Below are 57671 nucleotides of genomic sequence, written 5' to 3' on the forward strand. Positions count from 1 at the left end.
GCACCAACCTGACCGCCTCAATCTTGAATTCCTGCGAATAGCGTGCTCGTTTGTTTTGTGACATGCTTCTCTCCTTAACTGAATTTTAAACCCTCAGTAAGGGATACGTTTTATGCGGGCAAGCTCATTATGCTTTGCATATTAAGAAGACTGGGTTTTCAATATCCTTTGCGATAAAGATTTCTGACATTAGTACCAACTCATTTTGCAGTGTCGTCCGAATTTGAAATACTATTCAGTTAGAAAAGGGATAGTCTTCACTACGTGTGTTGATATAAAAATGTGAGAAAGATCAGTGAAAAAACTAAAGGACCAGATACTAGGTGACCTAAGTTATGAATATGCTTGGACTCGGCCATATCATTGTATTTTCTTGGGTAAAAAAGTAAGCGTTAACCTTGTTGTATCTTGTGATGAAGGTGATGAAATCGATTATAGTCAGCGAGAGGCTTTTCAGCGGTTTGACGAAAAAGCAGACGCATTTCTAGCGCAAGCTGAGGAGGCCATATTTGATTACTACCAAAATAATTGTCAGGAATATAGAGAAAGGTTTGGCATTGAATTTGCTGATGAGATGGCTCCAATTATTCACAGTCAATCACAACTAGGTAATGTCGTTTTTTTCACTGAAATTTTCATCAAGCAGTCATTTGGCGTAAATGAAAGAATAGTTGGCTTGCTTTATGACTGTTCGTGGGAGCCGTCGCTGGGATTGGCAGTAAAATTTGTTGACGAATGTTTGGATGAAGTAGGAGTTCAGGACATAGTTCTTTGATGTTTTCTATGTGGTCAGGGGCAATTCAGCTGTCCTGTATTGCTAGGACAACGGGCGATTGCACACGGCTAATCGCCCCTACTATCATGTAGCGGTTAAAAATTTTTTTCGCCTTACTTTACTCCGCCTGATAAACCCACTTCCCACCCTTGATCTGCACCATGACACGCGCCCTTTGATCCAGGCCCAAGTGATCTGCTTTGCTCATGTTGACAACACCGTTGGTTGTTGCCAAGCCTTGTGTCGCTTCGAGGGCATCACGCAAGGCTGCGCGGAATTCTGCTGTGCCGGGGGCGGCTTTTTTCAAGGCGACGGGGATGGCTTGTTGCAGCAGCAAACCAGCGTCCCAGGCATAGGAGGCAAACGCGGCCAGGCTGCCAGCGCCATAGGTGGTTTCAAACTTGTTGGAGAAATCCAGTGCGGCTTTTTTGACAGGGTTGTTGTCGGCCAGTTGTCTGGCGACCATGACCGGGCCAGTTGGCAGGAAGGTGCCGTCGCAGTCTTTGCCGCAGACGCGCAGGAAGTCGCTGTTGGCGACGCCGTGGTTGTGGTAGATGCGGCCTTTGTAGCCGCGTTCTGCCAGGGTTTTTGGTGGCAGGGCGGCGGGTGTGCCGGAGGCGCCGACGACGATGGCGTCGGGGTTGCTGGACATCAGTTTCAAGACCTGGCCAACCACGCTGTTGTCATTGCGGCTGAAGCGCTCTGTCACCACGACCTTGATTTTCTTGAGCTCGGCATACTTCGTCACTTCAACCAGGAAGGCTTCACCGAGGGCATCTGAGAAACCGATGAAGCCCATGGTCTTGACACCTTTTTTGCTCATGTCTTCGGCAATCGCAATCGCCATCATGGTGTCGGTTTGCGGCGTCTTGAACATCCAGGCTTTATTCGCATCCATGGGTTCTATGATGCGGTTGCTGGATGCGAGGCTGATGGTCGGGGTCTTGCCTTCACCGATGACGCCGAGCATGGCGAGTGAGTTGGGCGTGGTGGTCGAACCTATGATGGCATCGACTTTTTCTTCCGAAATCAGTTTGCGGGTATTGGTCACGGTTTGCGTCGTGTCGGATGCATCGTCGAGGACGATGTACTCCACTTTTTTGCCTGCGATTTCTTTGGGCAGCATGGCTATCGCATTTTTCTCGGGGATGCCCAACGAGGCAGCCGGGCCTGTCGATGAAATAGTGACGCCTATCTTGATCTGTGCCTGTGCATTGAGGCTGGCGCAGAGCATGATCGTTGCTGTCGCAAGCAGGCTTTTCTTGATGTTGATATTTGTCTTCATTTTGTCTCCGTATTTTTGTTGTGAGTCGTTTTATAGTTTGCAGGGTACAGATAAAAAGCCGCGGAAGCGCGCCCGTCCACCTCTGACAGGTGCTGCGCTCAATTCATAATTTGGGAAACGTGCAAGCAGGCGAGAAATCGCCACCCTGCCTTCCAGCCGTGCCAAAAACATGCCTGCGCACTGGTGTATACCGGAGGCGAAAGCCAGATGGCGGTTCGGGCTGCGGCTGATGTCCAGTTTGTCGGGCTCAGGAAATTGCAAGGGGTCGCGGTTGGCCGCGCCTATGCCCAGGCTGATGCGGCTGCCAGCGGCGATAGCGATGTCACCGATGTACGTATCTGCCGTCGTCATGCGGTTGCCCAACTGGTTGGAACTTTCAAAGCGCAGGAATTCTTCTATGGCGGTGTTGATCATTTCTGGCTGGGCGATCAGGCGGGCTTTTTGTTCTGGCCATTCCTGCAGGGCGACCAGGCCATTCCCTATCAGGTTGGTGGTGGTTTCATGCCCGGCATTGAGCAGGAAGACACAATTTTGCAAGAGTTCGGTTTCAGTCAGTTTCTCACCATTGGCTTCGCCTTCTATCAGGCGCGTCAGCATATCGGTTTTGGGGTCACCGGGATGCAAGCGGCGTTGTGCCACCAGTTGTTTCAGGTAATCCAGAAATTCGGCGACACATTGATTGGCATAGGTAAAAAATTCTGGCGTGATGGCGGGCTCCAGGGCACCAAGTATGGCGAGTGACCATTCCCGCAGCGGCTCGCGTTCATCATGCGGCACGGCCAGCAGATTACCGATGATTTCTACCGGTATGGCTGAGGCGAAATCGCTGATGAGATCAACCTCATTCTTGTTTTCCATTTGATCCAGCAAGCCATCCACCAGTTTGATGAGGCCGGGTTCGGTATCGGCCATGGCAGCGGGTGTCAGGCCACCCATGATGAGGCGGCGTACTCTTGTGTGCAGCGGCGGGTCATTGAAGACCAGGCTATTGGTGTGATGTTCATACAGCAGTGAATCACCGTAGCGCGGTTTGAATTCCTGCTTTTTGTCCGAGCTAAAGGTTTTGGCATCCTTATAGACATGCACCAGGTCGGCATAGCGCGTCAGCAGGTAAGAGCCATCGGGCATCTTGCGCACGGGCGTCTGTTCGCGCAGGGCGTGGTAGTAGGGATAGGGGTTTTGGTAAAAATCTGCGGGCAGGTGGCGCAGGTCAAAATCATCACTAATGAGCGGCATTGATGTGACGATATTCTGATACTGAGAAGACATAAAAATCCCGGCAAAGGACAGAGTTTGCACTGTGTCCGATTTGCCGGGTACTGTCAATCAGGCAGATGACAATTCAGATCATGGCAGGGGCGCGTAATTCAATGGCGTCCAGGCATAGCCCTTGCCTTCTTTGCGTACATAACCGAGGGCAGGGAAGGCCAGATGGGCGGCACCTACCAGATAGCCATGCTGCGCTGCATCAGCGTAAGCTTTTTGTCTTTGCGCATAGGCTGCCTTGCTGTCGCTATCGAATTGTATGGTGACAGTGGGGTCGTCAAACTGTACTGCAGCGACGTGCATGAGGTCACCCCACAAAACCAGGGTCTGGCCTTTGCTCTCTACCTTGTAGATGCTGTGGCCAGGGGTATGACCATGGGAGGCTACTGCCTTGACGCCGGGTACCAGTTCGGTGTCACCTTCGAAAGATTTCAGCCTGCCAGTCTGCACATAGGGCTTCAGGATGGCGATGGACTTTTCAAAGCTACCCTTGGCATCACCAGTCGCCTTGTCCAGGTTGGCCTGGCTCAACCAGTAATCGGTGTCATGCTGGTCTATGCGCACGATAGCATTTGGGAACGCTGCCTTGTCACCATCTACGAGGCCACCGATGTGGTCGGCGTGCATGTGGGTGATGTAAATTTCGTCGATTTGCTCAGGCTGGTAGCCGGATGCTTTGAGGCTGGCCTGCAGTTTACCCAGGGTAGGGCCAAAGAAGACACCGGCGCCGCTGTCTATCAATACCAGCTTGCTGCCGGTGTTGATCAGATATGCATTCACCGAAGTTACGAGTGGGCTCTGTTGATGGTATTTGGCGAGTGCCTTGCCAACTTTTTCTGGCGTAGTATTGGTCAGCAACTTATCGACAGGCAGGGATACAGTGCCATCAGACAGGACAGTGACTTCAAAATCACCGAGCATCGTGCGGTAAAAGCCGGGTGCGCTGGTTTTCGCCATCGGTGCCGCAGCATGGGCGCTGATGGCGGGAATGCCAAACACGGCAATGCCAGCGAGGATGGAAGAACTGAACAGGCCGGAACGGAGCAAATTTTTCAATTGCATGGTTTTTCCTTGGAAGATGGCAGAGGATACAGCAGGCTGGCGATTTCGCCATGTCAGCTACTGTGATGGACGACAGTGCAAATACGATAGCTATTATGCCGAATTTCTGCCAACTTCGTTAGAAACCAAAAATGAGGAGATAAGTGAGTGCTAGCTGATCAGGGATGCAGTCAGTGCATCAACTTCTTCTGCCGATTCTGACAGGATGGAAGTCAGGGTACCTTCACCCACCGCAAAATCAATTTCCGAGGCTGACTGGCGTATGCTTTCTGGCGAACGCGGGTCCAGCGGTGATGGTACTGCCGCCAGTTCATTGGCCAGCAAGAGGGTGTCGCCCAGGGTTTCTGGTGGCATGACGCGCATGCCATACCACAGGGCTTCTACTGCCGAGACCACGCGTTTGGGTACCAGCAATTTATTCAGCACAGCGCGGCCTATGAAGGTTTCATCGGTTTCTGCCAGTGCATCAGACGGGGCTGGGTTGGTATCAATTTCCAGCAGGGCCGGGAATTCCTGGGCGCGTGACAGCAGGTAAAAACCACCAACCTCATGCACGATACCGGCAAACAGGGCCGTCTCGGCATCGACCTTGCTGACCTTGCGCGCAATCAGGTGAGCCAGTGCCGCTACATAGGCAGAATGCCGCCACAGTGCTTCCATCTTGTTGCGGATGGCTGGGTCAGAGACAGCAGCACTGAGCTGGCGCATGACGACCGCAGCGGTGACTGAGCGCAGGGTATTGAAACCCAAAATGGTGATGGCCGTGCGGATATTCGTGACACCACCGCCAAAGCGGTTATAGGCAACAGAATTGGCAATGGCAACCACGCGGGCTGACATCAGGGGTTCAGTCATGACCAGTTTTGCGGCTGTTTCTATACCGCAGTCCGGGTCGTCCAGAGCCTGTTGTATCTTTAGCGAGGCGTTGACATTGGTCGGGAAGACCAGGTCACCCTTGCTGGCTTGTTCAACAATACTCTTTAATGCTGCCGTCTTATTCATAATGTGTTTGTTGGAGCAGACCTCAGGCAGGGCGCTGCTCCCCACTATCCGCTAATTTTTATTGAAACCCAGCGCCCTCACTAGTTTACCAGCAGTTGCCTTGATTAAGGAGGGTTCGTCTTCAGTATAGTCGTTACGCACGGGAGTCGCTTGCACTTGCTGTACCCTACGCACGGTATTGCTGGAATTATCGAGTTTGAAGGCTGATACTGCCCTGGCGAGGATATTTGCCTGTTCTTCCATGCTCTCTGCCGCTGCGGCTGCCTGTTCTACCAGCGCGGCATTCTGTTGCGTCATTTCATCCATCTGGGTTATGGCGCGGTTGACTTCTTCTATACCTGAACTTTGTTCCTGCCCGGCTGCGGTGATCTCGGACATGATCTCGGCCACATGTTTGACCGAGCTGACGATTTCATTCATGGTCTTGCCCGCTGCATCCACGAGCTTGCCACCAGCATCAACTTTTTCTACCGAGTCACCTATCAGGGTCTTGATCTCTTTGGCGGCGCTGGCGCTGCGCTGTGCAAGATTGCGCACTTCTGAGGCCACCACCGCAAAGCCACGGCCCTGCTCACCGGCGCGGGCAGCTTCTACCGCTGCATTCAGTGCCAGTATATTGGTCTGGAAGGCAATGCCGTCGATGACGCTGATGATATCGACAATCTTGCGTGAGCTTTCCTTGATGGAGTTCATGGTGTGCACCACCTTGCCGACTTCTTCACCACCCTTGATGGCAAAGTTTGACGCTGAGGTGACCAGGCCATTCGCCTGCCTGGCATTGTCGGCATTGTGTCTTACGGTGGCCGTGATTTCTTCCATGGAGCTGGCGGTTTCTTCGAGTGCTCCTGCCTGAGTTTCCGTACGGGAAGACAGGTCGGAATTGCCAGTAGAGATTTCTACCGCAGCAATGGCGATAGCGTCGGTACCCTGCCTGACTTCGCTGACGATGTTGTGCAGGTTGTCACTCATTTCTTTCAGGGCATTGAGCAACTCGCTGATTTCGTCCGTACCATCTGCCGCTTCACGGAAAGACAGTTCGCCTGCAGCCACACGCTTGGCGATGGAAACTGCATCGCGCAAGGGGGTGGTGATACTGCGTGTCATGAAGATGGAAAAGCCTGCACCAAATAACAGGATGACCGCACCAATGGCGAACAGGGTAACGGTCAGTTGCTTGCCCTTGCTCTCTGCCGTGGCAGACAGTTCAGAGGCCGCCTTGTTCTGGATTTCCACGAGCTTATTGATTTCCAAAATGGCTTTTTGTTGCAATGGATCGACTTGGGTGGCGATCAGTTTGACGGCATCTTCACCGTTGAAGGCCAACAACATCTTCATCGCTTCCTTGATAGGGAAATCGATTTGCTTGTCGAGTTCAGAAACTGCATCGATGATTTTTTTCTCTTCCGCACTCAGGCCCAGGGCGATGAGTTTGCCTCTGGCTTCAGCAAAGCGGGCTTGCTGCTTTTTGGAGATAACATTCTGTTTGTCGCTTTCGCCGAGGTCGGTTTGCAAGCCTATATTGCGGATTGCGATACCGCCTTCCAGCATGCTGCTTTTCATGGTAGCGGCAAGTTCGCTTTTGCTATGAGAGAGTTCTAGGCCTGCAACCATTTCCTTGCGGTTGTTGGCACTGAAGATGCCATCGATGATGAGGATGAGTACCAGGCTAGCCAGTATCACACCAAAGCCCACAGCAAGTCGGGTACCTATGCGCAAGTGACGCAAATTCATAGTGAATCTCCCATAAAGAAGTTCTGCTACTACGAGGTGGTGCCTATTTGAAATCTTTATCTGGCTTTGCTGACATCAACAATCCTGATATGCCACGACATGCAAGCCGCATGCCAGCGCTATTCATGAACTTATTGCGCGACGTTGATGCATCGCTCCAGATGATCATTTAAATGATGTGCAAGATTTCAGATTGGCCCCTAAGAAAAAAACATTTTCATATAACAACATATCAGAGTCCGGGGAAGAGAAAATCTGGTATCTGGTAGCTGTCTTGGAATAAGCTACGGTGCTGGTCACATGGCAGTTACGGTATACCCTTGATTCCATACTATGCCAAAATTGCTTTGCCGCAAAGCACACAAAGTACAAGATTTTGTTAAATTCTATTGATTGTGAGTAAGCTTAATATGCACTTCTTACTAGGTCTTGTAGTACTGTTGTTGACTGCTAGTCTGATTTTCGTCTGGATGCGCTGGCGCCGGGCAGCGCAGGCTGACTATATTCGCACGTATATGTTTCCGCCCGGACTGTTGGAAAGACTACACAAACAGCGTCCCGATCTGAACGTCAAAGACCAGCAACTGGTCGCACGTGCCTTGAGACAGTTTTTCCTGGTGTATCTGAAATCCGGTTTCAAGCATATTTCCATGCCATCACAAGTGGTCGATGATCTCTGGCATGAATTTATACTTTATACAAAAAACTACGAGCAATTCTGTAAGAAAGCTTTTGGCCGCTACATGCATCACACCCCGGCTGCAGTTCTGGGTGCCAACCGGCGTGGTAACGAAGGCTTGCGTCGCACCTGGTGGTTTGCCTGCCTCGAAGAAAATATCAACCCGCGCCGGGCGACACGCTTGCCGCTACTGTTTGCACTGGATGCCAAGTGGAATATCGCCGATGGCTTCCGCTACGCACCCGATTGCAGCGCCTTGCGCAAGAACGGGGATGGCACAGTGTATTGCGGTGGTGACTTTTATGCAGGCAGCGATGGCGGCAGTAGCAGTGACCCAGGCTATGATTTTGGTGATTCCAGCCACCAAAGTAGCCACAGCAGCCATGGCAGTCATGCAGATAGTGGTGGTGGCGACAGCGGCGCTGACAGTTCAGGCTGTAGCGGAGGTTGCGGCGGCGGTTGTGGTGGTGGAGGCGATTAGCGATTGTGTTTTGCTATTTAAGCATTGCCGGGTCTGAGCGCGGCATTGCTGCTTTCCAGCCTGTCCATCAGGATTTTCTTTTCACCGGCATGGAAGTTCAGGAACTCCAGGCCGATGCGGAATGAGAATTGCGACAGTATGGTGTAAACCATCTTGCTCTCGACTTCTATTTTTTGCGCCTGCATGCCCACGTTTAGCGGTGGCAGCGTCATGACCAGCTTGACCTTGCCACTGAAGAAGACATTGTAGTCGCAGAACATGCTGAGACCATTTTCGGAAATATCATTGACTTTGCCGTAATAGCTCAGTTTTTTCCCAGCCTGTTCATGCGTCAGTGTCACTTCCCATTTGACCAGGTAGCGGGTGTGCGAACGTAATAGCTGTGTTCTGACGACATTGAATTTGGCCAGCGTATCCGAGATAGCCGGGTTTTCGGACGGGGGAGTATCTTGCACCAGGATGGCCTCAGCCAAATCCGGAGCGGTCAGGGGTGGTGTCAGGGGTGGTGTCAATAGGCCTGCTTCAGGGGCCACATCCTTCAAAGAAGCCGGCGCTTCTGGCGCTGTCGTTTCAGCGCCATACGAGACTTTTCTTTTTCCGGGTAGCTTGTGCATGCAAAGATTATATCCAGAAAAGCCTCAGAAATAATTTCCACATGGAAATTAAGCTAAATTTCCTTGGGTTTTTGTATGAAATTTGTAGCCTGATTCTCAGGTGCTTGTTGCCAGGCGTCTTGCTGGTCTGAATTGCTCACGATAACTGGCAGGTGACAGGCCAGAATGTTTTTTAAACAGGCGGCGGAATGAGCTGGGGTCGCTATAACCTGTGCGTTCTGCCACTTGTTCCAGTGTCAGGGTAGTAGTTTCCAACAGGCGCTTGGCGATGTCCATCTTGACTTGCTGGGCATAGCTGGCTGGTGTTGTGTCGAGAGTCTGATGGAAGTGGCGTATCACAGTGCGTTCACTGACTGCCAGATGCCGGGCCAGTGCAGGCAGGCGAAAAGGCAGGTGATGATGCAGGCTCAGCCATTTTTGCGCACGCTGCACCAGGATGTTTTCATGCTGGTGGGTATCTTGCTGGGTCAGGCTCAGCATTTGCATATATGGCATTTGCGAAGTGCGGTTGGCATCTATCAGCAAAGTCTTGGCGACGCCACTGGCGATATCCTGGCCACCAAAGCGCTCGACCAGGTGATAGGCAAGATTCAAAAAGCTGGTGGCTGCACCGCTGGTCAGGATATTTTCATATTCATCCAGCACCTCGGACAGGCGCAGGCTGACTTCAGGATAACGGGTCTTGAATGCTCTTTCCAGCCACCAGGTTGTTGTTGCATGGCCGCCATCCAGCAAACCAGCCTCTGCCAGCAAAAACGTGGCGCTGCAATTGGCGGCCAGCACACAACCCTGGGCATGTCTGGTTCGCAATATGGGGAAGAGTTCACGCATCGCATGCATGCTGCTGGTCAGGCCGGTAACACCGTTTTCCATGTACAGGCCTGGTAATAAAATGATGTCCGCCTTGCTGTCGGCACGTATGCAGGCATCGGCACCCAGGCTGACCCTGGCAGGTGTCATGACAGGCTTGCCATCGATGGAATGGGTGCTCCAGGTGAACAGCGGATCTACATCATCGACGTTCTTCAGCGACCAGATGGCATTGGCGACCGCAAACACATCCAGCGGGCCAGTGACCGCAGATGCCATGCATTGAGGGTAAAGCCAGACTTCGATATGTGCCATTTGTCGTAATCTGCATCAAAAGAGTCAATACTGACACTGTCAGCGCTTTCCTGCAATAACTAGAATGTAGCCTGGAAAGTAGTTTATATGAGCAAAGGAAAAATGATGTCCTCAGCAGATACTGCCACTAATACAGCCGCAGAAGAACAGGCACAACGCCTGAACCAGTTTGGTGCCAAATTTTTGCCCGGTCACCTGGGTATCAATATCCTGACGGTAGAAAAAGGCAAAGTCACGGCGGAGTTGCCGGTTCTACCACATCTGTTGGCCCCTAACGGCTATCTGCATGCCGGTAGCGTCGTGACCCTGGCCGATACTGCCTGTGGTTATGGTTGCGTCGCCAGCCTGCCTGAAGGGGCGCAGAGCTTTACCACCATAGAACTGAAATCCAATCACCTGGGCACCGCCCGCGCCGGCACCATCAGCGTGGTCGCCACTGCCGTGCACCTGGGCCGCACGACACAGGTGTGGGATGCCGTAGTCAGTTACGAGGGCAAGACGATTGCCCTGTTCCGTTGTACCCAAATGATTTTATTCCCCAGGAAGGATGCATGATGAGTGATGCAAAGAATGACGCAGCTGTGATTTTAAAACAATGGCAGGAACAGGAAGCCGCAGTCCGCGCCCGTATGGCAGAATCCGGCGTGCTAGGCCTGGATCAATTGAAAGCAGTCAGCGGTATCGATTTTTTACGTGGCATCCTCGAAGGAAAATACCCGGTCGCCCACATAGGCAAGACCCTGGATTTCATCCCGGTAGAGGGTGAAGCTGGCCGCATCGTGTTCCAGGGTACACCAGGTTTGCAGCATTACAACCCGCTGGGCAGTGTGCATGGTGGCTATTTCTGTACCCTGCTTGATTCTGCCGTTGGTTGCGCCGTGCAATCAATGCTGCCTGCCGGCGTGGGTTATACCACGCTGGAAATCAAGGTGAATCTGATCCGCGCGATGAATGCCAAGACCGGGCCTGTGCGGGCTGAGGGCAAGGTCATACAGGTGGGCAAGCAGGTGGGTACTGCTGAGGGGCGTATTGTGGATGCGGCGGGGAAGGTTTATGCGCATGCAACGACGACATGTTTGATTTTTCCTTTGCCTTGAGTGACCTATGGGGCTTTGCCAATGAACGGCAATCGTAAGATAAGCGGCAATCTCAGATTCGTCGCTCCAGCGCAGGCTGGAGCCTAGTGGCGTTCGTTGCATACTTGTGTCGTGTGTAAATGTGTTTGCCCTTCGTGGACACAAGCCGGGTCTCGGCCCGGCGGCCGAAGTACTTTCTTTGGTCGCCAAAGAAAGTACTCAAAGAAAGGCGACCCAGGCGTAGACGCCCCCTGAAGGGGGTTCCCGTTTGTGCAGTACAAAAAATGGGAAGATCCGAAACTCGCTCCGCTCAAACAGCGGCTCTTCTTAATCCATTTTCTGTACTGCACAAACGGCGTCTACACATGGGAACTGCAAAAGTCAAAAACAACATCAAATTCAACAGCAACGTCAAAACCAACGACACCACGACCTGAGCTACTTGAAACCTATTTCTTCGCCGCTTCCTTCTCCTGCAGTGTCCGCCACATCACTTTCCCCGTCCCTGATTTCGGCAGACTATCCACAAACTCGACAAACTTGGGCACCTTGTAAGCGGCCATTTTTTCATGTGCCCAGCTCATGATGTCTTCTGCAGTCACGTCGCTGCCCGGTTTTTTGACAACCACGGCTTTGACGGTTTCGCCTCGGTAGGCATCGTGGGCGGCGATGATGCAGCATTCTTGTATTGCCGGGTGCTGGTACATCATGGATTCGACTTCGGCGGGCCAGACTTTGAAGCCGCTGGCATTGATCATGCGTTTCAGGCGGTCAGTGAAGAAGAAGAAACCTTCCGGGTCCATATAGCCGAGGTCGCCTGAGCGGAAGAATTTTTTGCCGTCGAGTTCAGCAAAAGAGTCGGCGGTTTTTTGCGGGTCATTCCAGTAACCCTGGAAGACTTGCGGGCCGTGTATCCAGATTTCGCCAGTTTCCCCCTGTTTGACTTCTTGCAGCGTGGTCGGATCGACGATGCGGGAATCGACGTTGAAGTAGGGCATGCCCAGGCATTGCTGCTTCATGCGTTGTGGTGGGTTCAGGTGGGAAGGGGCCATGGTTTCTGACAGGCCATAGCCTTCCATATACACTTGGCCTGACAATTCCAGCAGCTTTTGTGCGATGGCGGCTGGCATGGCCGCGCCACCACCAGATACCCGGGTCAGTTTGGAAATATCATATTCGGCCAGTCGTGGATTCGACAAAAAATCGATCATCATCGACGGCACCAGGGTCCAGTTGCTGACGGCATAGCGGGTGATCAACTGGCCAGCGGCGTCTTTATCCCAGCGCGGCAAAATGACCAGGGTGCCGCCGCAATAAATCATGGCATTCATGACTGACTGCATGCCGGTGACATGGAAGAAGGGCAGTACGGCCAGTGCCACATGGGTGGCGACGATGGCACCCGACCAGGTCGGGCTGCCGACGATATTAAACATGACCGAGCGGTGATTATGTATGCAACCCTTGGGTTTGCCGGTCGTACCCGAGGTATAGGGCATGCAGGCCAGGTCATCTGGCCCGGCGGCATGGGGGCGCGGCTGGTGGCCCGCAGTGATTGCAGCCTGCCAAGTGGTGACGCCAGCTTGCTCAGCCACCTGGCGTTCTGCCTTCACGAAGTCGGGGATGGTCAGCGTCGTCGCCGCAGTCAGATGATCGGAGTAAGTGGCTACTACGGCATGTTGCAAGATGCTGTGGCCCAGCAGGGGTTGCATGCGCGGGAAAATTTCCTGTGAGACCAGCGCGGTTTTGGCACCGCTGTCATCGATGTAATGCGCGAGTTCATCGGTCATCAGCATGGGGTTGACCGGCACGACCATGGCATCGGCACGCATGATGGCATAGAAGCCGATGACAAATTGCGGGCTGTTTTGCATGTTCAGCAAGACCCTGTCGCCTTTTTGCACGCCGCATACTTCTTGCAGATAGCCCGCCAGGGCCAGCACTTCTTCGTGCAGTTGGCCGTAAGTGATGACGGTGTCATAAAAGATGATCGCCGCCTTGTCCGGGTAACGCAGGGCAGATACTTGCAGATTTGAATACACGCTGGCTTCCGGCGCGATCAGGTGATGCGGCAAGCCTTGCGGCCAATGGGCATAGTGCAGGGTATTCATCGTCAGTCTCCAGGCTGTTTGGAATTTTTTTGATTAGAGTGCCATACCTAATTATTTTTTGCACGGTCGTTCGTAAAAAATTCAAGTTTTTCAGAAACTTGAAACATTTTGTCAACATTTAGCTGAAAGGTATTGCAAACGCTGGCATGAAGCTACAATGTTAAGCATTCCCCTATTCAGCAAGACATCGGAGTCAGCGTGGTTCAGCAAATCAAAACAGCCCTAATCGTTTTTTCCAGCCTGGCTATGGTGGCCTGTGGTGGAGGCAGTGGCGGTAGTGGTGGTACCGCGGGTACAGGCACTCCTACGGCCAATCCCATGGCAATTGCCGTCCCAGATGCCCTGACTGTGATCAATGGCAATCCTCTGAGCCTCAACGGTCAGGCCAGCAGTACCGCCGGTATCATCACGAATATGTACTGGCAGGTAGAAAACCTGACCTTGTCGGCCAACCCGCTGGCAGCGGTGACAAATGCTGACTGCAAGACCATCAGCAAGAGCAGCACAGGGGCAGATGCGAGTTGCGTGCTGCAAGTGACACCGCCGACCTTGTTGACGGCGGACTATACCTATAAATTCACGCTCAATGCGGTTGATGCCAAAGGCAATACAGTCAAGGCATCCACAACTTTGCTGGTCAAGCAGGAAGCCTCTGCCACGGCCAATCCGGTAGCCAAGGTCAGCGGTAACACAACAGCTGCGTCAGGTGACAAGGTCAGCTTGAGTTGTGCCGGTAGCGGTGGTACGCCAGCGGCAACAGGCGAGCCCTACTCTTATCAATGGGTAGTCAGCGATGCTGTCGGTACTACTATCACCCTGGCACCGACAGATGCTGCCGCGACCAGCTTTACCGCGCCGGTAGTGAAAGAATCCACGGCTTTGAAAATCCAGTGCCGCGTGACTGATGACAAGCAAAAAGTTGGTACCGCAACCCAGACCGTGACAGTAGCGCCGATTGTCAAACCTACAGTCGTGCCTATCTCTTACAGTGGTGGTGTGGTGGCGGCTGGTTCCACTATCACGCTTGATGGCAGCAAGTCAGTCAAATACGATGCGAATGGCAAGGTCGATAGCAGCACGCCTATCTATTATTACTGGAAGCAAAAATCAGGTCCTTCGGTAGAAATCTTCAATGCCTTCAGCAGTGTCGCCAGCGCAGCCCTACCCAAGTTTGTCGATACCCGTACGCCTTTTGTATTTACCCTTAATGCATCCAATTCCGTCATCCAGCCCGGTGGCTTTTCGCTGGACCCGCTGGTGCAACTGGACGTAGTATTTTATGTCGATCCGCTGCCACCTATCTCGCTGGTGTCGTATACACCGGTGCAGTTGGTGCTGACCAATAGTGCCGTGACCCTGAAAGTCGATGCACCCTCGAACACCAGCAATATCATCTATTACAGCTGGACGCAGATTGCCGGACCTACTGTTGCAATCGCTGGTGCAGGTACCAGCAATGCCGGGTTCATCGCGCCTGCTACACCGGGCACACTGATTTTCCGTGCCACGGGCAGTTACCAGCCAATTACGGTGGCCAATCCAGGTACTGCTTCGATTGATGTCATTGTTACGGTACAGGCACCGGCGGTAGCTAAGTAATATCTTGAAATAACAGCTTGAAATAAGGTCTTGAAATAACGGCCTGGAATAAAGCAGCCAGCAAAAAGCCCCGTATCACAAGATAACGGGGCTTTTTGCTGGATGCACGGATTTATTCGCGTTCTATGATTTTGCGTCTGCCCAGTTTGCGCTGGCGCGTCAGGGTCTTGGTCGCTACAAAAATCTCGCGCATGAAATAAATGAAGCTGCCTATCAGGGAAAACACCCCACCTACAAACAGCGAGGCGATCAGCTTGTCGAGGTTCAGGCTGGTCGCATCCCCCATGAACAGGGTAGCAATCACCAGACAGATCAGCAGACCACAAGAGGTGCTGAGGGTGATGGCGCGGTTGATCAGGTGCGAACGCTCATACAGTTCATGTAATTCTTCTTCGACGCCGGGAGGGCTGACGGCGGGGCTGTTCTCGCCGTGCAACAGGTCTTCCACCACCCTGGAACGGTCGATGATGCGTGCCAGGCGGCTGGTCAGCACAGAGAGCGTGGTACCGACGCCGGTCAGCAGGAATACCGGGGCGATAGAGAGTTGTATGATGTGACTGACATCACTTAGTTGTAGATTAATCATGGGCAAGTCCTCAGGTTTTCCCCGGATTTTACAGGGACGCGGGCTTGCCTGGGCAGCGGGAAACAGACTTTTTGAGTATTGCTGATGCCAGCAACAGCTCTGTGATGTTCAAAGTTGTGCAAAGCAGGCTGCACCACTGCCCGGCAGGGCTGGCACAGCCTGCGGGCAGTGAGGGGGAAAACGGAAAAAGGACTCAGGCCGTTTGCAGGGGCAGGGTCAGGCGCACTTCCAGGCCACCTTCGGGTAGATTGCTTAACTGCAATTTACCGCCATGTTGCTGGGCGATATTCTGCGCGATTGTCAGGCCCAGGCCAGTGCCGCCAGACTCCCGCGAGCGCGAAGTTTCCATACGAAAGAAGGGTTCAAATACCTTGCTTTGAAATTCGGGCGGTATGCCATGACCACCGTCACGTATCAATACATGCAAGACATCCTTGGCGGCGTCCTTGCCCGACACCAGGCTGACCGTCGCATATTGGCCATATTTGACGGCATTGTCGATGAGATTGGTCAGGCAGCGGCGCAGGGCCTGTGGCCTGGCCATGACGGTCAAACCGGGTTTGCCTTCAAAGCTGACATTCTGTCCGGCATCAGCGGCGTCGGCGCAGACGCTGTCTAGCAGGGAATCGAGGTCCAGTGGTTTCAGGGCTTCATTACTGTCCATGCTGCGCGCCAGGTCCAGGCCTTCGCGTATCATCATTTGCATGCCGGACAAATCTTCAATGAGCTTGTCGCGCAATTCTTCGTCCCTGACCTTTTCCAGGCGCAAGCGCAGGCGTGTCAGCGGGGTTTGCAGGTCATGAGTGATCGCCGCCAGCATGTGGGTGCGCTGGGCAATATGCTGGCGTATTCTGGCCTGCATGGCATTGAAGGCACGGGTGGCCTGCAAAATTTCTGTCGCGCCTTTTTCCGGCAGGGGCGGGCGGTTGATATCCTGGCCCAGTGCGGTGGCAGCCTGTGCCATTTGCCGCAAGGGGCGCATGGTCATGCGGGCAATCAGGAAGGCCAGTACAGCGATGCTGGCCAGGAACAGGAACAGGTATTGCAAAAAGTCAGCGCGCAATGGTGGTGCCGGGTTGCGCGGTGGCAAGACCGTCAGGCGCAGGGCAGTGCCATCATGCAGGGTGATGCCCAGAGCCTCGCAAGGCAGGCGGTTTGTTTGTATATTTTGCGGGTTGCGCGGGCAGGATTCTGGGTCCTGTGCCAAAGACATCACACGAAAAGTCTTGCCCAGTCTCTCGCTGACGGCAGCCGCATATTCTGAACGTGGTGCCTGGTCGGTGGTTTCGGCAGGCAGGGTGGCTACTTTCAAACCCAGGCGCGGTGCGGTCGCCAAAAACTTTTCACGGTTTTCGGCTGGCAGGGCATCTAGCGCCAGCACCAGTTGTTCAGCCCGTTCAACGGCATGAGAGTCCCGGTATTGCGATATGGTTTTTTGTCTTTCGCCAAAAGCCAGTGACCAGGTCAGTACCGCCGATGCGATGACGCCTATAAGCAGGATGGCGAAGACTCGGCCCCACATCGACGAAAGGATTTTCATGCATCTTGCTCCACTGCGACAGTCACGGCAAGTACATAGCCACCGTTCCTGACAGTTTTGATAATTTGTGGTGAACGCGCATCTTCGCGCAGTTTTTGTCGCAAGCGGCTGATCTGAATATCGATGGAACGGTCAAACGGGTCTGCATCGCGGCCATGTGTCATGTTCAGCAACTGGTCACGGTTCAGTACGCGGTTGGGGTGTTCCAAAAAGATATTCAACATACGAAATTCTGCACCCGACAAAGACACCACCATACCGTCAGGGCTGATCAGGTGGCGGGCAGTCAGGTCCAGCGTCCAGCCGGCAAATTTGAGTTTTTGCAAGGCTTCACCAGAATGTGTGTTGACATTGGTCTGGGTGCGACGCAATACGCTGCGTATGCGGGCCAGCAATTCGCGTGGTTCAAAAGGCTTGGGCAGGTAATCATCTGCGCCCATTTCCAGACCAAGGATGCGATCCAGTGGTTCGCCACGTGCAGTCAGCATGATGACCGGCAAAGTCGATTTGCTGCGCAGCGTGCGACAGAGCGTCAGGCCATCGTCACCGGGCAGGTTCAGGTCCAGTACGACCAGATCAACCTGGTGATTTTGCAGCGCAGCCCACATGGCATTGCCTTCGGCAGCCATGATGGTGCTGTAGCCATTATTATCCAGATAATCAGCCAACAAGTTGCGGATGTCGCGATCATCATCAACGATGAGAATTTTATTTGGTGTGTCCATGTTCTTCATTATGAGCCCGATCCAGTCGATGAAAACCCTGATTTTGTATCGTCTTGTTATCAGGACTTACGCAAAATTGTCCCAGCAAGGCTATCGCTCCCGGTAAACCACCCTTGCAAGGGTGGTTCGTTTCGTCGGCAGACAACATATTGTCTGAAACCCCGACTACTCCGTCAGCGACGACGACATTACGGAATTGTAAGGCTAGGAGCTGCAACGCAGCTGGGGCGGTTTTGCGTAAGTCCCGGTTATCTTAAACCGTAACATACCACCTTATCATTCTTGACTGTTACACGTCGATACAAAGCGAGAGCAGACGGACATTTCGACGTTACAAGCCTGCTGCAAGATACGACCCATGTCTGAGACAGCAATACGGGGCTTGATGAAAGTCCAAAAAAGCAATCAGCCAGGTTAGCCCACCATTTTGTGGAATGCATGTAGCAGATGTGTGAGCTTGTTCTAGTGTTCAGAAAGAGAAAAAATATGAAAACCTTACAAAGAAAATTCTGTATGGCTCTGGCAGTAATCAGTCTCGGTGTTGCCAGTGCAGGCAGCGCCCTGGCGCAATCTTCTGCACCGGCTCCTGCCTCTGCCCATGCTGGCCATGGCCAGCCACCTGGTGATCCTGCCAAATGGGCAGAAAAAATGAAAGAGCGCATGGCCAAGCACCAGGCTGAACTGCATGACAAATTGAAGATCACGGCTGCGCAAGAACCAGCCTGGAAAACCTTCATTGATGCCATGAATCCAGGCACCATGCCAGCCCGTCCTGACCGCAAGGAAATGGAAAAACTGACGACGCCAGAGCGTATGGAAAAAGGCCTGGAAAAAATGAAAGAGCATCTGGCGAAAATGCAAACGCGCCTGACCGCCCTGAAAACTTTCTATGCCGTGCTGACACCTGAGCAGCAAAAGATTTTTGATGAAAGCCACCGCCGTATGGCATCGCATATGCGTGAACGCATGGGCAAGTCCATGGGTGAACATGGTCCTGAGCACAAAATGGGCGATCGTCCGGCAATGATGGACAAGAAGTAAGCTGTAGCAAGTAAGCTTTAAGAAGCCAGATGCTGCGCGCAGTATCTGGCTTAGATGTTGTGATAGAAGGCTGTTACGAGACGGGGGAGTGAAGCATCTTGCCCGTTTTGTGACAGCCTTTTATTTTCTGAGATTGATCCAGCTGATGAGGTTTTCTTCCAGCATGGGGCGGCCTATGTAAAAGCCCTGTCCTTCATGGCAACCCATGGCGGCCAAGGTCTTCCAGTGAGCCTCATGCTCCACCCCTTCTGCAATCACTTGCAGGCCGAGTTTCTTACCTAACTGGGTAATCAGTTCGGCGATACGCGGCCCTTCGGGCGTGTCGATCTGGTTGACGAAGGCGCGGTCTATCTTGAGTCTATCGACCGGTAATTTGTCCAGGTAACTCAGCGAAGAAAAGCCGGTGCCAAAATCATCGATGGCGATTTTGACACCCAGTTTTTTCAAGCTCGCGAGTTTGCTTTCAAACAGGATGGCGCTGGCCATCGTGACTGATTCCGTAATTTCCAGTTCCAGGTTTTCTGGCTGTAAGCCAGTATCCTTCAATGCTGACTCAACGATGGCGATAAATTCGTCCTGGCGGAATTGCACGACCGAGACATTCACTCCCATGCGTTGCGGCGCAATCCCGGCCTTTTGCAGCCTGACCATCATGAAACAGGCGGTACGCAACACCCAGGCACCGAGGCTGATGATGAGGCCGGAATATTCTGCGAGCGGAATAAAATCATTCGGTGGTATCAGCACGCCATCGTCATTGCGCCAGCGTATCAGTGCTTCCAGCCCAGTGAATTTGCCAGTCTCCAGATCGATTTGCGGCTGATACATGAGGAACAGGCGCTCGGCATCAAAGGCCTTGTGCAAATGCTGCATCAGGGTGGCGCGTTCGCGAATTTCTATACCCATCGAGCGGGTAAACAAGGTGCAACTGCCGCGCTGGTGTATCTTGGTACGCTTCAAGGCGATACTCGCATCTTTCAGCGGTTCGGCACCATCACCGATATAACCTTCGAGTGCTACCATGCCTATCGACATCGATACTGCATGGGCAGTTTCTGCTATCGTGAATGGCTGTACAAACATCAGCTTCAGGGTTTCCGGTTCAAGTAATTCCCTGCTGCCGAGCAGACCAAATACATCACCAGAAATGCGCGCCAGGAAGATGGGGGCACCGAGCTTTTCACGCAGTCTGTCGGCCACGGCCTTGAGTATCAGGTCGCCATAATGGTGACCGAGTACATCATTGATTTCGGCAAAATCATCAATGTCCATGAGCGCCACCATTTGCCCCGGCAGTTCATTGGCCAGGGTAGCGCTGATCTGCTCAATGAACTTCAGGCGGTTAGGCAATTTCAGCAACTGGTCGCGGTAAGCATGGTTCTTGAGCTGGTTGACCAGGCTCAGGTTATCGAGGCAAACGCCTAGATTGGAACAAAATACTTCGAGTAAATGCTGGTTGATCTCTGAAAGTGAAAACGGCAAGTCGATAAAGGCCGCCAGAGGGCGGTTACCCCGGCCAGAAAAATACAGCGTCATGCTGTGATCGGTGAATAATGATTGACGGTTTGTCAGCACATGCCGCAAAGCGTCGCGCACGCGGGCATTGTGGATATCATCAATCGGGCAATTCATCAGGTTGCTGTAATGCCCGGCAGAAGCGATGACGTTGAAGGTCTCAGGGATTTCTTCATCAAACTCATTGAGCTCACCCTGGGCACACAGCAAGCCTTCAGGCGGTACACCACACAAGGCAGCAATCTGGGTTATCACGCCGCTGGCAAAAGACTGTATGCCGTGTTCGAAAGTGAAGGCGGCGCTGGAGCTGATGATCTGGTGCAGGCCGCGCCTGCTGGCATCGATGGTGCGTATCTGTTCATATGAGCGCACGGCCGCGGTCAGCGAGGTCAGCAATTTCTTGCGGGTCAGCTCATTCTTGGTTTTATAGTCATTGATGTCATAGTCGCGTATGGCTTCTTCTTCCGGCGCATAACCGGGTTGACCGGTACGCAGGATGATGCGGGTATCGCTCCAGCCCAGTTCATCACGGATGAAGCTGACCAGCTCCAGCCCGGCATGCTCGGTTTCCATGACCACATCAAGCAATACCACGGCGATATCGCTTTCAGTGGCGAATACCCTGCGGGTTTCACTCTTGGAGTAAGTATGGATGAATTCCAGAGGGCGGTTCAGGATATGCACATATTGCAGTGCAAAGCAGGTGGTGCGGTGCACATCTTCATCATCATCGACGATGGCGATTTTCCAGCTGCGTCCTGCTTGCTGAGTCGCGGCTTCTTCTTCCGCGTCCTCAACCAGGAACAGCTCATCATCATCGTCTTGTTCGTTCGACATGCCTTCTCCGGGTAGAAAAGCCTGCTAATTGATGCAACAAGTATAGTTTAAGTTTTGTCGCCGGGCGCAGCCGTGGCTCACCGACATTGTGACTTTAAGTGAAATATATTAGTCGAAGCTGACGCCTACCTTGCAAGCGCAATTTTTATGCAAAGCGGCGGGCGGCATCCAGGCCCAGGCCAGATCCTATGCTGCCAAAAAGATCACCTTCGACCTTCGTAGCATTCGGTACGATGCTGGCAATTTGCTGGCGCAAGCCGCGTACACCGCTGGAGCCACCGGTGAAAAACACGGTATCTACCTGTTCCGGTTTCAGGTTTGCCATGTTCAGTATGGTATTGACGGTGTCGCCGATATTGCTTGTCAGGTGGGCAATCGAGGCCTGCAAACCTTGCTGGTCGAGTGCCAGATGGCAGACGGGGCTTGCTTGTTTGCTGCGCAAACGTTCCAGTGGCAAGTCTATCGCTTGTTGATCTGATAATAAAATCTTGGCTTCTTCTGACTTGATGGCCAGCCAGTGACCATCGCGTTCTTCGACTAGCTTCAGCAGGCGTTCAAAGCGCAGGCGCAATTCCGGCGTATTGATATCACGATAAACTTCTTGCAATTCACGCCAGACTTTTTGGGTATACGTCAGGTTGATCGTGTGCCAGGTTGCCAGGTTGAAATAATAGCTGGAAGGTACTTCAATCTGGCTGCCGAGGCGGCCACCCAGGCCCAGCAGCGGCATCACATGGTTCAGACTCAGGTATTTGTCAAAGTCAGTGCCACCTATGTGCACACCGCCATTGGCGAGGATATCGTCTTTCCTGTCTATTTTATGAGCACGTTCCGGTGCCAGGCGCACCAGTGAAAAGTCTGAGGTACCACCACCTATGTCGGCAATCAGTACCAGTTCTTCCTTGCTGATGCGTGATTCATAATCAAAGGCGGCAGCAATCGGTTCATACTGGAATTGCACTTCCTTGTAACCGGCAGCACGGGCAATTTCTTCCAAGGTGTCTTGTGCCAGTTTGTCGGCCTTGCTGTCATCATCGATAAAATGCACAGGGCGGCCCATGACAGCCTGGGTGAATTGTGTGCCTGCGGATTTTTCTGCGCGTACTTTGAGTTCACGGATAAATTGCGCCAGCAAATGGCGAAAAGACACGGCCTTGCCCTGTACTTCAGTCTGGCCATCCATGAGGCTGGTGCCCAGCAAACTCTTCATCGAGCGCATCAGGCGGCCTTCATGGCCAGCCAGGTAATTGCCGAGTGCCGCCCGTCCATAACTGACCTGGTCATCCTCGACATCAAAAAATACTACCGATGGCAGCGTGACTTTGTCCTCTTCCAGCGCTAACAGCGCAGGCTGGCCCGGCCTGTGCCAGCCAACAGTTGAATTCGAGGTGCCAAAATCTACTCCACAAGCGTGCGACATGAAAATCCTGATAAAAACGGGTAAGCCAGCAGCATTCGGTGAGCTGCTGTTGACGGTGATAAAAATGGGTTAAGACCTGATGCTGAAGAAGCCAGATAGCAAAACAGTAATAATTATGGTGATTTGCTGGTATCGGCCGCATCATCGAGTCTGACGACCAGCAATTGATCTATGCGGTAGTGGTCAATATCGACGACTTCGAACTTATAAGTCCCCAGCATGACAAAATCAGTGCGCTTGGGTATCCTTTTCAGCATCGTCATCATGAAACCGGCAATGGTCTCATAGCTTCCCTGCTCAGGCAAGCTATCGATGTCGAGCGCACGACAGACATCCTCGATTGTTGTCGCACCGTCAATCAGCCAGGAATTGGCATCACGCTGGACGATCTGGTCTTCGAGGAAAGGGTGAACCAGGTTGCCCATCAGGGTACTCAGCACATCATTGAGGGTGATGACACCTACGACCAGCGCATATTCATTGAAGATGACGGCAAAGTCTTCGCGCGTGCCCTTGAATTGCTCCAGCATTTCAGACAGGGTCAGCGAATCAGGCACGGCCAGGGCCGTACGTATCGACAACTCCTGTACCTTGGTAAATGCCTGGTTGGTCAGCACGCGCTTCAAGATATCCTTGGATTCGACATAGCCGACCACATTGTCGATATTGCCATCACATACCAGGAACTTGGTATGCGGGTGCTCGGCGATCTTCTGGCGTATCACCACATCGCTGTCCTGCAGGGTGAAATACACGATGCTGTCGCGTTGCGACATGGCTGATGGCACGGTGCGGCTTTCCAGCTCGAACACATTGCCTATCATATGATGTTCGCTTTCCAGCACTACGCCGGCTTCGGCACCGGCATCAAACATCGCATAAATTTCATCTGAAGTGATTTGTTCATTACGTGTGGTCGGTAAATTGAACAGCCGCAAAAGCAGGTTGGCCAGGCCATTGAAGACCCATACCAGGGGTTTGAACAGGCGCACGCACAAAAGTATCGGGCTGACCACCAGCATTGCCACGGTCTCTGGCGAGATCATGGCAATCTTCTTGGGCAGCAGGTCGGCAAACAAAATGAAAATCGAGGTCACGAACAAAAACGAGGTGACAAAGCTGACCGTCTCTACCCAGCTGGTCATGCCAAAGATAGCGACCAGGGCTTTCAGGATATACGGCGTCAGGGCTTGTTCACCGAGAATACCGCCAAGTATGGCCACCGCATTCAGGGCGATTTGTACGACCGTAAAAAAATGTCCCGGCTCTAGCTGTAGCGCCAGCACTTTGCCCGCACGCGGCTCGCCCTCTGCATACAGTATCTGCAGCTTGACCTTGCGCGCTGCCGCCAGCGAAATCTCGGACATGGAAAAAAATGCGCTGATGGCGACCAGCAAGGCGATGATGAGAAAGTGATCAAACAAAGCCATAATGGCTCCCGTGCAATTGTACTTGACGGTAATCATATACTATTAGGCTACGTAAATTCCGCTAAAAGGATGTCTGGTATGACAAGTTCTGAACAGGCAGATGCTGCCAAGCCGCTGCCGACCAATGTACGTTTTGTATTGATCACGGTATTCCTCGACATCCTTGGCATAGGCCTCATCATCCCGGTCTTGCCACGGTTGGTAGCCAGTTATACCGTGCAGGCAGACAGCCAGGCTTACTGGTATGGCGCGATTGTCGCTGTGTATGGTGTCATGCAATTTGTTTTTGCCCCGATGATAGGCGCACTCAGTGACCGCTTTGGCCGTCGCCCGGTGTTATTGATCTGTGTATTCGGCCTCGGTTTGAATTTCCTCTTGCTGACCCAGGTCACCAGCATTTACTGGATGCTGGTGGTGCGTGCCATAGGCGGCATTACTGCTGGCAACCTGTCCGTGGCAAATGCCTATATTGCCGACGTATCGAGTCCGGAAAACCGCGCCAAGGCGCTTGGTAAGATAGGTGCCATGTTTGGCCTCGGTTTTATCTGCGGGCCTGTCGTTGGTGGCTTGCTGGGTGAGGCGCATATCCATTACCCGTTTTATCTGGCTGCCGCTGTATCGCTGGGCAACATGGTGTATGGTTATTTCTCGCTGCCAGAATCCCTGCCTGCCGACCATCGCAAGGACTTTCATATTTCTGCCGCCAATCCCTTTGCCGGCTTGCGGGGGCTGGCGCATTTGCGTGGTGTAGGTGCGCTGGTGTGGGTGTATGCCCTGACCATGTTCGCCCAGTTCACGCTGCAAACCACCTGGGTTTTATCAACAGAATTGCGCTTTGGCTGGACGCCCATGCAAAATGGGTTTTCACTGTTCATGGTCGGTGTTTCCAGCGTACTCATGCAGGGCGTTTTTCTGGGGTCTTATATCAAACGCGTTGGCGATGCGAATGCAGTATTGATAGGCCTGGCCTCATCGACTCTGGCACTGACTTGTTATGGCCTGGCGAACCAGGGCTGGATGATGTATGTACTGATCATGTGTAATGTGCTGGCTTTTGCCGCCGGGCCTGCCTTGCAAGGCTTTTTTTCGCGTGCCGTCGATGCGCGTTCGCAAGGACTGGCCATGGGGTCGCTGACGGCGCTGGCCAGTATCATGAGTGTGTTTGCCACGCTGATAGGTACATCCATCGTTGGGCAAGTCAGTCATTTCCCCAAAGGAAGTGTCTTGCTGGGCGCACCTTTCTTTCTGGCGGCGACCATACAGTTGATGGCGCTGACTCTGGCGCTGAGGCATCTGAAAAAGTAGTGGTAGCCGGAATGCAAAAAGCGGACTCAAGGTCCGCTTTTTGTTTTGCCTGCAGTCTGCATTAAGCTTAACGCACTGCTGTATGCATGGATGCCGTATCCATCAAGAGTTCCGGGTCTTCTGCCTCTTCCACGGTTTCATTATTCAAACGTCTTTGCATCTTGACGGTATCCACATCATTACCCCATTTGGCCACCACGACAGTGGCGACACCGTTGCCGATCAGGTTCGTCAGTGCACGTGCTTCAGACATGAAGCGGTCTATGCCGAGTATCAGCGCCAGGCCAGCAACCGGTACGCCGCCAACCGCAGACAATGTCGCTGCCAGTACGATGAAACCACTGCCTGTGATACCTGCCGCGCCTTTGGATGTCAGCAACAACACTGCCAGCAAAGTGACTTGCTGCATCAGGGTCATCGGTGTATCTGTGGCCTGGGCGATGAACACCGCAGCCATGGTCAGGTAGATAGACGTGCCGTCCAGATTGAAAGAGTAACCGGTAGGGATCACCAGGCCAACCACGGATTTTTTCACACCCAGGTTTTCCAGCTTGGCCATCATGCGTGGCAACACTGATTCTGAAGATGAAGTTCCCAAAACAATCAGCAATTCTTCCTTGATATACTTGACGAATTTCCAGATGCTGAAGCCATGTACTTTAGCGATAGCACCAAGTACTCCGAAGATGAAGATCAGACAGGTTGCGTAGAAAGTCGCCATCAGGAAGCCGAGTTGCACCAGCGAGCCGACACCATATTTACCTATCGTGAAAGCCATCGCACCAAAGGCGCCGATGGGAGCAACTTTCATGATGTAGCCAACGATGACAAACAGCACGTGCGAGAACTTTTCTACCAGGTCAAATACCAGCGTGCCGCGACCACCAAAACGATGCAGGGCAAAGCCAAAGAAGATAGAGATCAGCAAAACCTGCAGTATCTCACCCTTGGCAAAAGCATCGGTGAACGTAGTAGGGATGATGGCCATCAAAAATTCTGTCGTGGTCTGCATTTTGCCAGGACCGGCAAAGGCAGCGATGCCCTTGGTGTCGAGTGTGTGCACATCGATATGCATGCCCGCACCAGGTTGCACGAGGTTGACGATGATGAGGCCTATGATCAGTGCCAGGGTGCTGACAACTTCAAAATACAGCAGTGCCATGCCACCGGTCTTGCCGACTTTTTTCATGTCTTCCATACCGGCGATACCGACGACTACGGTACAGAAAATAATCGGTGCGATCATCATCTTGATGAGCTTGATGAAGCCGTCGCCAAGAGGCTTCATGGCAGCGCCGGATTCAGGATAAAAATGGCCAAGCATTACACCCAGAATGATGGCGGTGATGACTTGAAAATACAGGGATTTGTAGAAGGCTTGAGCTTTCATCCTTGGTCTCCTTGGGATGGTAGAAAGTCTCGCACATCATGTAATCCGGTGGCGAGCACGTTGAGGGATATTTTTTCCCTTCAGTGCACGCATTATGGAAAATCCCAGTGGCAGCCACAATTGTGGCTTTCCACAGTGACTAATTTTTATGCAGCAATATGTTGTCTTGATGCAGAAGAATGCGTTGCCTGATGTTGAATAATGCGACCTAATAAACGCATCGCATCATCCAGATCCTGGGTATACGGCATGCCGCAATTGAGACGCAAAAAATGATCAAAACGATTTGAATTGGAATACATCAAACCTGGCGAAACCAGGATACTCTCCTCTAGAGCCGCATCAAAAACAGCGCGCGATGAGGTGCCTGTTGGCATCTCCACCCACAAGGAAACACCACCTGCCGGCATGGTCACGCGCGTGCCTTCCGGGAAGTAAGTGGCAATTGCTTCAGCCATTTTTTCTCTTTGCACGGCGAGGCTGCTACGTAGTTTCCGCAGGTGCCTGTCATAAGCTGATGACAGCAAAAAAGTTGCTGTGACTATCTGTGACAATTCTTCGTTATAACGGGTGTGTGCATACTTCAGCATGTTCACGCGTTCTTGCCAGCGGCCTGCCAGTATCCAGCCTACACGCATGCCGGGAGCAAGTATCTTGTGCACAGATGCGCAGTAAATCACGTTGCCGCTATGGTCCCATTGTTTCAGTGCAGTTGGTATCTTGTCGCCATCGGCGAGGGCGCTGTAGGAGTCATCTTCTATCAGCGGTATGCCTTGCTTTTCACACAGCGCTACCAGTTTTTGCTTGTGTTGGTCAGGCATCATGCTGCCCAGCGGATTTTGCAAATGCGGCACCACCACGACTGCCTTGATATTGTCATAGGTCTGCATGGCCAGCTCCAGTGCTTCGACAGAAATGCCGGTGCTCGGGCTGGTCGGTATTTCCAGCGCCTTCATGCCCAGGCTTTCCAGCACCTGCAAGAGGCCATAAAAAGTCGGTGATTCGACGGCGATGACATCGCCCGCTTGCGCCACCGCACGCAAGGCCAGGTTCAGGGCTTCGATACAGCCATTGGTGATGATGACCTGGTCAGCCGATGTGCTGATGCCAGAATCAAGCGCACGTTTGGCCAGCGCTGCCTTGAGTTCACGGTTGCCACCCGGCGATATCGCCTTGGTCAGCAATTCAGGATAACGGCGCAAAGTGCTGACGGTCAGGCTGCGCAATTGCTGGTGCGGGTACAGGGCAGGGCCGCCAGTTGCCCGCGCCAGATTGCATTTCACCTGGCGCTGGCCCTGGGCGATGATTTCAGACACTTTTTCATGAATACCGACAAATTGTGCCGGGTCGATGATCTTGCCTATCGTTGGTTCCTGCGCCGGTATCAGGCGCACACGGCGTGGTTGCCGCACAAAATAACCGGAACGAGGGCGCGCTTCCAGCCAGCCCTCGGTTTCCAGCTGACGGCATAGCTGCAGGGCAGTCGATAGGCTGACACCGTGTACATGCATGAGTTTGCGCACCGAAGGCATGCGGTCACCGAGCTTGAGCGTGCCACAACGGATAGCATTCAGATAATGGTCGGCCAGTTGCCTGTAGAGAGGTAGGGTTTGCATAGCTTGACGATGTAAAGATGCTCAGGGCCTGCACAGATACAGTTCAGGGCTAACGATACAATAACAGATTATGAATTTGCTGTCTGATGCGATACAGATGTGTATTTTCTGTGCCTGTGCAGGTCTGCAGGCCAAGTTTATCCTGATACGTGTATCCAAACCTCTTTTTGGATCATTCTCGGGAGCATTACCATGCATAGCAATAGCATCAGGCAAGACCAGAGCATGCACTGCCTGTTAGCGGCAGGCAGCACCTTATATGTGAAGACAGGGAAACTGCGTTTAATCGCCTGGCCGCAATTTGTCGAGGGACTGGCATGGCAGGCCGACACGGTATTGGACACAGGCAGTGTGTATCAGGTGCCAAATGATGTCTGGGTAGAATTACGTGCACTGCAGGCTAGCGATGTCCTGCTGCAAAAACCAGAACCTGCACACTGGCGGCAAGCGTTGGTGCAGGCCTGGCAATCATTGTGGGTGGGCTGGCGTGGTCACCAGCCGCACTAAGGAAAATTAAGAGAAATTAAGGGAAAAACTCTTTCAGCAAGAAGTTTTCCAGTTCGGCAGAATCTTCTGGCCGGGCTGACTTGACTATGACGCGGCCCAGCCGGCGGGATTCCCAGTTGAAGTCGCCCTTGTATTCCATACGTATGATTTCTATCATGCGGCGCACTACTGCCAGACGTACGTCACCACCAAGGCCGGCATCTACTTCAAAGGACTGCTTGCCATTCGAAGCAATCACACGGGTGTTCCAGCCACGGAAAGTGAAGCTGGCTACCCGCGTGCCTACTGTCCCCAGTTCAAACACACCGCTGCCGCCACCACGGTTGGCTGCTTGCTGCATGCTGCGTTTGACATTGGCTTCTGCCACTTCCTGCGGGGTCATGCCGCGGCCTGCCTGACGCGCACCTTCATTTTCCTGGGCTGCGGCCTGTTCTGCAGGACGGCGGCGTTCACGCGCAGCATTGGCCAGGGCCATCATGTCCATTTCTGGCGGGGTCTCTTTGGCTTGTGGTGGCGGCGGTTGTGCTATTGGCGAGTCTGTGACTGGCGGTGGCGGTATCTTGGGCCGGGTGATTGCGTTTTTGGATGGTGGCACCCGCACCGGCTTGGATTCAGCTTTTTGCTTTTGTGGCGCAGTCGCCTGTTTGGGGGCTTTCGCCACCTTGTCCATGATAAAGACCATGGGTTCACTGGAGCCAGCCTTGTCAAGCTTCTTCTTTAGCACATTCATGTGCAGCAGGAAGTACAGCAAGAGCCCGTGGACCAGCAAAGCCAGCAAGATGCCGAACATATTCGCAGGGCGAAACCGGATATGCAAATGAATCTCGCCCGGCAGGGCAACTTCATCCTCAGGCGCTTCTATGCTCAACTTCATGGACTATATGAACCGGTGTGCAGAATTTCAAGGTGGCAAGGATACCTCAAACTATGTCTCTCCCTGTAACAAAGATTGTCTGTCGCTGAATCGGCAAACCGGCGCATGCTGATAAAAAACGAAAGTGTAACAAATGACGCGCCCGGTTTTTGAATCTTTAATGCTATTTACATTTGCAAGTAACAAACTATATAGAAAATCAGCCTAACTCCTGACAACTGCTTACAAATAGGTAATAAGAAATTTACATGGCTGTCCTACTCTGCAAGCCTGGGTCGCAAGAATGAACAATTCATATCACATACCAAATCTAGGGAGACAGGACATGGAAGACCAGCCAAGCGTCGAGGACTTGAATACTCAGACCGCAGCGGATCAGGATACGTTCAATCAACAGGCAGAATTGAAGGCAGCGGCGCTGCTGGCATCGACGGCCTTGCTGGCCGCCTGCGGTGGCAGCAATACGACGGCGCAAAATGATACTGGTGGCAATAATACAGCCATGGCTGCACCGCCAGCACCGGCGCCCGACCCCAGTGCCGCAGCGATTACTGCTGCTGAGGCGGCGCGTTTCCTGGCCCAGGCCAGCATGGGAGCCAGCCGCGCCCAGATCGCCAGGGTACAAAGCCTGGGTTATGCAGGCTGGATAGATGAACAACTGAGCCTGCCTGGTAATGGCACGCGCTGGGATTGGCTGGTGTCCAACGGTTTTAACGATATCAGCTACCGCAACAGTCAGGCAGGTTTTGATTCCACCGCCTGGCGCAAACTGATCAGTTCGCCAGACACCCTGCGCCAGCGCTTCACCCTGGCCTTGTCAGAGATTATCGTGGTTTCCATCGACGGCCTCATCGGTGGCGGCTGGAAGGCATTTGGTGCAGCGGGCTGGCTGGACATGCTGGAAGCAAATTGTTTTGGCAATTACCGCAATTTACTGCAAATGGTCTCGACCAGTCCCGCCATGGGGCAATACCTGACCTTCCGTGGCAATGCCAAATACAATGCGCAAACCGGTGCCATGCCGGATGAAAACTATGCGCGTGAGCTGATGCAGTTGTTCAGCATAGGTTTGCTGGAACTCAAACTGAATGGCACGCCGCGCCAGCAAGATGGCAAGAACATAGAAACCTATGACTTGACCGATATCACAGGTCTGGCACGTATTTTTACCGGTTGGGATTTTGACCTCGCTGGTGGCAAGGCGGACAAGCCTGACTTCTTGCACAGGCCCATGACACAGGTACCGATCAGGCATGAAACCGGTGCTTCCACTTTTCTTGATAAAACCGTAGGCGAAGGGCTCAATGGAGCCGATGCACTGAGTGCCGCACTCGACATCATTTTTGCCCATGACAATGTGGCACCCTTCATCAGCCGCCAGCTCATACAAAGACTGGTGACCAGCAATCCCTCAAACGCTTATGTGTCCAGGGTCGCTACGGTATTCAATGATGATGGCAGCGGCACGGCCAGCAAGAAAGGCAATCTGAAGGCTGTATTGAAAGCCATCTTGCTGGATGACGAGGCGCGCAAGCCAGCTAATCTCAGCGACCCGCAGTTTGGTAAATTGCGTGAACCCATGCTGCGTTTCCTGGCATGGGCGCGTGCCTACAATGTCACGGCAACCAACGATATCTGGAACCTGGGCAACACCAGTGATCCTGCTACCAGGCTGGGGCAAAGCCCTTTGCGTTCACCCTCGGTGTTCAATTACTTCCGTCCCGGTTATGTGCCGCCTAATACCGCTATCGCAGCGGCCAGCCTGGTCGCGCCCGAGTTCCAGATCACCAATGAATCTTCAGTCGTTGGCTATGTGAATTACATGCAGCGCGCTATCAGTAGCGGCATCAGTGATCTTGTACCTGACTATAGCAGCCTGATGCCGCTGGCAGACACCGCGCCAGCCATGCTCGACGAAATCAACCTGGTGCTGGCAGCCGGGCAGTTAAGTGCGGCAACTTTGCAAAACCTCAGCACTGCTGTCGATAGCATGCCCAAAGGGAACGACAACCGTCGCAAGCAAAGAATTTATGCGGCGCTGACTCTGGTGCTGGCTGCTCCGGAATTTATCGTTCTCAAATGAGCGCACTTGCGTGCAAATAATAATCTGCTGCCATCACTACAGGAAAGCATCATGAAAAATTCAAACACGATGAATGCCTCACGCCGCGCATTCTTGCAACGTGCTTCTGCACTCTCCATCGCCGGTGTCGCCACACCCTGGGCATTGAATCTTGCCGCCATGGCCGAAGCTTCAGCCGCCACTGCTGACGATTACAAAGCCATCGTCTGTGTATTTTTATACGGCGGTAATGATTACGCCAATACGCTGGTGCCTTACGACAGCGCCAACTACGCCGCGTATTCTCGCCTGCGCCCAACGCTGGCCTATGGCCGCGACAAACTTGATGCGACTGCCTTGCAGAGCTTGAATGTACCGGTCGATAGAAACGGTGTCAGCCATCAATATGCGCTGGCACCTGAGCTGGCACCGCTGCTGCCTATCTTCAATACAGGCAAGATGGGTATCATGCTCAATGTCGGCACCCTGATACGGCCTACTACCAAGCTGGAATACACGAACAAGACCGCGATGTTGCCGCCCAAGCTGTTTTCCCATAATGACCAGCAATCGGTATGGCAATCATCTGCAGCCGAAGGGGCGACATCGGGCTGGGGTGGGCGTATGGGGGACCGCTTTGTGGCGGGAAATGGCAATGCGACTTTCACATGCGTGAATGTCTCCGGCAATGCAGTTTACTTGTCTGGCAATACTGCCGTTCAATACCAGGTCTCGACCAATGGTTCCGTGCCACTCGCAGGTTTGCAGACGCCGCTGTTCGGTTCTGCGGCCTGTTCCACGGCTTTGCAAAATCTGGTCACACAGGCCCGCACGCATGTGTTTGAAAATGAATATACCCGCGTCAGCAAGCGCTCGATAGATGCCAATGATGTCCTGACCACCGCACTGGCGGGGGCACCAGCAATCAACACACCATTCAATGAAGCCAATAACCTGGCCATGCAATTGAAGATGGTGGCGCGCATGATTTCCTGTGCAGGTGCGCTGGGCGCAAAACGCCAGGTGTTTTTTGTTTCCATGGGCGGCTTTGATACCCATGATGGCCTGGTCAGCACTCATCCGGGTTTGCTGGCCAGTGTCGCCGAAGCCCTCAATTCATTTTATGAAGCGACCAGGGAATTGAAGGTCGATAACAAGGTCACCAGTTTCACCGCTTCCGATTTTGGCCGCACCTTGACAGGCAATAATGATGGTTCTGACCATGGCTGGGGCAGCATGCATTTCATGCTCGGTGGTGCAGTCAACGGCAAGCGCTATTACGGCACCGCGCCGCTGGTGGCGACTGACAGTGATGATGATGTAGGGCAGGGGCGCCTGCTGCCGACCACTTCGGTCGATCAGTATGCCGCCACGCTGGGCAAATGGTTGGGTGTATCAGATACGGACATGCTGGATTTGCTGCCCAACCTCAAGTATTACGATGCCAGCCGACGCTATCTTGGATTTGTCTGACTGTTTTTGTCTTCAGATCAGGCCAAACCAGCCCAGTACAGCACCCCCCGCCAGCAGCCATAGCAAATGCAGGCGGGTGCGCCAGACCACGACGGTGCAGACTACGGTCATCAGCCATAAAGGCCAGTCCCTGCCGGCCTGGTCGTGCGATGCCGCCATGATCCAGCCAGTAGCAAGCAAGAGCCCGATGACTATCGGTGCCATGCCCAGCTTGAAGGCGCGCACACTGCGCAACTCACGGTTGGCATGGCCCCAGCTTGCTGCCACATAAGTCAGGGTGGTGCTGGGTAAAAGTATGCCTGTCATGGCGACGAAAACACCTATCAATGCTGTCCACATGCCACCGGCATTCATGCCCACATTCCAGCCCATGAGCGCAATGAACAAGACATTCGGGCCGGGGGCAGCCTGGGCAATCGACACCGAGGCATTGAACTGTGCGTCACTAAGCCAGCCCTGTTGCGTGACCAGGTAACGGTGCATGTCAGGCAGGGTGGAAATCGCTCCGCCTATCGATAACAGTGACAGCATCATGTAATGCAGGAACAGCTGCAACCAGTCATGCCAGTTCATCGTGATGTGCAGGGCACCATGCAGGGTATCAGGCATTATTTCAGCCTCCGGTAAACCAGTGCGCAGGTGATGGTGCCGAGGGTGAACAAAACATAGGCCAGCGGCAGGCGCAAGAGAGCGATGCCGGCAAAACACAGGGCGCTGAAAACCAGCGCAGTAAGCCTGCCAACAGGATTATTTTTGAGAGCCGGCACCAGCTTGAGCGCTGTCGCAATGATCAGGCCCGCCGTCACCGCACTCATGCCACGCAGCGCACCGACAACCTGAGGATACTGGGAAAATTGCGCATACACCACCGCCAGCATGACAACGATCAGCAAGGGGACTGACAACATGCCAGCCAGCGCCGTCATGGCACCGGCAAAACCGAAATGACGGTGGCCTATCATCAGCGACAGATTCACTACATTCGGCCCCGGCAAAATCTGTGCAACCGCCCAGTCTTCGACGAATTCTTCCATCGTCATCCAGCGTTTCTTTTCCACCAGCTCACGCTGTACAACCGCGAGTACGCCGCCAAATCCTTGCAATGCCAATAAGGTAAATGAAATATACAAATCCGCAAGGGAGGTAGGGCGCTGGCTGGCAAGTTCTGTGGACATGATGATGGCAGCCTGGCGGCTTGGCATAGGGCAGGCTTACATTGTAAAGCAGGAGTGAAAATGCTGCTGGGCAAATATTTCATCTATTCAAATTTCCGCAGATGTCGCCATGCCCAGCGAAGCACCTGATGCATAAAAAGTAAGGACTTGTATCAATTGAAACGAAGTCATGCACTTGCTCAATTGTCAGCCAGCTTTGCGCTACAGTGTTTTTATTTTACTGGTCAAAATCATGAGCGAAGACAAGATAGTCATGTATGAAGGCGCCAGCCCGGCGATGCAGGTGGCAGCCGAACAGGCGCGCAAGACTTTCAAGTATTTCTGGCGCGAGCTGTCATGGGAGTACCGACGCATTATTCCCGGTCTGGGTCTGGCTGCGGTCAAAGTGGCGTTTGCGACTGACCCGGATAGTGAGGGGCCGGAAGTTGAGCACATGTGGATTAATGAAATACAGTTTGATGGCGACACCGTATCAGGTGTTTTGCTGAACAATCCGCAGTGGCTGGACAGCATTACAGCTGGCGATCCTGTCAGTGTGCCACTGGCAGAGATCGGTGACTGGATGTACACCATCAACGGCAAAGTTTATGGCGGCTACAGTATTGACGTCATGCGCAGCGACATGTCAAAAGCCGAGCGCGATGATCATGACCAGGCCTGGGGTCTGGACTTTGGCAACCCTGGTGAAGTCATGATCGTGCCCGCCGCTACGCAAGAAAAACAGGGCTTTTTATCTGGCCTGTTTGGTAAAAAAGAACAGCCCGTTATTCTCACCACAGCAGACTTGCCTGAACATCCCATGAGTGAAAACATGGCTGAGAAAATGGACCAGGGTTTGCGGGATGAACCAGCGTTTACCCGCAGCGTCGATGCTGATGGCTGGACCCTGTTGCAGAGAGACGCACTGGCAGGTAATCTCGCGCCGGTGAGTTTGCTGGTCAAGCATGGTGCCGATCCCGGCGCGCTCAATCCCAAAGGCGAATCTGCACTGGATCTGGCGCGCAAGATGGGCTGGCCGCGGATAGTTGCCTTGCTCGAAAAGAAATTATATTAAGCAGTTTTTTTACTTCACGAAAAATCACGATTCTCTTTGCTTATGGTGTGCGCGTATGCGTGCACGCCATTCGCCGAGCACGGTCAGTGCACTCTGAAATTCTTTTTCTATCAGGTCGGCTTCTGCATCCGTAATCACACCATCGATCAAGGCAGTTGATACTGCCTCTGCCACATCGCCAACGCGGCTCATGACGCGACAAACCGTTTGCGACAAATCATCTTCACTGACCTGGTCAGGCTCAGGTATCACAAATGCTGCCATGCCATGGCGGCTTAACAGTGCATGCAGTGGCAGATGGGCATCCTTGACGCCCGCATCGTGACAGAGCTCAACGATCAGCGAGAGTTCTTCAAACGAAGGGTAGTGTGACTCTATGCCCGGTGCCAGCTTGTTGCGCAAGACATTCACCGAGACTTCCATGCGGCCCGCCAGGGCTTCCAGGCCACCAGGATAGGCGCGCGCAATCTTGTACAAGGCGTCGTGCTGGTTCATGTCTGAATATTTTCGTGTCATGGTGAATTCCCTAATTTATTACCGATGATCTTTGTGTTTTTGCTCACTATGATGACATCCATCAAGCGTTGAGGGATTGTACAGATAGCTTAACCATATTTCTATAGATGAGAACCATGAACAGTTTTAATAACAAATTAATAGCAATCATGCTGGCACTGGTCTTGCCACTCTCGGCCAGCCTTGCGCATGCTGCTGGGCGTTCATCCGGGTCTTCTGGCGGTTTTCGTGGTGGCTTCTCTTCGCAAAGAAGCGTCAGCAAGCCTGCACCATCGGCACCCTCAAAGACAGGATTTGGCAGCTTCAATACCAGCAAGCCTGCGTATACAAGCAAGAAGTCTGATTCTGCACTGAACCGTGACCTGGAAAAAAACCAGGCACAGGCAAATGCACAAAAGAGCATGGATGCACGCCAGCAGACAGCGCAGCAAAGCCAGCGGGGCTTTGGTAATAGCGCTGGCAACAACGGTGTTAATAACAGCGGCAATCAACAGGCTGCTAATCAGCCTGCCAACCAGCCTGCATATACAACACCACCTCTGACGCAATCTGCACCGGTCATGATGCAGCCGCAGGTAGTGCAGAGAGGTAGCGGCATTTTGCCTGCCGTCGTCGGTGGCGTGATACTGGGTAGTGTGATGAGCCACCCTCAGGCCGCAGAAAACCGTCAGTCCCAGCAACTGGAACCGATTGCCAATATCGGGACAGGCAGTAGCAAGGATGAGGTCGCCAGCAGCGCTGCCGCAGTGGATGACAAGACACTTGCACTGAGCAGTTCAGATGCAGAAAACGCAGCGGCAACGGCAACAGTATCAGCGACAGCGACCAAAGTGACACAAGAGAACGGTGGTTTTAAATTGCTGCGCACCGTTCTCGTCATCTTGCTGCTCGCTGCGCTGGCCTGGGCGGGCTGGCAATTCCTGCTTAGCAGACGCAGCAGGCGCAATAAGCAAGACAGTGCAGTTCATTACAGTTTAGGAGGAAATTAATACCATGGCCTGGAAAGATGCATATCAGTATGTAGGCAAGCTGTTCAACAAACACGACAAGGATGAACTTGTCGCAGATGACATGCATGCAGAGAGTGGCAGGCAAGATGCCTCTCTGCCGCTGGGCGCGCGTATAGGCAGTGTCGTCAATCTGCAAAAGACACCGTTGATACGCGCCATCAGCCAGGGTTCGTTGATCGCCATGCCGGATGAAGCGGAGACCCGCATCGTCGCCATCAGCCGTGTGCAACTGCCGATCAGCGGCAAGATGTACCGCTATTACCTGAACCGCGATGCCGATGCTAACAATGGCGGCGAGAAATTCCTGCAGTTGTATTGCGATGCCAGCGGTGAATTGCAAGAGCTCTTGTATTGCAGCCACCTGACAAGGCTGATACCAGAAACCGTCGAAGACCAGCAAGCCTTTCTCGGTGAAAACGGTGCCGGTCTGGGTGACCGCAACTACAGCTTGTGGCGTGAGCAATTGGCGGGCATAGGCTGGGATGAGGCCAGCCTTGACAGTGTATTTGCTGATGCTGACAGTCTGCAATATGAACGCGATGCCGGTGACCCGGCGCAGGAATTCGTTGCTCCTTTTAAAGGTGTCGAAACCCGCATCGATGATGCAGCGGGCAAACTCGGTTTGCAGCAGGATGTGGTCTTCATGCCCTACCGCAGGAGTTTGAATGAGGCAGGTGAGCAGTCTGAATTACTGTTGATCAGCACTGAGATTTTACGTAGCAAGGATGGCAGCAGCAAGCGCGACATCCATGTTGATTTTATGATTGCCCTACCCCTGGAAGCGGAAAGGCTGCTGGTGCAATAGCACCGTTTTGATGTAGTACCCGTAATACAGTATTTGACCATTACCGCATCACACACTGAGAGGATTACCATGAGCAATATGAATGGCTGGGGCCTGACCGCACGTTTGATTTCCAAACACTTTGGCGCACTCGGCGACAAGATATCTGAGGCGATCGCCAATTTTGATCCTGAGACAGCGACCGAAGCTGACCGCGACCGCCTGGCAGCCGCCTTGCGCGATACGGCACAAAAACTGGCCGCGGCCCGCGCTTCTTTCGACAAGGAACATAATGATGTGGTGCGCCTGCGTGAGCTGATTGCGAACGATGAAAAAGCCTCGGCGACACTGGCAGACCGTCTTGCGGCAGGCAAGATTTCTGAAGCGACCGTCAGCCTGTTCTGTGATGAGCTTGAAGCCAACAAGGCACGCCTGCCACTGGAAATTCAGGAAGAAGCAGATGCCAGAGAATACATGGATGAATTGCAGAAGATCGTCGATGCCTTCTCCAGACAACTGGCAGACTTTGATGCTGCTGCGAAAAAAGCCCTGCAAAGCCTGGCTGCGGCCAAGGCACAAAAAGACTTGCAGCAATTGCGCATGGATCGCCAGGAGCAGCTTAGCAGCCTGTCCAGCATGGCCAGCCATTCAAGTGCCTTGAATGCCCTGACACGCCGCGCACAGACAGTCAGTAACGAAGCGGCGGGTTTGCGCATCGTTGCCGATATCGCGCAAAAACCGCTGGACCAAGCGGCAGAGATTGACGCCATCCGCAAATCGGTGGCGCAGGCAGATACTGCAGGTGAGAGCACACTGGAAAGACTCAAGCGCCTTTCCAGCCAGACCGCAACAGCGGCTTAAGCCTGCCTGCTGACCCTCTGGGTCAGTAGTGTCAGCCAGCGGTCTGCACCAGTGACTTCGCTGATGACTTGTGAAAAGTCACAGACGGTGCGGGCCGCTCTTTCGAGTAACTGTATGTCCGCTTCATGCTGGCGTGCCACATGCGGATCTTCAAGGAACAGAATACGGCGTATCTGCCTGTCCAGCACCAGCTCTGCCAGTTGTGCATCCCCACCGAGGGGGCCGGAAAGATAAGGGGTGACCCAGTTCTTTCCGCTTTCTTCTCCCTTGATTCTTTGTGCCAGCTTGTTCAGCAAGCCACCGGTGGTGCCGGTTGCATAGCGCTGACCAAAGCTGTCGAGCAGCGCAAAGTGTTTCTCCACCATGAGCAGCATGCTGTCCTTCATCGCATCATGGGCGATCAGGGCGATGCCTTCATTTTGTAATTCAAAAGTCGGGTTCAGTTTGAGGTCTGTTGCCGCACCGCTTGCCGTGGCTTCGAGTTCCAGCCATTCCCTGGCGCTGGCCAGCGTCGCCAAAAAAGGTTTGCGGTGTATCACGCACTGACGCTTGAGTGCCTGTGCCTCCGGGAAAACCGATGAAGGATCGACCGGGTCTATCAGGTAGATCACGGCATCCACCGCCCTGCCCGGGTCTTTATCGACCACTCTGGATACCAGTTTCATGAGCCCACCTTCACGGCCATAGGGAAAACGCTCAACCGCAGGGCAGCTTTCCAGCAGTCCATGTGAAATAATGGCGTCCAGAGTACGCCCGACGATGACCAGCTCAGCCTGCAAATGTCGTAGCGCTGGTCCGCCACCATGTAGTAGCTGCACCAGTGCAGAATTCGGGGCGTCCTGGTGAGATCGGTTGGCAATCAATCCTATGCGTAGCTTTTTTGCTGAGGTCACGGCATCTGCTTTCATGGCGGGTGGGAAAACTGTCTGTCCCCGTAGTTTACTCTCAGAGTGGCTACACTTGCTGACCGGTGGCTACATTTTGTTACCTAATCCAACAGTCGAGACACACGCAAAAGGCAGGACAGGCGTAGCATTCTGTACATGAAGTAAAACAGGTGAGGATAAAATGAAAAAATGGCGGCATCTGCTGATGGTGCTCATGATCATGACGACCTGTGCCTCGGCTCTGGGTGACGATGATTTTGATGATGAAATGCAAGTCCGGCGCTGGGCCCTGCTAGGGGACACCCAGGCACAGAATATGTTGGGCTTGCTCTACCTTGAGCCCAGTGAGAACCTGCAAAATCCTCAGGAAGCCGCTTACTGGCTGGAGCAGGCCGCGGATCAGGGACATGCCGGTGCTCAGGCCAATCTGGGTGTCATGTACCTGACGGGTGAGGGCGTGGAAACGGATGAAGGCCAGGCTTTCCGTTTGTTTCGCCGTGCCGCCCTGCAGGGGCTGACTTCTGCGCAACTGGCCCTGGGCTATATGTATGCCAACGGCAAGGGCGTGGAAGAAAACCCCGAAGAAGCGGTATTCTGGTATCAACAGGCAGCCCACCAGGGGAATGCCAGTGCCCAGCATTACCTGGCGCTGGCCTTGCAGGATGGTGCCGGGATAGAAAAAAATGTTGCCCAGGCGGCTCACTGGGAAACGCTGGCCGCCGACCAGGGTTTATCGAGTGCCCAGTTTCAAATGGGTTTGCGTTACCTGCATGGTGACGGAGTAGAGCGTGACACGGTGACAGGCTACCGATATCTGCTCAAAGCCAGTGTCAAAGTCGGCAGCATGGCAATGGATAGTCGTGAACTGGTCAGCAATGATTTGACCAGTGAACAGATTGCCGAGATTCGCGATGATTCACGCTACTGGAAAACGCATCTTTGATTTACCCTGATGAACCAATGAAAAAATGCCGCTCATTTTTAGCGGCATTTTTTTTATGTGTCCGGCAATTTAGCTTATTTTCAGCGCAAATCTCAGCGCAAATATTGTTGTTCAAATTCCTGTGCTGACATCGCGTGGGCAAACAGATAGCCCTGCATTTCCTCGCATTGCAATTGCTGCAGAAAGTCTCTTTGCTCCAGGGTTTCCACGCCTTCGGCAATCACGCGTAATTTCAGGGCATGGGCCAGGCTGATGATGGCAGTGACTATTGCGATATCGCTTTCATTGCCCGGCAAGTCATCAATGAATGAGCGGTCTATCTTGAGTTTGTAGATAGGGAAACGTTTCAGGTAGCTGAGGCTGGAATAACCGGTACCAAAGTCATCAATCGCCAGCTTGACGCCGAGGGCTGCCAGGGCTTCCAGTTTTCTCAGTGCATCTTCTGCATCCTTGATGAGTATCGATTCTGTCAATTCCAGTTCTATGCATTGTGGCTGCAAGTCATGTTCCTGCAAGGCTGCCGCAATGCTATCTACAAAATTGGCTTGCTGGAATTGCAGTGCAGAGACATTGATCGCCACCCGCATGGACTTGCCATCACGATTCCATAAGGCGGCCTGCCGTATCGCTGTTTGCAGGACCCAGTTACCTATGGGGACAATGACGCCCGATTCTTCTGCCACCGGTATGAATTGTGAAGGGCTGACTTCGCCCAGGTCTTTGTCCGTCCAGCGCAATAAGGCTTCGACACCCAGCAACTTGCCGGTATCCAGCTCTATCTGAGGCTGGTAATGCAAGCGGAATAACTCATGTTCCAGTGCCTGCCGCATTGCATGGTCGAGCTTCATGCGTGACAACAGACCGATATTCATCTGGCGCTGGTAAAAACGGAAGTCTGAACGCCCGCGTTCCTTGACATGGTACATGGCACTGTCGGCATTCTTGATCAGGTCAGCCATGCTTTGTCCGTCTGCCGGATAGAGCGCAATACCTATGCTGGCAGTCACGGTGAAATTCATGCCGTCGATTGAAAACGGCGCTGATAATTCTTCCAGCACCCTCCTGGCACAAATCTCCGCACCTTCGGCATCGGCTTCATGCAGCAGCAAGACAAATTCATCCCCGCCCAGACGAGCAGCAGTATCGACCTGGCGTATGCATTTCTTCAATCGTTCTGTGACTTGCAACAGCACCCGGTCACCAAAGGGGTGGCCTAGAGCATCGTTGATTTGCTTGAAATGATCAAGGTCGAGAAACAGCAGGGCAAAGGTCGAATGATTGCGGCTGGAAATCGTGATCGCCTGGCGTATGCGCTCATCCAGCAGCAGCCGGTTGGGCAAGCCTGTCAATACGTCAGAAAATGCCAGTTCTTCTATCTTTTGTTTTGCCGTATGGGTTTCTGTCCTGTCCTTGAAAAAGCCTATGTAGTTCAACGCACTACCCTTGGCATCCGGGACCCTGACCAGGGAAATCATGCACAGATAGGCATTGCCATTCTTGCGGCGGTTCCACAATTCTCCTTCCCAGAAGCCCAGGTTTTCCAGCTCCTTGAGCAGGTTCTCCACCTGGCTGGCATTGCCTTCCATGGAAAAAAATTCTCTGGGAGTCTTGCCCAGCATTTCCTGTTCGGTATAACTGCTGAGGCGCTCGAAACTTGGGTTGGTGGTGACTATCTTTTGTTCGGCATCGGTAATGAAAATCGCATCGGTACTCGACTCAAATACCTTGGCTGCAAGGCGCAGGCGTGCCTCGTCTGCCAGACGCTGGGTGATATCGCGGTAAGAATAAACCCGGCCTATCGGGCGTCCCCGTGCATACTGCGGCAAGGTCACCCTCTCCAGTATCTTGCCAGAGCGCAGGCTCAGTACATCAGTCGCTTCCATCAACGGCGAGCGGGTGATGGTGCCCAGTCGCTCTTCATACTGCCTGGCATCGAGCATGCTTTTATCCATCCAGGCATAGATGGCTCTGTCATTACGCTGGGTCATCAAGTCGTCCGGCAGCCCCCACAGCTCAGCGAACAAATGGTTGTAACTGCGTATCGCACCATCAAGATCAGTGACCAGTATGCCGTCTGCCGTGGATTCCAGTGTGGCACGCAGTTCGGCAATCAGTTTTTCAAGCTCATTCTCGACCTGGCGCTGACTGGAATGGTCATTGATGGCGACCACATAGACTGAGCTGTCCAGGCCCATCCTGAGCAGGGTAACCCGCCTTTCTATCTGGACTATGCTGCCATCGGCGCGTTTCAGCAGGGTTTCGGAATGAATGTTTTCTGATAAACCTGCCGCCACATCTTCCCAGAAGAACACATCTTCAGGTGCCGCAGCCAGATCAACGATGCCCTTGCCAAACAGGCTGCCAGGCGGGACTTGCAGCAAGTGATGGATAGCCTGATTGGCAGCGACTATGCGTAGCTGTATGGGATCGACCAGTATCACTGCTTCCAGCAAACCTTCTATCAGTGATTGCCAGGGATGGGCTTTCATGCGTCTGCCCCATCTTCGCTACGCGCTTCGGCCTCCAGCCCGCGTTCAAAGAAATAGCACAGGCGTTTGCGTGGCGACAAATAATCATAAGCCGCCTTCGGCAGTTGCAGCGGCTTTAAGCTGCGGTGTATGCACAGCGTGTCTTCATGCTCCAGGTTGATGACCAGTGCCTCGTCACGAGGTATGGCCGAATTGTGGATAACAACCTTGGGTTTGATGGGCCGCGCAGAATTGACAGAAACCACCATGGCATAGCGCTCATCGGTCAGGTGCACGACTGACCCCGGTGGATAAATGCCCATCATGCGGATAAAGGCAGTCAGGGTGGGGGCATGAAAGCGCGGTTTGTGCTGGGTAAAAATTTGCGACAGGGCCTCGTGCGGCGTGACTGCAAATGCCGGGTTGGCCGGATTACACAGATTATCGTAATGATTGACCAGGGCAACGATGCGGCTGATCGCGCTCAGCTTGTCACCCTGTACCTTGCTGGGGTAACCCGTGCCATCAGCATGTTCATGGTGCTGGGCGATGGCCAGCATGACATTCGCCGACAAGCCCATCTTGCGTGCCATTGCCAGACTATGCAGGACATGCTCATGATACAGCTCCCGCTCGGCATGGTTGAAATGCTCGTCCTGCCAGCGCAGGCGGTCTGGCAATTCCATCTTGCCTATGTCATGTAGGATGGTGGCGACACCCAGGTCCAGCATCTCGGCCTTGCTCAAATGCAGCGCCCGGCCCAGCAAGAGTGAAATGACGGTCACATTGATCGAATGCAGCGAGGTTTTTTCACCGGCTTTTTCTGACAGCAGGCGTATCGCTGCTTCATCTTCACCGAGTATCTGGCCCAAGAAACCTTGTATCAATTGTTCGGCCAGTTCTTTGGCCTGGGAAGGCTGGGAATGGAGCAGATCCGTGACCTGCTTGAAGGTTTGTGCCGCATGGGCAAACTGGCGCTCACAGACTTGCAGGCTGGCTTGCTGGCTGGCCAGCAATTCTCTTCTTTGCCGGGCGGCAAAGGCCACCGGGCTTTCGGTAGATTTGATCTCTTGCTGGGCGGGCTGTTGTTCCTCAGTGGTGCTGGCTTCGGGCGTGCTTTTATCCGGCGCATAGCGTATGCGCTCCAGCCCCAGCGAACGTATGGTATCAATTTGCGACTGACTGCTGATCTTGAAATTCGAAACCGGGAAGGGATGATCCATCCAGCCTACGTCCAGATAGACAAACATGCCTATACGCAGCTGGCCAAGCTCAATAAACTGTGTATGAATATCAGTCATGACACCGGTGTCCGGAAATGTGACGCTTGAGCTCGGTTTGTAGCGTAAATGCTGCCTGGTAGCGCGATGTGTTACGCGCAGCATTATTCTGTATGTTACATCAGCTTTTTGTGTGTCTGCCTACAATTCCGGCTTGAATGTGGGTTTTATGCTCAAATTGTGCTGGTTTTGATGCAAAGCAGGGATTTTTTGCCTTACTCAGGGTTTTGCACAATCACAGACATCATTTCCCTTATCGAAAATGATGCGCCAGACGCCCGGGCTTTCTTGCCGCCATATTGAAGTAAAGGTCGCCATCAGTTTGCCTTGCGGGTCACGCACCGGTCCGCTGCTGAGTGCCAGCTTGCCTGATTCCAGTACTTCTACTGTTTCCGGCGCCCAGGAAAAAGGGGCGGCAGAGCCTTCATAAAAGCGTTTCCAGGCTGCTGCGACTTCCTGTTTGCCGTGCAAGACTTTTTTGGTCGAAAAAAAGATGGTTTCATCCGCCAGGAATTCAGTGAAAGCCTTGTGGTCACGCACTTCCATGGTCCTGGCGAAGGCGGCTTCAGTTTGCATGACTTGTTTGACCAGTGTGGCATTGTCATCAGCGGCATCGGCATGCAGGCTAATGATCATGCCAGCTAGCATGCAGGCGGCCAGCAGCAGGCGTGAGTAAATGGCAGTCATAAGAAACTCCCTTCAGATGAACATCAGCTTACAGGTTTAAAAGAAACTGGAAATTTGCTCCAGTGACTTCTTTTGTATATTCGGTACCAGGCAATGCTCTGCCGGATAGCCGACCACCAGCAGGATATAAGGTTTCTCATTGTCTGGTCTTTGCAGCAACTGGTTCAAAAATCCCATGGGGCTTGGGGGTATGGGTCAGTGTTGCCAGGCCAGCCTGATGCAGGGCTGAAATCAAAAAGCCAGTCGCAATTGATACAGACTCAGGCACATAATAATTTTTGACAGCGCTGCCGTCATCCATGAGTGTGGCTTTTTGCCCAAAGATGGCGATCAGATAAGGGGCAGTTTCCAGGAAAGGTTTGTCCGCGTCCGTGCCCAGCGGTGCCAGGGCATCTTTCCACTCCTGCGGGGCACGTCTGTCATAAAACTCGCGCTCTTCTATCTCTGCCTCTATGCGTATCTTGTGCTTCAGGGCGGGGTCGGTGACCACGGCAAAATGCCAGGGCTGGTGATTGGCACCTGATGGTGCTGTACCTGCTGTCAGCAAACAGGTTTCTATGACTGCGCGTGGTACAGGGCGGTCAGAAAATTCGCGTATGGTCTTGCGTCTTTTCATGTCCTCGTAAAAGCTTTGCGCACGTGCCAGCATTTCGCTTTCAGGGTAGGACTGGTAAGTCGAGAGCGGAACGAACTGTGGCGATCCCTGATTGAATGACAGTTTGCTCATGGCTTTTCCTTGCAATACTGGTGGAAGGGATGCGAAGCTTTAATCGTTACGGTTTTTCCTGAATGCCAGCCAACCGGCAATCGCAGTAAACGTCGCCACGATGGCAACGACGATCCAGAAACCATTTTCATGCTGGGCCAAAGGCACGCCACCAACGTTCATGCCGAGCAGGCCAGCGATGATATTGATGGGCAGGGCCAGCACGGTGACGATCGTCAGCACGAACAGCGAGCGGTTATTCTGTTCATTGACACTGGCGGCGATTTCTTCCTGCAGGAGTTTGATGCGTTCCTGCAAAGAAGCCATATCGCTGAGGACCACGGCAAATTCTTCTGTCGATTGACGCAATTCCTGTACATCACGCTCAGCCACCCAGACCGGTGGCCTTTGCAGCAGGCGGAACAGGGCGGCAGGCTCAGGAGCCAGCAATCTTTGCAGGCGTACCAGCACACGGCGCAATTCACCGAGATTCGCCCGTTTATGATTCAAACGGTCAGCCAGCAAGTGATCTTCGATATCATCGATTTTCTTGATGACATTGCGCACTATGCCTATCAGCACGTCGGCCTGGTCACGCAATAAATGGGTCAGCAATTCTGTCGGTGAGCTGAAATGCTCACCCTGATTCACTGCATTGCGCAGCCGATCTACAGATTGTAGCGGTTTGCGCCTGGCGCTGATCATGACATTGCTGCTGACACTCAGCCACAGGGTGGCAATGTCCGAGGCTTCAAAGGCAAAGTCATGCAAGACATCATTGACGACCGCGATCAGGCTATGGTCAGCGTGTTCTATGCGGGTCGAGCGTGAGCCTTCATGCAGGGTTTCAAAAAATTCGTCTGGCAGAGACGCATGTTCGCGCAGCCATTTTTCGGCAGCGACATTGGATAAATTGAAATGCAGCCAGATGAAAGAATCATCGCAGCTGCTGTGCGGTGATTGCAGCCATTCGACCGCCTCTTTGGTATATAAGGGCTTGCCGGGCTGTTCATGTGCAAAAACATAGCCACAAATCAGCCCCGACTGATCTGAACCATACGACAAGTGATCTGTTTGCATTTGCTGTCCAGGCGAAGAAACTGGACACATTGTAAATCAGCCAAGCATGTTCATGCTTAGCCTATCAGCATGTTTTTGTAAGATTGCGAAGCCTGGCGTATGCAATCCTGGAAGGTCAGGGCTGCATGGGACAAAGGCCGGGTCTTGTTCCATATCATGCCTACCGGGCTGGGCAGATGGCCCAGGTTCAGAGGCAGGATTTGCAAGACACCTTCACTGACCAGTTGGCGGGCCGCTGACAGTGACAACAAGCCCAGGCGTGGCGGTTCCATCAGCAAAGGCACGTTGACTGAGCGCGACACTGATTCGATGACGTCGGTAGGTTTGTTCAAACCGTTCTTGGCCAGCAGGTTGATCATGCGCTGATGCGTCGGTGATTCTTCTACCGACAAAATCCAGGGCAGGTTATTCAAATCCATCCAGGTCAGGTTATCGCGTCTTGCCAGCGGGTTCTTGCTGGAAGTGACGATGACAAGAGGGTCGTCATACAAAACTTCTTCCTGCAGATGTTCTGCCGCACGTTCAGAAAACACACGGCCTATGACCATGTCTATCTTGCCTTCGCGCAGTTCATGCAAGAGCTGATCGACCGTGCCATCCATAATGCACAAGGTGACATTGGGCCAGCTGGCCTTGAGTATCTTGACGGCCTTGGGAATAATGGTAGTTGAGACCACACTCAAGATGCCGACCGTGACTTTGCCGACGGTGCCGGTAGCCAGAGAACGCATCTCCTGATGTGCTTTTTGCAAATTAAATAAAACTTCTCTAGCATGTCTGATAAGACATTCGCCAGAGGGTGTTGGTTTTATACCACGGCCAGCACGCTCAAATAATTTGACACCTATTCCTTCTTCCATTTCACCCAGCATCTTGGAAACAGCCGGCTGGCTGACATGCAAAGTCGCCGCAACCTGAGCAACCGTCTGCTTATCCGCCAGTTCTACCAGCAGGCGCAGATGCTTGATTTTGAGTTGCCGGGCGAAGTACTTTTCTATGGGTAAGGTATCAATCATAACGATAATTATATACGTCTTTATGAAATTCTCATTGGACGGTAATGAAATTGTAATGGGATCATTCTGAGATGCAACAAAGTGTATCGAATTGTTAGTGTTGCGCGGACTGTGGAAAACCACAGGTTTTTGACAAAACACTACCGCGTAAGAACAAGACGACATGCACATTGTTTAAGCAACGTTTAGGTTCGACCGCGAAACCTCAAGTCAGTTCAAGAGACTTAAGCGATTGTTGCCATCATTGCAGGCTATACCTGTTCATGTTCCACCAAGGAGATTCTGGATGTTTTATCAAGAGAAGAAATGTGCTTATGCTGTCAAGCTGGCACTGGCAATGTTGTCTGGCAGTATGCTCGTCAATGCTCACGCACAGACTGAGCCAGCAGAAAAAATTCAAAAAATTGAAGTCACTGGTTCCCATATCAAGCGTATTGATAAAGAAGGTACTTCTCCTATCCAGACTCTGACGGCAAAAGATATCAGCCAGAGCGGTGCAACTTCTGTTGCCGAATTGCTGCGTACTATCCCTGCCCTGGGCAGCGGTAGTGCATTCGACGCAGTTGATGGCGGCTTTTCCCGCGGCGTAGCGACAGCATCCCTGCGTGGCCTGGGTTCCAGCTCCACGCTGATTTTGTTGAATGGCCGTCGCATGACGCCATCGGCTTATGCCAATCCTAATCAAGGTCAATCGACACTGTACGATATCAACAGCATTCCTTTGTCCATGCTGGAACGCGTAGAGATATTCAAGGATGGCGCATCTGCAGTTTACGGTTCTGACGCTATCGCCGGTGTAATCAACTTCATCACCAAGAGCGATTACCAGGGTCTGCAAATGAACGCCAGCATAGGCGCGAATGATAACAACCAGTTCAAGAAAAAAAGCATCAGTGGTTTTGCCGGTTTTGGTAACTATGCACAAGACGGTTACAACGTCACTTTCAGTGCTGAAGTTTCCAAGCGTGACCGCGTTGCCATCAAGGATGCCAACGACGTAGAAAAAGACCTGTACAGCATACTGAACAACCGTCTGTCCCCATACTCCAGCTTCGCGAGCAACCAGCCATTCTTTTACCGTGAACGTACATCAGGCAGTAACACCTTTTTCTCTGCCAATGACGCCAACGTGGTTAACCGCACCAATTGCGATCCTTCCCGTTTGATCACAGGCGGCGCGCAATACAATATTGCTACTACCAGCGCTTTGTATGGCCGTCAGTTCTGTAACTACAATCTCGACGACTTCGCCGAAGTACAAGGCGCAGGCCAGGACATCAGCGCGATGTCACGCGGTATTTACCAGATCAACGACACACTGTCCGCTTTCGCTGAAGTTGCGTACAACAAAACTGACCGTGACTACACCGGTGGTTCACGTACTATCGATGGCCGCACACCATCCACAGCGTTTGCCCTGTCTGGCGCAGGTTCACCATTCCAGGCTATCTTGCCGGTAGGTCATCCTGACAATCCTTTCCCGACCAGCCGTGCAGCCGTGGTTTACCGTTTTGAAAACATCGCGGGTGGCAGCAATACCACCAATGAATCCCTGCGTTTCGCATCTGGCCTGAAAGGCACTTACAAGACCTGGGATTGGGAAACTGGCGTTTTGTGGAACCGTTCCGAGCGTACAGATATCGCCAATGGCTTCCTGTTGCTGCCAGAAGTGCAAAAACTGATTAACCAGAACATGTCTCTGGCTGATGTTGCCAAACAGCCTAACCTGAGCCGTCCGTTGAAGAGCGTTGGCGTAGCTGAAATTGCCCAGGCTGATTTCAAGGCTAGTACAGAATTCGGCAGCTTGCCTGGCGGTGCTATCGGTTTTGCTTCCGGTGTTGAATTCCGTCAGGAAAAAATGACACTGACACCAGACAATCTGACCAGTTCTGGTCAGGTTCTGGGTCTGGCTAACCAGTTTATCCAGGGTCAACGCAACGTTACTTCCGCTTTCGTTGAAGTACGTACACCGTTCCTGAAAAACTTTGAAATGGATTTTGCTGGCCGTATTGATAAATACCCTAGTTTCAAAACCAATTTCGTACCAAAAGTTGGTGCAAAATGGACAGTCAATGATTCCCTGGCTTTCCGTTCCACATATGCACAAGGTTTCCGTGCACCAGCACTGGTACAAGTTACTGCAGGTGGTACCCAGACTTTCCTGAACGGCCTGGTTGATCCTATCCGTTGCCCTGATGGCAAGACACCTTTGACTGGTGCCGACAACACTGATTGCTCCAGAAGTATTTCGACGCTGATCCGTCAAAATCCTAACCTGAAGCCAGAAACATCACGTAGCTTCTCGCTGGGTATGGTCTTGTCACCTACACGTGACTTCGACATCCTGGTTGATTACTACAACATCCGTAAGGAAGACGAAGTTGCGGCCCTGTCATCCACACTGATCCTGAATAATCAAGATGCATATCCAGGCACAGTGGTGCGTGATACCAATCCTGTCAACTTTGTCAAAGACAAGAACGGCAATGTCGTTCCTAACTCTGGCCCGCTGATCTCCCTGTTGCGTAACTACGTCAACCAGGGCAGTACAGTAGTCAGTGGTGTTGACGTCGAAATGGCTTTGCGCAATAACCTCGGCGACAATGGCAAACTGGATACGCGTTTCCGCACTTCCTACACGATAGAATTCCGTCGTGCAGAAAAACCGGGTGATCCAGAAACCAACCTGGTTGGTACACGTGGCGGTATCTCCAACTTCTCTACCAGCGTTGGCGACATCCCTCGTCTGCGTGCAAGTCTGTCTTCTTCCTGGACCAAGGCAGCACACACAGTCAATGGTGCAATCAACTTCACTGGTGGCGTATCCCTGATGCGTTATACCAATGCTGCTGAAACTTACCCAGTGTCTTATTGTAACTACGGTTCCGGCCAGCCAGCGACGGCAACATCATTGGGCGGCGTAGCCAAATACCTGACGTATGTACCTGAATGCGCAGTTGCCAGCTGGACTACAGTGGATCTGGGTTACACCTACAAAGGTATCAAAGACCTGACTATCGGTCTGCGTGTATTGAATGCCTTGGATTCCAAAGCACCTTATGATCCAAGCTCCAGCTACACAACCAGTGGTTACAACGACAGCCTGCACAATGCCTATGGCCGTGCATTCCGTCTGAACGTAGGTTATGTATTCAAATAATCTGCAAGCAATGCAAGAAGTAGTATAAGAACAGGGGCCGAGGCCCCTGTTTTTTATTAAGCCTTGCAAAGTTTCAGTATAATCAGGGCAATTAAGACATCTGTCTCTGGTAAACCAGCTTACACATGCAGGCAGGGCATCATGGCATCGTGGCAATGGGCTGGATTTTTGATACAAGTAGAAAGCACGCCATGTTTAGTTGGTTCAATACAAAAGAAGAAAAAGCGTTCGGTCTGCAGCTTGCTGAATTTGTCATCAAGGAAATACCCTTGGAAATGGCCAAAAAAAAGCAGGACAAGACCGTGGCCAAACGCCAGAAAGTCATGCAGCAGGCGGCAATCAAAGTACTGGAATTTAAACGGGATCACCGTTTGAACGTCTATAAGAAAGCGCAGCTCGGCAACAGTTTCAAGTGGCGCTTGCTGGAAGAAGGCTTTGACCCCGAGGTTGCCAGCGAACTGACTACGATAGTAGTCAGGGAAATGGGTTAAGTTTTATAGAGCATCCTGCAGCAGTCCACTAGAGGGAATCAGGGCCAGACCCCGGTCCCCCGGGCGCTTACAAATTTGGTGCCAGCCAGCGTTCTACTTCCTCCTTGGGCACGCCACGGCGTGCTGCCATATCGGTGACCTGATCATCGGCAATCTTGCCCACGCTAAAATACTTGGATTCAGGGTGGGCAAAGTAAAAACCCGATACTGCCGCGCCCGGTATCATGGCCCATGATTCAGTGATATACATCTCTATCTCTTCACACTGCATCTGCTTGAACATCTCGGTCTTGACCGTATGTTCAGGGCATGCCGGGTAGCCAGGCGCAGGGCGTATGCCTTTATAGTTTTCCTTGATCAGGTCTTCATTGCTCAAGGCTTCATCAGCGACATAACCCCACAGGTCTTTACGCACGCGTTCATGCAGGTATTCGGCAAAGGCTTCAGCCAGACGGTCGGCCAGTGATTTCAGCATGATGCTGCTGTAGTCATCATGGGCATCTTCAAAGCGCTTTTCATACTTTTCTATACCCAGGCCAGCCGTGACGGCGAACATGCCTATATAGTCCTTGATACCACTGTCTTTCGGCGCGATGAAGTCTGACAGGCACTGATTGGGTCTTTGCACGCCATCAATGATGGGTTTCTCGGTTTGCTGGCGGGTGCCGTAATAGGTCAGGGCTACCTGGCTGCGGGTGTCGTCGGTATAGATTTCTATATCGTCGTCATTGACGGTATTGGCAGGCAGCAGGGATACCACGCCATTCGCCGTCAGCCAGCGGCCTTCGATGATTTTCTTCAGCATGGCCTGGCCTTCGGCAAATACCTTCGTTGCAGCCTCGCCGACGACTTCATCAGTCAATATTGCCGGGAAAGGGCCAGCCAGGTCCCAAGTCTGGAAGAACGGGCCCCAGTCTATGTAATTGGCAATCGTCGCCAGATCAATATTCTTGAACAGGCGGCGGCCTATGAATTTTGGTTTGACCGGCGCATTGCTGCCCGTGAAATCCACTTTCATCTTGTTGGCACGTGCCTGCGCCAGAGTGACCATGGGCGTGGCTTTTTTATTCGCATGCTGGGTACGGATGCGGTCGTAATCGCTACCGAGTTCGGCGATGTACTGGTCACGACTCTCTGGTGTCAGCAGCGATTGTGCGACGGATACCGAGCGCGAGGCATCTGCCACATACACGACAGGCCCTTCATAATTGGGTGCAATCTTCACCGCGGTATGGGCACGGCTGGTAGTCGCGCCACCGATCAGCAACGGGATCTTGAGCATGCGGAAATGCGGGTCACGCTGCATTTCTTTCGCCACATAGGCCATTTCTTCGAGAGATGGCGTGATCAGGCCGGACAAGCCTATGATGTCGGCATTTTCTGCCTTGGCCTTGGCCAGAATTTCTGAGCAGGGCACCATCACGCCCATGTTGACCACTTCAAAATTATTACACTGCAAGACCACGGTGACGATGTTCTTGCCGATGTCATGCACATCGCCCTTGACGGTAGCGATGACAATTTTTCCCTTGGGCTTGTTGTCACCGCTGCGTTTCTTTTCTTCTTCGATGAAAGGGATTAGGTGAGCCACAGCCTGCTTCATGACGCGGGCAGATTTCACCACCTGCGGCAAGAACATCTTGCCCTGGCCAAACAGATCACCGACGATATTCATACCCGCCATCAGCGGGCCCTCGATAACCTGGATAGGGCGGCCACCATCGGCCATGATGGCAGCACGTGCTTCTTCCGTATCTTCGACGATCCAGTTGGTAATACCGTGCACCATCGCATGGGCCAGTCGTTTTTCCACCGGCTCGTTCCGCCATTCCAGCGTGGCCTCTTCCTTCTTGCCACCTGCTTTGAGCGTGGCGGCAATTTCTATCATGCGTTCGGTGGCATCTTCACGGCGGTTCAGCACTACGTCTTCGACACGCTCGCGCAATTCCGCATCAAGCTCGCTATACACGCCGACCATGCCGGCATTCACGATGCCCATGGTCATGCCCGCCTTGATGGCGTGGTACAGGAACACCGTGTGTATCGCTTCGCGCGCCGGGTCATTGCCTCGGAAAGAGAAACTCACGTTCGAGACACCACCACTGATCTTGGCACCGGGCAGGTTCTTGTGTATCCAGGCCGTGGCTTCGATAAAGTCGACAGCATAATTATTGTGTTCTTCTATGCCTGTGGCGACCGCGAAAATATTCGGGTCAAAAATAATGTCTTGCGGATCAAAATTCAGCTTATCGACCAGCAGGCGATAAGCACGTTCGCAGATTTCCACCTTGCGCGCGTAGGTATCGGCCTGGCCTTTTTCATCAAAGGCCATGACGATGACGGCTGCGCCATAACGCTTGCACAATGTGGCCTGCCGCAGGAATTCTGCTTCGCCTTCTTTCATGGAAATCGAATTGACGATAGCCTTGCCCTGCACACATTTCAGCCCAGCTTCGATGACTGTCCATTTCGACGAGTCGATCATGATAGGCACACGGGCGATATCAGGTTCCGATGCAATCAGGTTCAGGAAGCGTGTCATCGCCGCCAGTGAATCCAGCATGGCTTCATCCATGTTGATGTCGATGACTTGCGCGCCGTTTTCTACTTGTTGACGTGCCACTGCCAGGGCTTCGTCGTATTGTTCATTCAGGATCAAGCGGGCGAAGGCTTTTGAGCCGGTGACATTGGTACGCTCACCCACGTTGACGAACAATGAGCTTTCATCAATTGTGAACGGCTCCAGGCCAGACAGGCGCATCGCTGCCGGTACAGTCGGGATGACGCGTGGGGTTTTGCTTTGCAGGATGTCGGCAATCGCCTTGATATGGTCAGGCGTGGTACCGCAGCAGCCACCGGCGATATTGATGAAACCGGCCTCTGCAAATTCTTTCAGCAGGGCTGAAGTATCGGCTGGCAATTCATCAAAGCCGGTATCGCTCATGGGATTAGGCAAACCGGCATTCGGGTAAATACAGACAAAGGTGTCGGCAATCTTGGACAATTCTTCTGCATACGGGCGCATCAGGGCAGCGCCAAGTGCACAATTCAGACCTATGGTCAGCGGTTTTGCATGGCGCACAGAATTCCAGAATGCTGGTACGGTCTGGCCCGACAGGATACGGCCAGAGGCATCAGTCACTGTGCCAGAAATCATGATGGGCAGTCGGGTGCCCGTTTCCTCAAAAAATTGGTCGATGGCAAATAACGCCGCTTTACAGTTCAGTGTATCGAATATGGTTTCAACCAGCAGCACATCGGCACCGCCTTCCACCAGGCCACGGGTTTGCTCAAGGTAAGCTGCCACCAGTTGGTCGAAGGTGACATTACGCGCTGCTGGATCATTGACGTCTGGTGAAATAGATGCTGTCTTTGGCGTCGGCCCCAGCGCGCCGGCGACATAGCGTGGTTTGTCCGGCGTTGAATATTTATCGCAGGCAGCGCGCGCAATTTTGGCTGAGGCGACATTCATCTCATAGGCCAGGTGCGCCATGTGGTAATCGTCCTGCGCTACCGTGGTTGCACCAAAGGTATTGGTTTCTATGAGGTCGGCACCGGCAGCCAGGTATTGTTCATGGATTTCGGCAATCACATGCGGCTGTGTCAGCGACAGCAATTCATTATTACCCTTGACGAAAAGTTCGCGCACGGTTTCCGGGCCGGTAAAGTCCTTGAAACGCTCACCGCGATAATCTTCTTCAGTAAGTTTATAGCGTTGTATCATGGTACCCATGGCACCATCGAGTATCAGGATGCGCTTTTGCAAAATCTCGCGCAAACGGGTTTCGAGGGCAGATACAGGCAGGGTCGTAGTCATGATGTTTACTCGCAATAAAACAAAACCCGATCGGCTTGTGTGTGCAGGCGGATCGGGCGACGTCCTTTTAGCAGCACTTATTACGCGCCCGCAATCTGAATCTCAAATCGGCGCAAGAAAGCGTAAATTATACGTCAAATCAAGGGCTTGGGTATGGCGGGTGTTGGAGCTGTCGGTTTTTTACCATGACAAATGGCTTAGCAAAAAGCAATTCAGATGATAAAAAGATCAAGACTGGCAGCTAATCGAAGCGTGTCTGCAAGCCACACCGTATCTGAACTAACAGTTTTTACTTGCCGAATTGCAGTGACGGCATCAATATTCTGTCTGCACTATTAATTAAAGGTAATACCTGTGTACGATGTTTACTTTTTGCCTTCCTGCCAATAAATCAGATGAAAATTTCTGCCCTGATTATTGAAGACCACCCGATTTATCGTGATGCCTTGCTGCTATTCATGCGTCACCTGCTGGGGGAAGCACAAGTGGCCGCGGTTACTTCAACAGAAGAGGCCCTGGCACAGTCGGCCACTCACACCAGCTTGCGCCTGATTTTGCTGGATCTGCGTCTGCCAGGCATGAATGGGGTAGAAGCCATCTGTTCGCTACGTAAACATTATGCCGACGCTGCTATCGTCGTGGTTTCCGCATCTGAAGACAGGCGCGAGGTTGATGCCACTCTGCGCGCCGGCGCTAAGGCCTTTATTTCCAAAGCCGTATCCACCGATCTGATGATAGAAGTGGTGCGCAAGATACTGGCCAATGAAGCACTGGATAATCCCTGGATTACTTTGCGTGGCAAACAGGCCAACAAGGAAGAACCCCTGCTGGCATTGACACCGAGGCAGCAAGAAACCCTGATCCTGCTTTGCCAGGGCCTGTCGAATAAAGAGATAGGTCTGCGCCTGGACCTGGCAGAAATCACCGTGAAAATGCATGTGACCTCGATATTCCGGGTACTGAATGTCGTCAACCGCACCCAGGCCGTACTGGCCGCCCGCAGCCTCGGCTTATACACACCAGATCAAAACTGAGTACTTACTTACAACTGTTTCAAAAGTTGTTACAATATGTAAGTAACGAAATGTAGGCATGCTGATCTGGTTCTACCTGTTTGGCAAAGCCCATATCCATCCTGGCTGATGTTCGTGGCCTGGTTCTCCGTCGTCGCCTTCATCCTGGCCGTATTTTTCAAACGGCAGAGATTTTGCGCGCCTTGCAAAGCCGGCGAACACCTGCCCAGGAGCTGACCCAAGCACGTTTCCGTATTTTTATCTTTTATCGAAAAGGCCGTCTCATGGGCATCAACGCCAGCACCATACAAAAACTGTATATCGCTTACTTCAACCGTCCAGCTGATGTGGCTGGTTTGACTTACTGGGAAGGGCAATTGGATGGCAACAAGATTTCTCTCGCTGGCCTGGCCCAGTCATTCAGCGAGCAAGTTGAATATGTCGCGACTTATGGTGGGAAAAGTACTGCAGATGTTGTCACTGCCTTGTACAAAAACCTGTTTGGTCGTGCCCCCGATGCTGCAGGCCTGACATACTGGGCAACCCAAATCGATACGCGCGCCGTCAATCTGGGGACGGCAGCATTGGCGATCTTGAATGGTGCAACGCCAGACAGTCTCGACGGCATAACCATACAAAACAAGCTCAATTTCTCTGCCAACTTCACCGCCAGCCTGAATACCGCAGAAAAAGCCAATCTGTATAGCTCAGCTTATACTTTTGAAGTCATGCGTGGCATCTTGTCTGGTGTCACTGCAACTGGATTGCCTCCTAGCTTGGTCCCAAGTCTGCCGCTGAAGATCGCAGAAGCGACAAACGGCATTAGTGATATGGAGAGAATGCTGGGCATGGATGTGGTGGTTGATCTGAAAGGCGTACAGTTATCTACAGGTTACAAACTCGAATTGATGAACGGGAATAGCTCTTTCTCCATTCCGGTTACGCATGTTCTGACGACAGCAGAGGTGACAGCGCAAAAAGCGGTCTTGCATATTCCAGGTGGTATTAACTGGGGTGCAGATGGTGCGAAATCTCTGGGTATTAAGGTAACAGATATTTTTGGAAACTCCGGCAAGGTAGGGGCGCAAACGCCTGTGGTACTTGATACTACGCCACCCTTACTGCCAATTACCGGTCTTTATACAACGACCTGGGTCAATCAGGCACCTGTAGGTCTGGACTTTGTGATGGGAGAAATTCACTACCCTATACTTCCGGGTCAAATGACCGGGGGGACCGCCGCTATTTTGGAAAATAATACTGTTGTTGCCAAGATTTCCAATGTCAGTGCCAATGCGAGTTCACTGGACTTCTTTATTGATCCTGCGATAGCAAAGCAGGTTTACAACGATTACTACGTTGCCAGAAATTTGAGCCTGGTCCTGACAGATCAGGCTGGCAATTCCACGATCAGCAAAATAAGTGACTACCAAATTCTCAATAATCTGAATCGAAAAGTCGGTACGCCTGCCACTAATATCAGTATTTCTTCCACGGGAGGTAATGCTAATTTATACGTCAAGGCAGATATAAACGGTCTTGAGTATTTTTTAAGTAAGGCATATTTGAAAGTCAACGGTCAGGTCGTGGCTATAG

Annotated in this window: 48 protein-coding genes (1 of these 48 running past the window's edge); 19 read left to right on the forward strand and 29 right to left on the reverse strand. The window is 52.6% G+C overall.

The window, feature by feature from the left end; genetic code table 11:
* Positions 1-295: 295 nt before the first annotated feature.
* Complete coding sequence (locus ACO0LN_RS26365) at positions 296-775, forward strand: DUF6985 domain-containing protein (RefSeq protein ID WP_422979066.1); 480 nt, start codon at positions 296-298, stop codon at positions 773-775.
* Positions 776-893: 118 nt separating this feature from the next.
* Here ACO0LN_RS26365 and ACO0LN_RS26370 read toward each other — a convergent pair whose 3' ends face one another.
* The 5 genes from ACO0LN_RS26370 to ACO0LN_RS26390 form a co-directional block, all read right to left on the reverse strand.
* Positions 894-2060 carry an ABC transporter substrate-binding protein gene (locus ACO0LN_RS26370; RefSeq protein WP_422979068.1) on the reverse strand — a complete coding sequence of 389 codons (1167 nt, stop codon included), beginning with the start codon at positions 2058-2060 and terminating at the stop codon, positions 894-896.
* A gap of 30 nt (positions 2061-2090) precedes the next feature.
* Complete coding sequence (locus ACO0LN_RS26375) at positions 2091-3296, reverse strand: cytochrome P450 (protein WP_422979070.1); 1206 nt, start codon at positions 3294-3296, stop codon at positions 2091-2093.
* 111 nt (positions 3297-3407) lie between these two features.
* Positions 3408-4388, reverse strand: a complete 981-nt coding sequence (locus tag ACO0LN_RS26380) for an MBL fold metallo-hydrolase (protein WP_422979072.1) — start codon at positions 4386-4388, stop codon at positions 3408-3410.
* Between the two features lie 150 nt (positions 4389-4538).
* Complete coding sequence (locus ACO0LN_RS26385; RefSeq protein WP_422979074.1) at positions 4539-5390, reverse strand: HDOD domain-containing protein; 852 nt, start codon at positions 5388-5390, stop codon at positions 4539-4541.
* A gap of 51 nt (positions 5391-5441) precedes the next feature.
* Positions 5442-7121 (reverse strand): methyl-accepting chemotaxis protein, encoded by a 1680-nt coding sequence (locus ACO0LN_RS26390; RefSeq protein ID WP_422979076.1) that lies wholly within the window; start codon positions 7119-7121, stop codon positions 5442-5444.
* A gap of 410 nt (positions 7122-7531) precedes the next feature.
* Here ACO0LN_RS26390 and ACO0LN_RS26395 point away from each other — a divergent pair, with 410 nt between their 5' ends.
* Positions 7532-8281: a glycine-rich domain-containing protein gene (locus ACO0LN_RS26395; RefSeq protein ID WP_422979078.1), complete on the forward strand. Its 750-nt coding sequence runs from the start codon at positions 7532-7534 to the stop codon at positions 8279-8281.
* Between the two features lie 17 nt (positions 8282-8298).
* On the opposite strand, the gene ACO0LN_RS26400 is transcribed toward ACO0LN_RS26395, so the two are convergent.
* Together ACO0LN_RS26400 and ACO0LN_RS26405 are read right to left on the reverse strand one after the other, a co-directional pair.
* Positions 8299-8895 carry a PilZ domain-containing protein gene (locus ACO0LN_RS26400; RefSeq protein WP_422979080.1) on the reverse strand — a complete coding sequence of 199 codons (597 nt, stop codon included), beginning with the start codon at positions 8893-8895 and terminating at the stop codon, positions 8299-8301.
* Positions 8896-8991: 96 nt separating this feature from the next.
* Entirely contained in the window at positions 8992-10020 is a 1029-nt protein-coding gene (locus ACO0LN_RS26405; RefSeq protein WP_162061349.1) for a GlxA family transcriptional regulator, read from the reverse strand.
* 105 nt (positions 10021-10125) lie between these two features.
* On the opposite strand from ACO0LN_RS26405, the gene ACO0LN_RS26410 reads away from it, so the two are divergent.
* Positions 10126-10575 carry a PaaI family thioesterase gene (locus ACO0LN_RS26410; protein ID WP_422979082.1) on the forward strand — a complete coding sequence of 150 codons (450 nt, stop codon included), beginning with the start codon at positions 10126-10128 and terminating at the stop codon, positions 10573-10575.
* On the forward strand, positions 10575-11117 hold the full coding sequence (locus ACO0LN_RS26415) for a PaaI family thioesterase (protein ID WP_422979084.1): 543 nt from the start codon (positions 10575-10577) through the stop codon (positions 11115-11117). The genes ACO0LN_RS26410 and ACO0LN_RS26415 overlap by 1 nt, the downstream gene beginning before the upstream one ends.
* A gap of 428 nt (positions 11118-11545) precedes the next feature.
* Here the strand turns inward: ACO0LN_RS26415 and ACO0LN_RS26420 are convergent, their stop codons facing one another.
* Positions 11546-13207: a long-chain fatty acid--CoA ligase gene (locus ACO0LN_RS26420; protein WP_422979086.1), complete on the reverse strand. Its 1662-nt coding sequence runs from the start codon at positions 13205-13207 to the stop codon at positions 11546-11548.
* A 198-nt stretch (positions 13208-13405) separates the two neighbouring features.
* Between ACO0LN_RS26420 and ACO0LN_RS26425 the strand changes: the two genes are divergently transcribed.
* Positions 13406-14806, forward strand: coding sequence for a hypothetical protein (locus tag ACO0LN_RS26425; protein ID WP_422979088.1), 1401 nt, complete (start codon positions 13406-13408; stop codon positions 14804-14806).
* A 112-nt stretch (positions 14807-14918) separates the two neighbouring features.
* Here the strand turns inward: ACO0LN_RS26425 and ACO0LN_RS26430 are convergent, their stop codons facing one another.
* The 3 genes from ACO0LN_RS26430 to ACO0LN_RS26440 all read right to left on the reverse strand — a co-directional run bounded on the left by ACO0LN_RS26430 (position 14919) and on the right by ACO0LN_RS26440 (position 17657).
* Entirely contained in the window at positions 14919-15389 is a 471-nt protein-coding gene (locus tag ACO0LN_RS26430) for a DUF2721 domain-containing protein (RefSeq protein ID WP_162062136.1), read from the reverse strand.
* A gap of 196 nt (positions 15390-15585) precedes the next feature.
* On the reverse strand, positions 15586-16932 hold the full coding sequence (locus ACO0LN_RS26435; RefSeq protein WP_422979090.1) for an ATP-binding protein: 1347 nt from the start codon (positions 16930-16932) through the stop codon (positions 15586-15588).
* Entirely contained in the window at positions 16929-17657 is a 729-nt protein-coding gene (locus ACO0LN_RS26440; protein ID WP_422979092.1) for a response regulator, read from the reverse strand. The genes ACO0LN_RS26435 and ACO0LN_RS26440 overlap by 4 nt, the downstream gene beginning before the upstream one ends.
* Before the next feature lie 486 nt (positions 17658-18143).
* On the opposite strand from ACO0LN_RS26440, the gene ACO0LN_RS26445 reads away from it, so the two are divergent.
* Complete coding sequence (locus ACO0LN_RS26445) at positions 18144-18698, forward strand: Spy/CpxP family protein refolding chaperone (RefSeq protein WP_422979094.1); 555 nt, start codon at positions 18144-18146, stop codon at positions 18696-18698.
* Between the two features lie 120 nt (positions 18699-18818).
* Here ACO0LN_RS26445 and ACO0LN_RS26450 read toward each other — a convergent pair whose 3' ends face one another.
* The 3 genes from ACO0LN_RS26450 to ACO0LN_RS26460 form a co-directional block, all read right to left on the reverse strand.
* The gene (locus tag ACO0LN_RS26450; protein WP_422979096.1) at positions 18819-21050 is read right to left on the reverse strand and encodes a bifunctional diguanylate cyclase/phosphodiesterase; all 2232 of its coding nucleotides are present in this window, start codon (positions 21048-21050) and stop codon (positions 18819-18821) included.
* 145 nt (positions 21051-21195) lie between these two features.
* The gene (locus ACO0LN_RS26455) at positions 21196-22470 is read right to left on the reverse strand and encodes an Hsp70 family protein (RefSeq protein WP_422979098.1); all 1275 of its coding nucleotides are present in this window, start codon (positions 22468-22470) and stop codon (positions 21196-21198) included.
* A gap of 113 nt (positions 22471-22583) precedes the next feature.
* On the reverse strand, positions 22584-23900 hold the full coding sequence (locus ACO0LN_RS26460; protein WP_422979100.1) for a hemolysin family protein: 1317 nt from the start codon (positions 23898-23900) through the stop codon (positions 22584-22586).
* A 78-nt stretch (positions 23901-23978) separates the two neighbouring features.
* Between ACO0LN_RS26460 and ACO0LN_RS26465 the strand changes: the two genes are divergently transcribed.
* Positions 23979-25205: an MFS transporter gene (locus ACO0LN_RS26465; RefSeq protein WP_422979102.1), complete on the forward strand. Its 1227-nt coding sequence runs from the start codon at positions 23979-23981 to the stop codon at positions 25203-25205.
* 67 nt (positions 25206-25272) lie between these two features.
* Here the strand turns inward: ACO0LN_RS26465 and ACO0LN_RS26470 are convergent, their stop codons facing one another.
* Complete coding sequence (locus ACO0LN_RS26470) at positions 25273-26595, reverse strand: dicarboxylate/amino acid:cation symporter (protein WP_162061340.1); 1323 nt, start codon at positions 26593-26595, stop codon at positions 25273-25275.
* A 146-nt stretch (positions 26596-26741) separates the two neighbouring features.
* Positions 26742-28211, reverse strand: coding sequence for a PLP-dependent aminotransferase family protein (locus ACO0LN_RS26475; RefSeq protein WP_422979104.1), 1470 nt, complete (start codon positions 28209-28211; stop codon positions 26742-26744).
* A 192-nt stretch (positions 28212-28403) separates the two neighbouring features.
* Between ACO0LN_RS26475 and ACO0LN_RS26480 the strand changes: the two genes are divergently transcribed.
* Complete coding sequence (locus tag ACO0LN_RS26480; RefSeq protein ID WP_422979106.1) at positions 28404-28718, forward strand: hypothetical protein; 315 nt, start codon at positions 28404-28406, stop codon at positions 28716-28718.
* 16 nt (positions 28719-28734) lie between these two features.
* On the opposite strand, the gene ACO0LN_RS26485 is transcribed toward ACO0LN_RS26480, so the two are convergent.
* A complete protein-coding gene (locus ACO0LN_RS26485) occupies positions 28735-29592 on the reverse strand; it encodes a hypothetical protein (RefSeq protein ID WP_422979108.1) in 858 nt (285 codons plus the stop codon).
* A 325-nt stretch (positions 29593-29917) separates the two neighbouring features.
* Between ACO0LN_RS26485 and ACO0LN_RS26490 the strand changes: the two genes are divergently transcribed.
* Positions 29918-31675: a DUF1800 domain-containing protein gene (locus ACO0LN_RS26490; protein WP_422979110.1), complete on the forward strand. Its 1758-nt coding sequence runs from the start codon at positions 29918-29920 to the stop codon at positions 31673-31675.
* A 51-nt stretch (positions 31676-31726) separates the two neighbouring features.
* Complete coding sequence (locus tag ACO0LN_RS26495; RefSeq protein ID WP_422979112.1) at positions 31727-33127, forward strand: DUF1501 domain-containing protein; 1401 nt, start codon at positions 31727-31729, stop codon at positions 33125-33127.
* A gap of 12 nt (positions 33128-33139) precedes the next feature.
* Here the strand turns inward: ACO0LN_RS26495 and ACO0LN_RS26500 are convergent, their stop codons facing one another.
* Complete coding sequence (locus tag ACO0LN_RS26500; RefSeq protein WP_422979114.1) at positions 33140-33736, reverse strand: chromate transporter; 597 nt, start codon at positions 33734-33736, stop codon at positions 33140-33142.
* Positions 33736-34302, reverse strand: a complete 567-nt coding sequence (locus ACO0LN_RS26505; RefSeq protein ID WP_422953928.1) for a chromate transporter — start codon at positions 34300-34302, stop codon at positions 33736-33738. Before ACO0LN_RS26505 ends, ACO0LN_RS26500 begins: the two co-directional genes overlap by 1 nt.
* A gap of 232 nt (positions 34303-34534) precedes the next feature.
* Here ACO0LN_RS26505 and ACO0LN_RS26510 point away from each other — a divergent pair, with 232 nt between their 5' ends.
* A complete protein-coding gene (locus tag ACO0LN_RS26510) occupies positions 34535-35356 on the forward strand; it encodes a DUF2314 domain-containing protein (protein WP_422979116.1) in 822 nt (273 codons plus the stop codon).
* A 24-nt stretch (positions 35357-35380) separates the two neighbouring features.
* On the opposite strand, the gene ACO0LN_RS26515 is transcribed toward ACO0LN_RS26510, so the two are convergent.
* On the reverse strand, positions 35381-35872 hold the full coding sequence (locus tag ACO0LN_RS26515; RefSeq protein WP_162043959.1) for a phage regulatory CII family protein: 492 nt from the start codon (positions 35870-35872) through the stop codon (positions 35381-35383).
* Between the two features lie 116 nt (positions 35873-35988).
* Here ACO0LN_RS26515 and ACO0LN_RS26520 point away from each other — a divergent pair, with 116 nt between their 5' ends.
* The 3 genes from ACO0LN_RS26520 (at position 35989) to ACO0LN_RS26530 (ending at position 38527) form a co-directional block, all read left to right on the forward strand.
* Positions 35989-36861 (forward strand): hypothetical protein, encoded by an 873-nt coding sequence (locus ACO0LN_RS26520; protein WP_422979118.1) that lies wholly within the window; start codon positions 35989-35991, stop codon positions 36859-36861.
* A gap of 4 nt (positions 36862-36865) precedes the next feature.
* Positions 36866-37687, forward strand: a complete 822-nt coding sequence (locus ACO0LN_RS26525; RefSeq protein WP_422979120.1) for a hypothetical protein — start codon at positions 36866-36868, stop codon at positions 37685-37687.
* 69 nt (positions 37688-37756) lie between these two features.
* On the forward strand, positions 37757-38527 hold the full coding sequence (locus ACO0LN_RS26530) for a hypothetical protein (RefSeq protein ID WP_162043957.1): 771 nt from the start codon (positions 37757-37759) through the stop codon (positions 38525-38527).
* Here the strand turns inward: ACO0LN_RS26530 and ACO0LN_RS26535 are convergent.
* The gene (locus ACO0LN_RS26535) at positions 38524-39420 is read right to left on the reverse strand and encodes a methylglyoxal synthase (RefSeq protein ID WP_422979122.1); all 897 of its coding nucleotides are present in this window, start codon (positions 39418-39420) and stop codon (positions 38524-38526) included. The genes ACO0LN_RS26530 and ACO0LN_RS26535 overlap by 4 nt on opposite strands.
* A gap of 175 nt (positions 39421-39595) precedes the next feature.
* On the opposite strand from ACO0LN_RS26535, the gene ACO0LN_RS26540 reads away from it, so the two are divergent.
* On the forward strand, positions 39596-40357 hold the full coding sequence (locus ACO0LN_RS26540) for a tetratricopeptide repeat protein (RefSeq protein ID WP_422979124.1): 762 nt from the start codon (positions 39596-39598) through the stop codon (positions 40355-40357).
* A 92-nt stretch (positions 40358-40449) separates the two neighbouring features.
* Here ACO0LN_RS26540 and ACO0LN_RS26545 read toward each other — a convergent pair whose 3' ends face one another.
* From ACO0LN_RS26545 to ACO0LN_RS26575, 7 genes are all read right to left on the reverse strand, one after another.
* On the reverse strand, positions 40450-42846 hold the full coding sequence (locus tag ACO0LN_RS26545) for a sensor domain-containing protein (RefSeq protein WP_422979126.1): 2397 nt from the start codon (positions 42844-42846) through the stop codon (positions 40450-40452).
* The gene (locus ACO0LN_RS26550; protein WP_422979128.1) at positions 42843-44126 is read right to left on the reverse strand and encodes an HD-GYP domain-containing protein; all 1284 of its coding nucleotides are present in this window, start codon (positions 44124-44126) and stop codon (positions 42843-42845) included. The genes ACO0LN_RS26545 and ACO0LN_RS26550 overlap by 4 nt, the downstream gene beginning before the upstream one ends.
* A 198-nt stretch (positions 44127-44324) precedes the next feature.
* Positions 44325-44792, reverse strand: coding sequence for a YybH family protein (locus tag ACO0LN_RS26555; RefSeq protein WP_422979130.1), 468 nt, complete (start codon positions 44790-44792; stop codon positions 44325-44327).
* Between the two features lie 36 nt (positions 44793-44828).
* On the reverse strand, positions 44829-44969 hold the full coding sequence (locus tag ACO0LN_RS26560) for a hypothetical protein (RefSeq protein WP_422979132.1): 141 nt from the start codon (positions 44967-44969) through the stop codon (positions 44829-44831).
* Complete coding sequence (locus ACO0LN_RS26565; RefSeq protein WP_422979134.1) at positions 44929-45519, reverse strand: nitroreductase family protein; 591 nt, start codon at positions 45517-45519, stop codon at positions 44929-44931. The genes ACO0LN_RS26560 and ACO0LN_RS26565 overlap by 41 nt, the downstream gene beginning before the upstream one ends.
* Before the next feature lie 39 nt (positions 45520-45558).
* Entirely contained in the window at positions 45559-46578 is a 1020-nt protein-coding gene (locus ACO0LN_RS26570; RefSeq protein ID WP_422979136.1) for a transporter, read from the reverse strand.
* A 56-nt stretch (positions 46579-46634) separates the two neighbouring features.
* Entirely contained in the window at positions 46635-47594 is a 960-nt protein-coding gene (locus ACO0LN_RS26575) for a LysR family transcriptional regulator (protein ID WP_422953940.1), read from the reverse strand.
* 286 nt (positions 47595-47880) lie between these two features.
* Between ACO0LN_RS26575 and ACO0LN_RS26580 the strand changes: the two genes are divergently transcribed.
* Together ACO0LN_RS26580 and ACO0LN_RS26585 are read left to right on the forward strand one after the other, a co-directional pair.
* Positions 47881-50754, forward strand: coding sequence for a TonB-dependent receptor plug domain-containing protein (locus ACO0LN_RS26580; RefSeq protein WP_422979138.1), 2874 nt, complete (start codon positions 47881-47883; stop codon positions 50752-50754).
* A gap of 191 nt (positions 50755-50945) precedes the next feature.
* On the forward strand, positions 50946-51245 hold the full coding sequence (locus ACO0LN_RS26585) for a hypothetical protein (RefSeq protein WP_422979140.1): 300 nt from the start codon (positions 50946-50948) through the stop codon (positions 51243-51245).
* Positions 51246-51312: 67 nt separating this feature from the next.
* Here ACO0LN_RS26585 and metH read toward each other — a convergent pair whose 3' ends face one another.
* The gene (gene metH / locus ACO0LN_RS26590; RefSeq protein ID WP_422979142.1) at positions 51313-55062 is read right to left on the reverse strand and encodes a methionine synthase; all 3750 of its coding nucleotides are present in this window, start codon (positions 55060-55062) and stop codon (positions 51313-51315) included.
* A gap of 395 nt (positions 55063-55457) precedes the next feature.
* Here metH and ACO0LN_RS26595 point away from each other — a divergent pair, with 395 nt between their 5' ends.
* Together ACO0LN_RS26595 and ACO0LN_RS26600 are read left to right on the forward strand one after the other, a co-directional pair.
* Complete coding sequence (locus ACO0LN_RS26595; protein WP_422979144.1) at positions 55458-56096, forward strand: response regulator; 639 nt, start codon at positions 55458-55460, stop codon at positions 56094-56096.
* Positions 56097-56176: 80 nt separating this feature from the next.
* On the forward strand, positions 56177-57671 hold the 5' portion of the coding sequence (locus tag ACO0LN_RS26600; protein ID WP_422979146.1) for a DUF4214 domain-containing protein. Its footprint extends 1028 nt past the window's final position; the window shows 1495 of its 2523 coding nt (coding positions 1-1495); its start codon is at positions 56177-56179; its stop codon lies off the right edge, out of view.

The sequence above is a fragment of the Undibacterium sp. TC9W genome (assembly GCF_049339865.1).
Taxonomy (GTDB): Bacteria; Pseudomonadota; Gammaproteobacteria; order Burkholderiales; family Burkholderiaceae_D; genus Undibacterium.

Coding starts and splice junctions, on each gene's coding strand:
- ACO0LN_RS26370 (WP_422979068.1), bottom strand. CDS start 2,060: ATGAAGACAAATATCAACATCAAGAAAAGCCTGCTTGCGACAGCAACG.
- ACO0LN_RS26375 (WP_422979070.1), bottom strand. CDS start 3,296: ATGCCGCTCATTAGTGATGATTTTGACCTGCGCCACCTGCCCGCAGAT.
- ACO0LN_RS26380 (WP_422979072.1), bottom strand. CDS start 4,388: ATGCAATTGAAAAATTTGCTCCGTTCCGGCCTGTTCAGTTCTTCCATC.
- ACO0LN_RS26385 (WP_422979074.1), bottom strand. CDS start 5,390: ATGAATAAGACGGCAGCATTAAAGAGTATTGTTGAACAAGCCAGCAAG.
- ACO0LN_RS26390 (WP_422979076.1), bottom strand. CDS start 7,121: ATGAATTTGCGTCACTTGCGCATAGGTACCCGACTTGCTGTGGGCTTT.
- ACO0LN_RS26395 (WP_422979078.1), top strand. CDS start 7,532: ATGCACTTCTTACTAGGTCTTGTAGTACTGTTGTTGACTGCTAGTCTG.
- ACO0LN_RS26400 (WP_422979080.1), bottom strand. CDS start 8,895: ATGCACAAGCTACCCGGAAAAAGAAAAGTCTCGTATGGCGCTGAAACG.
- ACO0LN_RS26405 (WP_162061349.1), bottom strand. CDS start 10,020: ATGGCACATATCGAAGTCTGGCTTTACCCTCAATGCATGGCATCTGCG.
- ACO0LN_RS26410 (WP_422979082.1), top strand. CDS start 10,126: ATGTCCTCAGCAGATACTGCCACTAATACAGCCGCAGAAGAACAGGCA.
- ACO0LN_RS26415 (WP_422979084.1), top strand. CDS start 10,575: ATGAGTGATGCAAAGAATGACGCAGCTGTGATTTTAAAACAATGGCAG.
- ACO0LN_RS26420 (WP_422979086.1), bottom strand. CDS start 13,207: ATGAATACCCTGCACTATGCCCATTGGCCGCAAGGCTTGCCGCATCAC.
- ACO0LN_RS26435 (WP_422979090.1), bottom strand. CDS start 16,932: ATGAAAATCCTTTCGTCGATGTGGGGCCGAGTCTTCGCCATCCTGCTT.
- ACO0LN_RS26440 (WP_422979092.1), bottom strand. CDS start 17,657: ATGGACACACCAAATAAAATTCTCATCGTTGATGATGATCGCGACATC.
- ACO0LN_RS26445 (WP_422979094.1), top strand. CDS start 18,144: ATGAAAACCTTACAAAGAAAATTCTGTATGGCTCTGGCAGTAATCAGT.
- ACO0LN_RS26450 (WP_422979096.1), bottom strand. CDS start 21,050: ATGTCGAACGAACAAGACGATGATGATGAGCTGTTCCTGGTTGAGGAC.
- ACO0LN_RS26455 (WP_422979098.1), bottom strand. CDS start 22,470: ATGTCGCACGCTTGTGGAGTAGATTTTGGCACCTCGAATTCAACTGTT.
- ACO0LN_RS26460 (WP_422979100.1), bottom strand. CDS start 23,900: ATGGCTTTGTTTGATCACTTTCTCATCATCGCCTTGCTGGTCGCCATC.
- ACO0LN_RS26465 (WP_422979102.1), top strand. CDS start 23,979: ATGACAAGTTCTGAACAGGCAGATGCTGCCAAGCCGCTGCCGACCAAT.
- ACO0LN_RS26470 (WP_162061340.1), bottom strand. CDS start 26,595: ATGAAAGCTCAAGCCTTCTACAAATCCCTGTATTTTCAAGTCATCACC.
- ACO0LN_RS26475 (WP_422979104.1), bottom strand. CDS start 28,211: ATGCAAACCCTACCTCTCTACAGGCAACTGGCCGACCATTATCTGAAT.
- ACO0LN_RS26480 (WP_422979106.1), top strand. CDS start 28,404: ATGCATAGCAATAGCATCAGGCAAGACCAGAGCATGCACTGCCTGTTA.
- ACO0LN_RS26485 (WP_422979108.1), bottom strand. CDS start 29,592: ATGAAGTTGAGCATAGAAGCGCCTGAGGATGAAGTTGCCCTGCCGGGC.
- ACO0LN_RS26490 (WP_422979110.1), top strand. CDS start 29,918: ATGGAAGACCAGCCAAGCGTCGAGGACTTGAATACTCAGACCGCAGCG.
- ACO0LN_RS26495 (WP_422979112.1), top strand. CDS start 31,727: ATGAAAAATTCAAACACGATGAATGCCTCACGCCGCGCATTCTTGCAA.
- ACO0LN_RS26500 (WP_422979114.1), bottom strand. CDS start 33,736: ATGCCTGATACCCTGCATGGTGCCCTGCACATCACGATGAACTGGCAT.
- ACO0LN_RS26505 (WP_422953928.1), bottom strand. CDS start 34,302: ATGTCCACAGAACTTGCCAGCCAGCGCCCTACCTCCCTTGCGGATTTG.
- ACO0LN_RS26510 (WP_422979116.1), top strand. CDS start 34,535: ATGAGCGAAGACAAGATAGTCATGTATGAAGGCGCCAGCCCGGCGATG.
- ACO0LN_RS26515 (WP_162043959.1), bottom strand. CDS start 35,872: ATGACACGAAAATATTCAGACATGAACCAGCACGACGCCTTGTACAAG.
- ACO0LN_RS26520 (WP_422979118.1), top strand. CDS start 35,989: ATGAACAGTTTTAATAACAAATTAATAGCAATCATGCTGGCACTGGTC.
- ACO0LN_RS26525 (WP_422979120.1), top strand. CDS start 36,866: ATGGCCTGGAAAGATGCATATCAGTATGTAGGCAAGCTGTTCAACAAA.
- ACO0LN_RS26530 (WP_162043957.1), top strand. CDS start 37,757: ATGAGCAATATGAATGGCTGGGGCCTGACCGCACGTTTGATTTCCAAA.
- ACO0LN_RS26540 (WP_422979124.1), top strand. CDS start 39,596: ATGAAAAAATGGCGGCATCTGCTGATGGTGCTCATGATCATGACGACC.
- ACO0LN_RS26545 (WP_422979126.1), bottom strand. CDS start 42,846: ATGAAAGCCCATCCCTGGCAATCACTGATAGAAGGTTTGCTGGAAGCA.
- ACO0LN_RS26550 (WP_422979128.1), bottom strand. CDS start 44,126: ATGACTGATATTCATACACAGTTTATTGAGCTTGGCCAGCTGCGTATA.
- ACO0LN_RS26555 (WP_422979130.1), bottom strand. CDS start 44,792: ATGACTGCCATTTACTCACGCCTGCTGCTGGCCGCCTGCATGCTAGCT.
- ACO0LN_RS26560 (WP_422979132.1), bottom strand. CDS start 44,969: ATGGGATTTTTGAACCAGTTGCTGCAAAGACCAGACAATGAGAAACCT.
- ACO0LN_RS26565 (WP_422979134.1), bottom strand. CDS start 45,519: ATGAGCAAACTGTCATTCAATCAGGGATCGCCACAGTTCGTTCCGCTC.
- ACO0LN_RS26570 (WP_422979136.1), bottom strand. CDS start 46,578: ATGCAAACAGATCACTTGTCGTATGGTTCAGATCAGTCGGGGCTGATT.
- ACO0LN_RS26575 (WP_422953940.1), bottom strand. CDS start 47,594: ATGATTGATACCTTACCCATAGAAAAGTACTTCGCCCGGCAACTCAAA.
- ACO0LN_RS26580 (WP_422979138.1), top strand. CDS start 47,881: ATGTTTTATCAAGAGAAGAAATGTGCTTATGCTGTCAAGCTGGCACTG.
- ACO0LN_RS26585 (WP_422979140.1), top strand. CDS start 50,946: ATGTTTAGTTGGTTCAATACAAAAGAAGAAAAAGCGTTCGGTCTGCAG.
- metH (WP_422979142.1), bottom strand. CDS start 55,062: ATGACTACGACCCTGCCTGTATCTGCCCTCGAAACCCGTTTGCGCGAG.
- ACO0LN_RS26595 (WP_422979144.1), top strand. CDS start 55,458: ATGAAAATTTCTGCCCTGATTATTGAAGACCACCCGATTTATCGTGAT.